Genomic DNA, 57,671 nt, shown 5'->3' with positions numbered 1-57,671 from the left:
GGTCCCACTGAGCCGAGTGCATGATCTTGCCCTGGAACCGGTCGATGCCGGGGACGTCGGGAAGCTTGGGCTCGGTGAGCGGGCCCACGGCGCTGACGAGGACCTGGGCGGTCCACGGTCCGGTGTTCGTCGTGACGTGCCAGAGCTGGTCGTCCTCGTCCCAGCGGGCCTCTTCGACCTCGACGCCCGTGCGCAGGTGCGGGCGGAGCCCGAAGCGGTCCAGGCAGCGCCGCAGGTAGTCCTGGATCTCGGGCTGCGGCGAGTAGGTTGAGGTCCAGTCGGGGTTGGGGGCGAAGGAGAAGGAGTAGAGGTGCGAGGGGACGTCGCAGCGGCATCCCGGATAGGTGTTGGACTGCCACACCCCGCCGGCGTCGGAGCCGCGTTCGAGGATGCGGAAGTCGGTGAACTTCGACTTCCGCAGCGCGCGTCCGAGCGCGATGCCGGAGAAGCCGCTGCCGACGATGAGGACTTGAGTGTGCTGCGCCACGAGGCGTTCTCTTTCTGTGTGCGGTGATGCTCGTACCGACGTCTCTTGCGCCGGCGCCGCGGGGACGGCGGCGCGGGGCCGCCTCTGAGGCGTCGGCCCAGGTCCGTCGTGAGGCCGGCGGCGCGGGCTGCCGGGCTCTGAGGCCGCGGCAGCTCATGCCCGCCGTCCCTGTGCTGGGGCAGCGGAGCCTTCAGGCGGACGGCGACAACCGACTCATCTCCAGGTCCACGGCTCGCTGGTGTGCTTCTGCATCCTCGCGCGCCCGGCGGGGACTCCACCGGCCCTTCATGGCGAAGGCGAGCGGCAGGAACACGATCTGGCCGCCCATGGCGACGAGCCACCAGTCACGCCACTGCGCGGGGCCCTCCTCGGACGCCTTCTGGACCTCGGAGCCGTGCTCCTCGAGCACCTTGAGCTGAGGCTGCGCCTTCTGTACGAGGGCCAGATCGGCCGGACCCACTTCGGCCACCGCTCTGGTCTGCAGCTCGGCCGGCACCTTGCCCGGCGGATACTTGGCGAGTTCGGCGAACAGTGCCGGGTGGGCCTGCACCACGGCGAGGGCGGGACCGGCCTGGGCCTGAGCCACCTGGACCTCGTGGCCGTGCTCGACGATCGGCGTCACCGAAGTCACCGCGACCGGCAGGAAAGCGGCGGACACGGCGACCACTACACGCAGGATCCAGCCCCACACGGCCAGCCCCGTTGCGGTGGCCGCGGGGTTGTGCCGCTCGACGGTCTCGGTGAAAGCCGCCATCCACGGCGCGTAGGTCAGCCCGCTGAACAGGCCCATGACCACGAAGAGCCAGGCGAAGGTGTAGTACCCCGTGTCCTGCCGGGTTGCCAGTGAGGCGAAGACCGCCGTACAGACCACGGAGCCGACACCACCCACGATCATGATGGGCTTGCGCACCCGCAGCCGGTCGGAGAGTATGCCCGCCCCGATCAGGGCGATGGCGCTGGACGCCCAGTACCAGTTGCCGAGGGCGTTGGCGCGCTGCTCGCTGTAGCCGTAGACGGCCGAGTAGTAGATCACGAGGTTGCCGACGGCGGCGTAGTAGAACAGCAGATACACACTGATGCCGAAGGCGGGGCCCAGGATGCCGGGACGCAGCATCTGACGCCAGTGGCCGGAGGTCTGCGCCTCGGGGGCGACACCTCGTGCGCGGGCCTCGACCAGGGCCCGGTCGTGCAGGCTCACCATGACCTGGTCGCGCAGCCTGGGGGAGAGTTCCCGCAGTCCGAACAGTGCGATGAGGAAGACGACGAGCGCCGCCACCCCCGCATAGCGCAGTTCGTCCTGCCAGCTGGAGGTGTCCAGGGTCGCGCTCGTCACCGTGGTGACGACGAGGCTGCCGATGATCGGCCCCATGGTCCAGGACCCCATGGCGGTGGCCCGGCCCAGCTGTGGTGAGAAGTCCCGGATGAGCGCGGGCGTCGCGACCAGGACGATGCCCTCAATGAAGTACAGGGCGCAGAACAGCACCAGATACGTCGTCTTGTCCGGTGCACTCGGGAGGAACAGGACGAGGACGGCGGCCAGCAGCACGCCGTAGACGACCATGTTGGCGCGGCCCCACCGGTCCGCGAGGCCCGCCACGAGGGAGGCGAAGGCGCCGACGGCGTTGCCCACGACCGACAGCATGATGAAGTAGCCGAAGGTCATGCCGTAGTGGGTCATGATCGAGGTGGCGACGGCGTACTGGATGTAGAGCAGGTAGTACAGCACCACGGTGGTGACGACGACGATCCCCAGATACGTGTACCGGGAGGCCGGCCGGGGATAGGTGGGCAGGTCACGGGTCCAGAGCCGGGAGACCACCCCTGGTGAGGTGTCGTCCAGGACGAGTGAAGGGGCGGACACGCGGCGGCTCCTGTGGTGAGAGAGGTGTGCCGGACCGGAGGGCGGCTCGGGAGATTCGACGTCGGAACGGCCCGGAGAAACGGGTTGCCTGCGCTGCTCCCCGGACGGATCCGTGCGGCGCCGCGGTGCACCGGGGACCGCTGGGGAAGCGGTGTGGCAAGCAGTATGTGAGCGGATCCGCGGGGCGCACAAGGTTCAGGAACGCACGAGTTCCAGATTTATTCGGCTGCTCGTCCCGCCAGTGATCCAGGGCTACCCGGGGCTGCCCTGTCAGGGTCTACGGGCCGGCCCTTAGGGTTTGAGGGGCGGGCGGGCCGCAGGAGCGGAGCGGGTTCGCGTTCGGAAAGGGGAACGGATTGAGCGGGCAAGCGGCGGGCGAGCGGGTGCGGGGCGAGAAGTACGGAGGACAGTCCCGCGAGGCGCGCGCCGCCGATCGGTGCGAGCGCCTCGTCCGGGCAGGCCTGGAGCTCTTTGCCGCGCGAGCCTTCGACGACGTCACCGTGGCGGAGGTCTGTGCACGCGCGAAGGTGTCGAAGCGCTACTTCTACGAACACTTCACCGACCGCGAGGAGTTGCTGCTCGCCGTGCACCGGCAGCAGAACGACTGGCTCCTCGCCGGCATGGCCGCGGCGGCACCGCAGAAGCCCGCAGACCTCGAGGCGCTGCTGCGCCCCATGATGACGACGCTCGTGCACATGCTCGCCGGTCACCCGGATTCGGCGCGGGTCATCTACATCAACGCCCCGCGCATGGAGCTCCGGCGCCGGGGTCTGCTGCGCAAGGACGCCGAACTGTTCGGCCGGCTCATCCGCCGCACCCTGCCCGAGCCACCCGACGCGCTGCGCCACAACCGGGAGCTCCTCGGCCTGGTGGCCGGAGTCACCGAGGTGCTGATCGACTGGCTGGAACGCGACATGGCGGACGACGCCGACGTCCTGGCCGACCACCTCACCGGATTCGCCCTCGCGCTCCTGACCGGTTCCGAGTGATTGCCGTGCCTCTACCGCACGGACAGTGTGACTGCCCGCAAGGCGGCCACCGATACGCTGTGCGGGAGGTGGCCTTCGCGCATGGGGAGGCCCCTTCAGAGCTCGGTGGCACCTGAAGCGCCGAGGCCGGACCGGCACAGCCCAAGCCGGCGCGGGCAGACCGTAGGCGCGGCGCCGTCGCAGGTTGCCGGCTCCGGAATATGCCGACGACGGCTATTCCGGTCAGCGCGGTGTGTGCCGGGGTTAGCGACGGTCGGGGGAGGCCATCGCTCCGACTTCCTGGAAATTCGAGAACGTGGCTACCGGGGCAGCCGCCAGGTCGTCCGCAAACACCTCGCCGTCCTCAGTGCCGGCAATGCCGAACCCGTGCGGACCGACATCCCCAGCCCTCGAGAGATCACCAGCTGGATCATGCGCCCTCGCGCGACTCTCACCGACCAGCAGCAGGAGAAGCTCCTCGAAGTCGGGATCGCCTGCCCAGACGTCACCCGGGCCTGCGATCTCGCGCGAGCGTTCACCGACCTGGTCCGCAACCGACGTGGGACCTTCGTACTCGAATGGATCCGGCAAGCCGAGCAAGACGCCAAGAAACCGATGAACGGCTTCGCCGACTTCCCTCGCCAGGACTTGGACGCCGTCACCGCCGGAATCACCCACACATGGAGTTCCGGTGTATTCGAAGGCCATGTCAACCGGGTCAAAACCTTCAAACAAGCCATGTACGGCCGCGCATCGTGCACGCTTCTGCGGACCCGGATCCTCACCCAGCCCTGGCATTCGACGTCCCTGACACCCCTCGAACTCTCTCAGCCGAGTAGGCACCTCACAGACTCCGGCAGGTTGTCCGACCCAGGTGCCATGCTCTGCCGCCATGGACATCGAACAGTTCTGGAACCTGATCGACCAAGCTCGCGGCAGCGCCGGCGACTCCACGGATGCCGATGACATCGCATCCCAGGCCACCGCGCTGCTGGCCGCCCATGAGCCCCAGCAGATCCTCGCCGCCCAGCAGATCCTTTGGGATCTCATGGCTGCCTCCCATCAAGCCCCCCTCTGGGCTGCGGCCTACCTCATCAACGGCGGATGCTCCGACGACGGCTTTGACTACTTCCGCGGATGGCTGATCGCTCAAGGCCGCACCGTATTCGAGCAGGTCACGGCCGACGTCGACTGCCTCGCCGATCTTCCAGCCGTCCAGGCGGCAGAAGCCGAGGGGATCGACCTTGATGGCGAGCAAACTCTGAGCATCGCCTGGGACGCCTACGAGATCGCGACAGGCACGGAGCTTCCCAGCGATGCCTTCACCATCAACTACCCCGATCTCGATCCCGCCTGGGACTTCGACTTTGACGACCACAGCGAGGTCGCCGCCAGGCTGCCCCGGATCGCGGCGCTCTTCCCAGAGTGATCGGTCAACCAGGAATCTGGTGCGTCACCATTCGAGCCATCTTTCCGGACGATGGTCCGAATGGTTCACGGAACTCCGGGCAGAGCCTATTCAAGGCTCTGCCCGGAGTTCCGTGAATGATCTTGAGCAGATGCCTCGGTGTCCTGATGCCGAAAGCGTGGCGGCACGTCGTCACACCCGCTCGTCCTCAGAGGCCGTGATGACAGGATCAGAGCCGGTGGGTAGGAGTTCAAGCACGAGAGCCACAGCCTCTTCGGCGGTGTCAACTTCGCCGATGACGGCGAAGGGATGGCGTCGGCGAACCTTGAACCGTCCGTTGTTGAGCAGCACAACGTCGCCCAGGGCGATGCCGTAGGCGGAGAAGGGAATGCAGGCGACCTCGTAGCTGCCATCGTTGACTGCCTTGAGCCAGAGCTGCTCGACCTGTCCGTCCAGGTCAAAAGGGGGCCAGGTCGGCGCGCGCGATGTAGTTGGTCGAGGTGCGTCCGACCGGTTGCTCAGGGACAACGAACTGCATGACGGACCCCCTCATTTGGCCAGCTCTGATGGGCTGCCATGATGCCGGAGCCTGACCACTACTGGAGCTGGGATAACGGCCACGAGGGGCCCGTTGACCTCGAGGCGGAGGCCCTGGAGACGATCAGCGCATGAGCACCAAGGCCCCCCGCGTGCTGCTGGGACCAGGCCGTCTTTTGATGCGGCCTCGCTGCCTGACGGCACTTCAGAAGTCCGCTCCGGGGCGGCCGCCATCGGCCTGGTAACCACGTTGACCGCCCCGGACCCACCCAACCCGTACGAGACGAGAGGGAGAGCCCCGTATGAACTTCGATCTTCGCGTTCACAGCCGGATCGGCCCGCGCACCCTTCTGATCGCCACCGCCGCCTGACCACTGGCCGGCTGGACCGCGCACGCCGTTGCACTGCACAAGCGCCTCGCCGCGACCAAGCGCGACCCGCTGACCGGGCAGCGGTGATCCCCTCAAGCTAATGCGGCTTTCGGGATCACCGCGCAGACGTCATGCGCTATGTCGGCGCCGCCTGCCCGGAGCGCACCGCGGAACTGCCCAGGTAGCGGGCCCGCTCCGAGCCCGACGCCACCTGAAAGCCCATGGCGGTGTAGCAGTGGGTCCGGCATCATCCCCATGTGATTGTGATGCAACCCGTTCTGGAGATCTCCGCCGCCGACGACTTCGCGCTCTGGCCGGTTGGCGAGCAGGAATCGTATGGCTACCTCCTGCTGAACGGGGGGCTGACTCCGGCGGAGGTCGGCACGGCGGTTATGCAGATCGCCGCCTGCAACGACTTCGAGCCGGAGGAGGAGCACGGGCCGTGCCCGACCGACCCGCTCGGCGCATTCCTGCACGGGCTGCTCACCATGCCTGATCTGTTCGCCGCCGGAGGGTTCCGGGTGATCGAGAATGCCACCGACACCGTCTTCGTCGAGCCGGGCTGCTGCAACGGCCTGGAGACCTGGCGGGACTGGCTGGAGGTGCTCGACGGCACCGGCTGCGCCTACTTCGGCCACGATCCGTCGTCGGTGGCCGAACGCGTTGGCGACACTGTCCGGCTGACGTTCGACGCTTACAGGACGGACGGCAGCCCGGTGATCGAGCTGTCGGTATTCCAGGCACGCAGGCTCGTCGCGGGCGCCCAGCAGGATCTGCAGGACTTCCTCGGTCTTGCCGGAATCTGGGCTGAACAACACTTGCTGGCGCACGCCGCCGCCGTCACTGCCGCCCTGGCACGGGCACTGGACCTGGCGCCCACATAATGACCAGTTTCCTGACCCACCGATCGCACGTGCACGACGCCCGTCTCCCCCTCCGCCGCGGGCACAGCGCGCTGCGGACTTGCATCACCCTCTTTGCTCCGTACGGCTTCCGGGCGACGTACCACCACCTCACACTCAGCGCCGCGATCCCCCGGCGGCTGGAGGCGGACCAGGACGCGCTGGTGCGGGCAGTGGAGGAACTGCAGAAGCGGGCGGGGCGGCGGGCTGTGGTGAACCCACTACCGTGGTGGCTGCGGAGCTGGTGGGAGGGCCCGAACCGCGCCTGGTACGAACACCCGTTTCGCCATCCGTCGCTGCGGCTGCCTGAGTACGTCCGGCGACAGAACGCGATCCTGGATGGCGCCGACCTCCCCGGCTGCCCCGACTGCGGGGACGAGAGACCGCTGGTGTCGAAATCGACCGGGCACGGCTGGGTGGAGCCGTGTCGTGGGTGCGCGTGGGTGCTGGCGCCATGTCCGTGCGGGCAGCGGCACCGGTTCGTCCCGGAGACGCCATTCAACTGGAAAGGGATCTGGCAGCGGGCGCACATGAGCGATGACGGCATGCCGAACCCACGTTGGTCTGCGGGCTAAGAAGTGATCTCATTAGGTTGCCGCTGTGAAAGGGCGATGGCCTCTCACATGCCGCGGTCTGGGCCGTCCCAAGGTTCGGGGCGTTCGTCAGCAGACATTGGAAGATGTCGCAACTGCACGGGGCCTGGGTAGAAGGCTGCGCTGTTGGGCCCGCTCATGTCTTCGCCGATGAGGTAGCGGTAGAGCCATTCCGCGAAGCACATGCGGTGCTCTGCCCAGGTTTCGTCATAGTTGATCAGGAGCCTTGGAGCGTCGGGGGCATCGAGCAGGAAGATAGTCTCTCCTCGGTCGGTGCTCGCGATCGGCCATAGCCCATTGCGGGTGCCAAAACTCAGCTCGTCGAGTCCGAAGAGCCGGCGGGGGTCCTCCTCTGCCTCAAGATCGAGGTCGTCCCACGGCACCTCGGACCACGACGTGATCTTGCTACGAATGGTGCGGCCCAGGTTCCACCGCTCGGTCGCAGGGTGGGCAAGGTAAAGGTGCGCGTTGATCTGAATGGGGGCGAACGCGTCCACGAGGGTCCTGTAGTCGGGAGGCAGTTGCATGCCGAGCTCTGTGTGGAGTCGGTCCCAGGCGCCCGGGTCCGCATAGCGGTTCTGCGCCGGGCCGAGCATCGCCATCGCGGCAGCCAGGTAGTCAGTCATGAGTTCCTCGACGTGTGTACGCGGCGCGGTCTGTCGCGTTTGGCCGCGTCATATAGAGCCGTACTTTACGGATCAAGTCGAGTTGATGACCTTCGCGAGTCTGCGGTAGCAGATCAGAGCGGCGGCGATTCCGGCGAAGGCGAGGAAGTGCCCTGCTTTGCGTTCGTACCGACGGTGCAGGCGGCGGCATCCGGCAAGCCAGGCGACCGTTCGCTCCACGGTCCAGCGATGAAGTCCCAGGCGCTGGGAGGACTCGACGCCCTTGCGCGCGATGCGCGGGGTGATGTTCCGCGAGCGCAGCCACCGGCGCAGGTGGTCGTAGTCGTACCCCTTGTCGCCATGGAGCTTGGCGGGCTTTCGTCTCCTCGGTCCGCGGCGTGAGCGAATGGGCGGTATGCCGCGCACAAGAGCTTCGAGCCCTTGGCTGTCGTGGGTGTTCGCGGCGGAGATGCCGATGGAGAGGGGCAGACCTGTCCGCTCCGTGATCAAGTGGATCTTTGATCCCTTCTTGCCGCGATCTACGGGATTCGGACCTGTCAGGTCCCCCCTTTTAGACATCGTTTCTTATGGTGGCTGTTGGAGCCTGAGCAATGCAGGGATACTGCTGCTGTGCTGTTGACGTGGATTGCTGAGGTTACGGACGAGCCCTTGGTGCTGGAGCCAGCTGACCGGCATGTGGAGTGGGAGACCAATACCTGGTCGCTGGGTGCGGCGGACGAGGACAGGAGCTCATTGTCCGCCGACGAGGTGGTGGCTGCCTTCGAGCGGACTGCTGCAGCCATCCAGGAACGCATTCTTGGTCTGAATTTCTCCGAGGCGGCGACGTTCTACGTGTGGTACGACGAACAGACCCGGCAGCTCCGGTGCTCGACCGGTTCCGTGGCCCCGGACGCGTTGCCGTTCGGGAGTGCCTACGTGGCTTCCGACGACCTCGGTCCGATCGTCGAGGGCTTTTTGGCAGACAGCGAGCTCGGCTCCGGCGCATGGTCGCACCTGGAGGACGTGCGGAGCCGCTCGGAGCAGACCGAGACCGAGCCGGAGATCGCGCCCTTCCCCGTCTGGGTCAGCAGTGTCGGGGCCTCACACTGACTTCTCCTGCCTGTCCACGCTGACGAGGCGGCGGTGACAGATGAGAGTTACGGCTATGCCGACGAAGGCGAGGAAGTGCTCGGGCTTGCGTTCGTAGCGGCGGTGCAGGCGTCGGCAGCCGGCCAGCCAGGAGACAGTTCGTTCGACAACCCAGCGGTGGCGGCCGAGCCGCTGCGATGACTCGACGCCCCTGCGGGCGATGCGGTGGCGTATGCCGCGGCCGCGGAGCCATCGCCGCAGGTGGTCGTAGTCGTAGCCCTTGTCCGCGTGCAGCTTCCCGGGCCGCCTGCGGCGGGGTCCACGGCGGGAACGGATGGGCGGGATGCCGCGGATGAGCGGTTCCAGGCCCTGGCTGTCGTGCATGTTGGCACCGGAGATGCCCAGCGACAGCGGCAGTCCGTTCCGATCGGTGACCAGATGAATTTTCGATCCCAACTTGCCACGGTCGGTCGGATTCGGTCCCGTCAGAAGCCCCCTTTTGCCGCCCTGACACTGACCGAGTCGATCGCGCACCGCGACCAGTCCAGCTCGCCCCGGGCCCCGAGTTCGTCCAGGACCACACGGTGGAGCTTGGCCCACACCCGGTCATGACTCCACTGGGAGAACCGCCGGTAGACCGTCTGCCAAGCCGGTCCGAATACCGGTGGAAGCTGGCGCCACGTGCAGCCCGAGGTGGCCACAAAGATGACCGCCGCCAGAACCTCGCGGTCACCCGCTCGATGTCGGCCCCCGCCCTGCGGACGCTTCACATCTGTGGGCGGGACCACTCGCCGAAACAGCACCCACAACTCTTCCGGCACCAACCGCTCAACCAGATCCGCCATGCACAGCTCAACGAACGATCAAGCCATAAGAAACGACGCCTAAGACGGCGATGCGTTACGCCGAGCAAGCAGGAACGGACTACCTGGGATACGCAAACCTCCCCTGGATCCAATGGATCCAAGAGGAATGACCGGAGACGCCTTCAGCGCCGGCTTTCAGGGTCAACAGCCTCCGGGAAGCCAAGCCGGTCGAGCAGCGCGTCGAACAGCTCCTCCACGAAGACCTCCCCTGAGCGGAGGACCTCTTGGATCGAAGCCGCAGTGACCGAGTGCCCAGATCCCGCGGAACGGGCCCAGTCCAATGCCGCCTGAGCATCGCCAGGCACATGTGCGTCCAGTTCTGCGCGCTTACGGTCGACGGCCGCGGCGAACGCCGGCGTGCTGACCCACTCGCTCATGTCATCAACATCATCGGGAACTTCCGCCCACAACCCGGTCGCCTTCTCCAGGTTCAGGCACGCCTCCCAAAGCTCCACGTCTGACCCCAGGCCCATCACTATCGCCACGTCGCTGTCATAGACGGAGGCCACGCAGGCCGGGGCACCCGTCCACTCGACCAGCGCCTGCAGCGTTGTTGCCGGGTTCTTGATGACGTCCCCGTGGAACTGCAGCGTCTGCCAGCCCCCCGCACGCGGCCAACCGGCGTGGGCTGTGTCCCTGCTCTGATCGATCCCGTCGAATATTGGCGCACCAAGCAAGGACTGGTCGCTGCGACCGAAAACCAGTTCTCCCGAGAACCCCATCGTTTCTCCCCTCCGAGTTCGTGGGGGACAAACTACGACCGTCCACTGACAACGGAGGCCCAGAACGCATCCGGGTGCCCCGAGGGTCACGACACGATCACCCAAGCTTCCGTACGCCAGCCTGGCGGGTCACCCCGCGGCGATACCTACGAGGGCTATTCACCCCTCGCCAACAGCCGTCCTTACCAACAGACCGTACAGACGCCGGTTTTCGTTCCGTTGTTCCAACCGAGGCCGGAAGAGGGCGCGAGCCCTGCGCTCGTCATGGCAGCCGTGTGATCGATGGGCAACCATTCCTGCGACCTGATGGTCATGTCCGTGCCACCCGCGTACCGGGTGGGCACTGTCTGCTCGCTTCGGGACGTTCTTGAGGCGCTGGAACATGGGAGAAACGCCTTCATGCTTCACCGCACCACCGTGGCAGGCTTCGCCGGGGCCCTTGCCCTGTCTGCGCTCACGATTGCTGCCCAGGCGGATGACTTTTCGGGCGACATCAGGATCACGAAGGTGGTCGTCAACGGAGGGAAGGACATCGTCCTGGGGGCCACGGACGTGAAGACGTTCACCATCGCGGTGACCGCCACGGACGACTCGGGCATCAAGGTCGGACAGACCTTCCCGGTCATGTGGCACACGCCCCTCCCGAACGGCGACTACTACGGTCTCGTGGTCCCCGACAACATCGCGGGCAAGTGCGTGCGCCAGAGCTTCACCACGACCACCTGCACCTACACGCTGAAAATGAACCCGCGCATCGACCCCCAGGACAACACCACGGCCGGGACCTGGACCGTGAGAGCCCACGTCCTGGCCAACGACGGTGACTACATCACCAAGGATTCCGCCGCGAAGGCGAAGGTCCTGCGCAACTCCAGGCTGACGGTCAACGCCTCGCCGGAACCGGTGAAGAAAAACAAGACGATCACGGTCACGGGCGCCCTAACCCGCGCCAACTGGGAGACCTACAAGTATGGGGGCTACACCAAGCAGCCGGTGAAGCTCCAGTTCAAGAAGAAGGGCACCAGCACCTACAAGACCCTCAAGACCGTCACGACGGACAGCAAGGGCAACCTGAGGACGACGACGAAGGCCATGGCGGACGGCTACTTCCGCTACTCCTTCGCAGGCACGTCCACCACCCCGGCGGTCGCCTCCGCGGCGGACTACGTCGACGTGAAGTAACCCTCGGGAGGGTCATCTGTCCTCCAACAAGCGCAGAAGGCCCAGGCCGGAGACCCTTCGGTCTGGGCCTTCTTGAGCCCTGGCTGTTTCCCGGCCGGCGGGCCAGTCAGCCGCTGCATCTCTTCGCGCTCTCCAAGCTGATCGACGATCTCGGCGTCCCCCAAGCCTGCCAGCCGCACCGCAGTAACCGAACGCAGGCCCTGGGACGTCCGCCTCCGTCGCTACTCCTGTCTGCCACCGCGCCGCGTCCTCACACCCCGCTTCACATCCGAGTCCGGTGGAGCCCGGAACCAGCATGCCTCCGGCGACCACACACGGTCATTAACAGGGTGGACTCCATGGTGAATTGGCGACTATTGAATACGCGAGCCCACCAGTACCGAGGCCGGGTCAGCCCGAGACTCCCTGTGGGTACGTCTGTACACGACCAAGGGCCGTTTCCACCGCTGCGGGCGGGGGAAACGACCCTTGGTCGTGCAGTGTCGGCTCACACAGTGCCGTCGATCATGGCCTGCCGGAAGACGTTCCACTCTCGGTCGGTGTAGCGCAGGGCGGGCAGCTGCTTGTCCTTCGAGTCGCGCAGAGCGACACCGCCGGGCAGGCCGGTGACCTCCACGCACTGGCCTTCCCCGGCGCTGTATGAGGACTTGCGCCACTCCGCGTCGCTGAGGTCGTAGGTATGCAGGTCGGCCTTGGCGGTGGTGCGGTTCACGATGGGTTTCCCTCTTTCATGCGGTTCGTAATGCGGGCCAGCGAATCGCTGACCGGCAGGGCTGCGGCGACGATCTGGCCGAAAGCATCCTCGTAGAGCTTCACGGCATCGGTGCCTTCCACGTAATTGGTGCCCGTGAGGTTCTCGAACTGGACCACGGTCGGCATCCGGGCGGGGAAGGAGACGAGGTCGAAGGCGCCGGCGCCACCGGGGTGCGGGGTGGCGTCCAGCGGCATGATCTGGATGGTGACGCCGGGTACCTCGGCGGCGTCGAGGAGGCGCTGGAGCTGGTCGCGCATGATGTGGGGGCGGTCGGAGAATCGCCGGTGCAGTACGGCTTCGTCGATCACCGCCCAGAGTTTCAAGGGTCGTTCGGGCCGGCTGAGGATGGCCTGGCGGGCCAAGCGCACTTCCGTGAGGGCAGTGACCTCTTCGGGGGTGCGGGTGATGGCGTTCGCGGCGATGGTTTCGCGGGCGTAGGCGGCGGTCTGGAGGAGCCCGGGGATGAGCAGGGGCGCGTAGATCTGGATGCCTTCCGCGTCCGACTCCAAGGAGATGTAGTCGGAGTACGCGGGGGCGATTATCCCGTAGGTCTGCCACCAGCCAGTCTTGGAGGCGTCCTTGGCCAGGCCCTCCAACGCGGTGATCAGCTCGTGGTCAGTGACCCCGTATTGCTCCAACAGCGGGGCGACGGCCGGAGGGCGGATGTGGGCCTTGGCGTTCTCGATGCGCGAGAGCTTGGGGGAGTCCCAGCCCATGGTCGCGGCGGCGGAATCCAGGCTCATCCCGGCGTTGATGCGCAGGTCCTTCAGCATGCCGCCGAGCCGGCGTCGGCGAACGGTGGGGACCAGGGGGACTGTAGGCATCGTGCGTACGCCTCTCTGCGAGTTCTAGAGCCGCAGCCGGGTACGGCACGTTCGCTTCCGGGTGGCGGCTGCTCTGGGGCGGGTGGTGCAACTCTCTCATCGGGTGCTGGTAGGGGCGGTACGGGGGCAGTTTGACGCCGTAGGGCGGTGGCGTCGATGGAACAGGCGTTCTTCTTTTGGGGATTGCTACCCCAATATTGCAACACTGGACCCCAAGGGTGCATTCTACTGGGACAGGAACGTGACGGAACGTCATTTCTTGATCACCGTTGACGCCTCGTCACGCGCGTCCGCTCCGGCCGAAGGCCTCACATGAACTTGACGACAACAGCCGTGCACACCGCGGCGACTGGCCAGCCCAGCTACACCGAGACCATGCCGTGCGAGCCGCAGAGCGCCCGCAAGGCCCGCATATTCGTCTCCCTGGTTCTCGGCGTCTGGGGCCTGGACGAACTCACCGACGATGCCCAGCTGGTGGCTTCCGAGCTGGTCGGCAACTCCGCAGTGCACACGCGATGCCACCGCATCCGCGTCACCGTCACCCGCCTCGGCCCTGACCACGTACGCGTCGCCGTGATCGACAAGTCCGTGAACAGCCCCTCCCCATGCACCGCGGGCGCGGACGAGGAGGGGGGCCGCGGCCTGGCGGTCGTTGCCGCGTTAGCCGAGACCACCGGCACCGACACCTTCCGCTGGGGCAAGCGGACCTGGGCCCAACTGCGTACGGCCGGATCAGTGCAATGAGCGGCCTTCCAACTTGAGGAGCACCGCATGTTCAGTGTGTCCACGCCCGTCGCGGCCGGGACGATCGTGCAGGAGCCTGTCTGCTCCGCTGACGTGAGCCGCCTGCAGCTCCTGGTCGTCGGCCAGGGCTACGTGGGTCTGCCGCTATCATTACGCGCCGCTGAGGCGGGCCACCGAGTGGTGGGCCTCGACACCGACATCAGGCGGACTGAGGCCGCCAGGTGCCGTTGGCAGCCCATCTGATCAGGCGTTTGTGTGCGGCCTGGCGGAGCGCTGCGGGTACCGGGAGGGGACCGTCCGGAAGTACCTCGGGGTCATCAAGAGCCGCTCTGGGGTCTGACGTTCCACTGCGGTGGAACAGGTGCGAGCTACCCGGGGGACTGCTTGAGGGCGGGGTGGAATCCATGGATTCCACACCGCCCTCTCGTCTGTTCAGGCCCGGGACGGTCAGTTGATCCCACACTGTGCGGGAGTCGTCCGCCGCCGTCGGATGCATGGTCGCCACGCCCGTTCTGGAAGCTGGCCTGGACAGAGTGGAACGGCGCGACCTGCAGTTTTCCAGTGCGGGTCACTGTTTGGGGTATACCCCGCTCGCGTTCGCGGGTGGCTCACGGCGATCTGTGGTGCGGTGAGGGAGACCTGGTTCGCAGCGCTCGGTTGGACGTTCCACGTGGGGGAGTGGCCGGGGTGGAATCGGCGGCGGAACCCTCGGATCTGGAGGGGACCTGAGTGGAATCTTCCACGCCGATGCGAGTACCGCGGTCCCGGTTGTGAGGGTGACGGAGTTCCGCTGCGGCGTCGTGGAACCGTGGAATGCGCACCGGGGCGGGTGGCGCCCTGGGGGAGTGCCACCGAGTTGCTAGGGTGACGGCGCTTCGGCTACATCAAAGACGGGGCTCGCCACCGCAGGACGTCGCGGGCTCGGGGTCCGAGCCGCAGAGCACTTGGCGGGCTTGCTCCGGCCAGGGCCCGGCCGCGGGAGCGCGGCGGCCGGGCCGGTGCGGATCTGAGGTCAGCGGCGGACCGCGTCCAGACGACGGATGGTCTCTTCGGTCTCGGGTTCCATGGTCAGGCCGGCGTCGAGCAGGTACTGCTCAAGCTGCCGGATCGCGGTCTCCAGATCGTCGTGCGCGCCGAGTCGGGCCAGCGCCTCGAAGCGGTGGCGCCACAGGACCTCACGCTCGCGGCCGCTGTCCAGGCCGCGTCCTGCCGCCCACAGCGCTTCCTGTGCGTCACCGGCTTCCAGACAGAGGGCGGCGAGGTCATCGGCGACGTCGACCACGGCCGAGATCATGTCCTGGGTGAGGGTCTGCGCCCAGGCGTAGCGGCGCGGCGGAATGCCGGTGAAGGGCCGTCCGCGTACGAGTTCGAGGGCCTGCCGCAGCAGTGTGCGTGCCTCGTTGCTGTCGGCGCCGGCGGCCTGGTGCGTCAGGTCCTGGAACTGGTGCCAGTCGCAGGTGACGCCGACCAGGCGGTGCTTGCGATCGGGCTGGTCGTTGACCTTGGGGTAGTAGTCGTCGTCACCGAGCCAGCGCCGTACCTCACGGATGCGTGCGTTGCGGGTGTTGTTCTCTACCCGTCCGCCGCCCGGGGCGATGACCTCGTTGAGCTCGTGCCGGGTGGCGCCGTCGGTTCGCAGAGCGAGCCAGGAGACGAGTTCCGTTGCGACGGTGCGCCGGTTGGAGTCGATGTGGCCGTGGGCGCCGGTGACGTCGACCGGGCCGAGGACTCGCACGACGGGGCCAGCGGCCGTTTCCTGGCCGGCTGACTCTTCCCGACCCTCGGCGCCGGCTGGTTCTTCCCGACCCTGGTCTGCGCCGGTGGCCTCCGGGGAGGGGAGCGCCTCGGATGCCGGGGGACTGGCGGGTTCGGGCAGGCGGGCGATGACCCGGGCGACCGGGGTCGTGGCGGGCAGCACGATCCGGCTGGGGGAGGAAGCGTCCTCCTGCGGGTCAGCAGCACTCGCCGGCTTCGTCAGGGGCCCGGCCTCTGTGCCCGTGTCGGGTTCGTGGTTCGCGGCCGTCGGCACGGACGTGCCTCGGGGGTGAGCAGCGGGGGAGCCGCCCTCAAGATCGGCCAGGCGGGCGAAGAGACTGCCCGCCCGACCGGCGGGTGCGGGGGCCGGATCGGTAGCAGCCGGTGCGGGGCCGTCCTTCGCTGCCGGGGCGGGCCCGGGGGACGGTTCGGTGGCCTCGACGTCGGTCTCGGAGCTGGATGTCAGGGCGCTCTCGATGACGTCGGCGTACTCCGCATCGGAGAAGGCCACCAGCCGGCAGTGCAGAGCGGTCCCGGGTACGGGGTGGATGTCGTCGTCGGTGTCCAGCACCCACACGGTCGCGGCCTCGGCCGGCTGGTGCCCGCTGGTGATGATGGCGGTCGCTGTGCGCGGCTCCTGCTGCAGGACCTGGGCGAGGTCCTCGGCGGACTGGGGATCCGGGCAACTGTCGAGGTCGGCGAGGACGACCATCGGCCACAGCTCCTCCACGGTGTCGGCGGCACGTGCGGCACCCAGGTTGATGCTGTCGCTGCCGGACAGCGCCGAGTGCTGCCGGCCGTGATGGGCGCGTACGACGTCGGTTGCTTCGGCGAGCGTCGTGTACGGCGTCACGCACGAGTCGATGAGGGACAGGCCCGGGGCGCTGTCCTCGCCGGCGACCGCGATTTCCAGGTCCTGGCTGAGCGGGGACACGGCGAGTGAGGTGCCCAGGGCGCGCAGCACGGGCAGTCGGGCGGCGCCGGTGAGATGCAGCGCACCGAAGCGTTCCAGGTCGACCAGGAGCAGCGCCTCGCGGGTGTCGTCGCCGAGGGCCACGAGCGCCGGGTAGGGGGCGTCCATCTGGCCAAGGACCGTGGTGTCGGCGAGGTCGTCGGTGTCGGCCGGGCACCACCACATCTGCGGGGCGCCCTCCACTGCGGTGAACGGTGCCAGCGGCGCAGGCGGTTCGTTCCCGCAGTCGGTGTCGGCGAGGTGGAGCTGTACGCCTTCGGCGCCCAGCTGAACGGCTGCGAGGGCGGGCAGCGGGCGCTCCTGCTCGGTGCAGTGGTGGGCCAGCGTGCGCAGGGCGGCGTCCAGGAAGTCGACTTCGGCGGTGGCGTCCAGGCAGCGCAGGCTGTGCTCGGTGGCGGCGGCACGTCCGCCGGGCATCGCGATCCGGCGCCCGGCCCGGCGGCGGCGCTGCTGCAGGGTCCGCCTGCGCCGCAGCATCAAGATCACTCCGGCGGCGACGAACGCACCCGTACCCAACGCCACCATCGCGACGGACGGCCCTGACTCCGCGTCCTGTACGGACTCCTGGGCACTGCGAGGGGGTTCGGTGGCCGAAGGCCCGTTCCCGTCCGGCGCCGAAGTTCGGGGCGCGGAGGGCGTCTGGCTCTCGGCCTCGGCGGGGGCCGTGGACGGTGAGGCCTGGGGCGGCGTCCCGGCGTCGGCATCCTGGTCCGGTACGGCGGAACTGCTCGTGGACGGGGTGGCTTCCTGCTGCGGTGTGCCCGCTTCTCCGTCACTGGCCCGGGGCGACTGGGAAGGCCCGGCGGCTGCCCCGTCGTCCTGGCCGGGCTTGTCGGGACGGGTGTCCGTACGCGGGGGTGCCGGGGACTGCTCGCCGCTCTGGGGGAGGTTCAGTTCCTGGCCGGGGAAGATCAGGTTGGGATTGGTGAATCTGCCGCCGTCCGGTGTTGCCGCACCCTTGTTGGCGGCGAAGATGGCCGGCCAGTCGGTTGGATCGCCCTGCTCGTCGGCGATCGACCAGAGGCTGTCCCCGGCACGGACGGTGATGCTCTTCGGCCCTGCCGTGTGCTCTGGCGTCGACTTGTCGTGCTCAGCGCCCGCAGGGCCGGCCTGCGCCGTGGTGGCCGGCTGGGTGTCGGTCGGCTTGTCCGACGCCGAACTCGCGGCCGCGGCTGGGGCAACCGGTCGTGCGTCGGCCGGCAGCCTGATGACCGTGCCCTTGGGCAGGTACTGGTCCCCGGAGGCGAGCTGCGGGATGTCCGGGTTCAGCGCGGCAAGGTCCTTCCACCGCTTCCCGTCACCGAGGTACTCCTGCGCCAGGTCCCAGGGAAGCTCGGAGGCGGAGGACACGGTGTGCCGGGGCCAGGTGTCCTCATCGGCCTGAACAGTGGCCCTGGCCTGGGCGCTCGCAGTGCTCGCTCCCACAGTGTGAACGGCGGCGACGGCAGGCGCCGTGGTCGCGGCCGAGGCGGCGGTGGGCGCCAGCAGAACGATGCCTCCGATGAGGAACGAGGCGAGGGACTGCATACCGCCCAGGCCCTTGATCCTGGGAGCGGAGCGGCGCCGCAGGACAGCGGCGATCTCCACCAGGACGGACAGGGCGAAGGCAGCCCAGGCGGCCCAGCCGATGCAGGTCACGGCTACGAGGAACAGTGAGCCGTCGTCCTGCTGGGTCAGCAGGTCCATGCCCCCGGAGACCTCGGTCGGCTGATGGCCCACCTCCAGCAGCAGGTAGGGCACTCCGGCGACCAGGGCCACCAGGAGGGCCAGGCCGAGCAGGGCCCGCAGCACGGCTCCGAGGGCGCGCAGCGGGGCGGGGGTTCGGGCCATGGGAGATCAGCCTCCAGCTTGGGTCTGCAGATGGGCCGTGGCAGTGCCGGTGACGTTGATCGTTGCCATGCCGATGAATTGGGCGAAGTGCGGGGTGTAGCTGTCCTGGACGGTGACGTGGAGCGTCTGGCCGTTGTCGCTGATGCTGACGTCGCCCTGGACGTTCGCGGCGGCGAGGTAGTCCTGGGCTGCGCCGATGGCGGCGTCCGGGTCGATGGTGATGGCGGTGCCCTCGATGGCCTGGGCGGGGTCGAGTTGCTGGCCGGCCGTACGAGCGGCCTCCTGGGCGAGGGAGGTGGCACGGTTGCTGGCGTTCAGCGCGCCGCCTCCGTCGACCAGCAGCCCCATCACCATCAAGATGGCGATCGTCGTCAGGGCGAAGAACACCGACATGGAGCCGCGGTCACCCCGCCACGCTTCGTGCCGTGCGACGGTCAGCTGGTGGAGTCGGCGGGTCATTGACGAGACACCAACCCCTTCGCCTGACCGATCCCGCTGAACATGGGGTCGAACCGCTCCCGTAGCCTCACGGCTATGCCCACCGGTGCCCTCTGCCACTGCGTCGTCTGCCAGAACATCGAAGAGCTGGATCCCCGCATCCAGTCGACGGTCGATCTCATTCAGCAGCACGGGTGGCAGGTCACGATGGTCCCCGTCGGCCGCGACGAGGCACCCGGCTGGGCGTACACGATCGGCCTGTGGCATAGCCACCGCATCCCCGAGCTCGCGATGTTCGGCCTTGATGTCCGCACGATGCAGACGCTCCTGAACGACCTCGGCCAGCGGGCTGTTGAAGGGCAGCGCCTGGAGGCGGACCAGGTACGGCACGACATCGCCTCTGTTCCAGTCGTGCTCAAAGCCGTCGACTACCGCTGGTACAAAGCGTTCTTCGGCATCGCGATCAACTTCTACCGCAAGCCGCCGTTCCCCGTCCTCCAGGTCGTCTGGCCCGACCACGACGGAGTCCTGCCCTGGCAGCCCGGTGGCGAAGGCCTCCTGACCCACCAGCCCAGGCTGGACCTGCACCCCAACGAACACCCTGTCGGCGTATGGACGCAGAACCTGTGACCGTACGACGCCAGCGCCAGCGCGGACAATGACGCCATGAAGCATTGGTTCCGCAGCTACTGGATCGAGGAAGACACCTGGTTCTACTTCGAGGTCGACGCCGACGGCTGGGTCACCCGCCAGGTCGAGCTCCAAGGTCCCCAGGAGAAACCGATCGCCGCGGCCTCCCTCGCCGAATGGCAGGCTGCTCAGCAGGGCGGAACGCTCTCGGACTACGAGTCGACGTTCGGCGGCACGGCCGAGATCCCCCTCCAGGAGTGGGACGGACACGAGCCGCACGACCTCACCCTCGAAGAGTTCGAGGCCAACTGGCTCACAGCACGAGCAGCCTGCCGGGAAGGATCCCGGAATCGCGGGACGCGAGGACCGTGAACCCAAGCACTCTCGCCCGCTCACTGCACAGCCTCCCTGCTTCGGCTCGCACTCCACTGCCCTTCAGAATTCGCGAACCCAAGATCTCTGCCTCGGTAGGTGTCGATCGGGCTGGTCCACGAGGCGCGGAGCGTCTTGCGGCCGGGCAGTCCGGGCAGACCGATGTCGGAGAGATCCGCGGTGCAGGCGATCGTCGCCGTGACGTTGGCGTCGGCCCCGATGTCGAGCGAGTAGCCCGCGGTGTCCACCGTCACGCTGGATGCCCGGCAGGTAATGCCCTCCCCCTCCAGACTGCGCGACGCTGCGGCCTGCGCTTTGCTCTGGGCGCTGCCGGCGTCGCGTTCCAGGGAGGCGGCGCGGGCAGCGGCGCGGGCAGCGGAGTCGACGGCGCCGTCGGCGTCGATGACTCGGCCGGACGCCACCATCAGCAGCATCAGCGCGATCATGACCGGGGCGAGGACCGCGGTCTCCACCGAATAGCTGCCCCGGTCACCGCTCAGAGCAGAATGTGTCGAGTGTGGTGTGGGGGCGGTCATGGTGTGGTCCAGCGTTCGACGGGAGCGTTGGCGTACTGGGTGACGTGAAGTTCCAGGCCGGGTACGAGCGTGGCGACGCTGCCGGACACGGTGATGCGGACTTCCTCGGCGGAACTGCCCGTCGAGGACACGCTCGCACCTCGGACGCTGCCCCCGAACCGGGCGAGGAAGGACTGCGCCTCGGCCACACCGTCACCGCTGCCGGAGCCGAAGGTCCGCCCGGCCTCGACGCCGTGGCGTGCGGCGGACTGGGCCACCTTGCGGGCATGGAAGTACAGGCCGACCTGAATGGTGGTGAACACCAGCCCCAGCACCACCAGGGCCAGTACCGCGAATTCGACGCTCGCGAAACCGCGTTCGTCGCGCCGCCGGACGCATGCCCGCTGCCTGTATCTGCGTAGCCGGGTTCTCACGCCTGCCCTCCCCTTCCCGTGTGGACTGCCTGTCGCGGTCGTGTGTCAGCCGCCGCTGATGATGCCGACCTTCTCGGCCACCTTCGTCTTGATGGCCAGGGCGACGCCGGCGGCCACGACGATGACGACGGCGGTGATCACGGCGACCTCGGTCGTGCCCTGTCCTTCGTCCCTGGCGGCCTTGAGCTGGTGCCAGTGGGCCTTGAGCAGCAGGGTGAGTGCTTCGATGTTCACGGTCTGTGTCCTTCGGTCAGCTGACGAGAATGGTGAAAGTGAGGGGGATCATGACGAAGACGAGCATCAGGACGACGCCGAACGTGACGGGCAGGACCATGGCCGCCGAGGCCTCGTTGGCCTGTGCTTTGGCGTCGGACAGCATCGCGATCCGCAGCTGCCTCGCCTGGGCCTGCAGGGTGGCGTAGACGGCGGCGCCGTCACCTGCGAGGGCCAGGGTGTCGGCGGGGCGGGTGAGTTCGGGGATGTCGAGCTCGTCGCCGAGCTGCTTGAGGGCGTCCCACACGGTGACGCCGGCGAGGTCGGCCTGGTGGAAGACCTGCCGCATCCTGACGAAGATCCACCCATCGCCGACTTCTGCGGTTTCGGTCAGGGACTGGGCGGCGCCCGAGTTCGCGATCCGCGCCAGCGCGACGCGCTCCAGGTAGGAGGCGGCAGCGTGCCGGACCACGAGGCGAGCGGCTGCCGCGTTCCGGGCGACTTCCCGCCCCGGCAGGAACCAGAACAGTGCTGCCAGGGCGAGCGAGACCACGGCGGGGATGGTGAAGGTGAACGCCGCCCCCGCCAGCGCGAGCAAGGCCTGCATCAGCTGGGGGAACAGCAGCCCGTACAGGGAGAACAACACGCGTTTGCCCAGGTGTTCGGCCGGGCTGATCCGCAGCAGGTTCAGGTCCCTGAGCGGCAGGCTGATCCGGCCGCCGAACTCACCCAGCAGCCGGCTCCCGACGCGTTCGCTCAGCGAGTTGGTGACCGCCGGAGCCGCGGACGGCAGCGCCGTCTGAGCTTTGCTGACGTCGAGCCGGTCCAGCACGGAGGATAGGTCGGGCCGGGCCGGCCACGCGGCCCGTACGGCGAGGCCGATGAGGGCGCCGGCCGCGGCCGCGGGAAGGACCGCCTGTACGGGGATCATCGCAGACCTCCACCGGTGGGGACATCAGTGGGACGGGCCGGTCGCTGCGCTGTGACGCCGTACGCGGACGGCACTTCGGTGGCGGCCAGCGGGGCCAGGAGGCGGGGGTCGGGCTTGGTGCGGGCGATGCGCCGCAGCCAGGAGAGAGTCCAGGCGAACATGCTGCCTAGGACGGCCAGCACGATCTGCCCGGGCGGTGACTGGTACCAGCCCGACCAGCCCTCATTGAGCATGCACCCGACGACGACGATCGAGATGACGACCGAGACCATGCGCGAGGATTTGCGGACCTTGGCCCGGTCGGCCTCGATGTCGCGCGCGTCGGCGGCCTGCTGATGAATCGTGACCGCGAGCTTCTCCAGGGCGTCGGAGAGGCCTGGTCCCTTGTACACGGCGTGGCTCTGGAAGAGCAGGACCACGTGGTCGGAGACGCCGTCGGCGAGCTCGTCCGCGAACAGCGCGAACGCGTGGTGCGCCTCCATGCCGGAACGGAGCCGCTCGGACAGGGCCCGTACGTTCGCGGCCACGGGTGCGGGGGCGTTCTTCGCCGAGGCCCGGATCGTCTGGGGCAGGCTGATTCCGGCGGTGTGGACACCGGCGAGATGGTTGAGCCACTGCCCCAGCGCCTCAAGTCGGTCGATGCGGTGCACCGCGGCGGTGCCCGGGTTCAGGATGAACGGGAACCCGAGCACAGCGGCTCCGGCGAGGAGCCCATGCACCGGCCACCCCGTCCACGCCCACACCACCAGAGCGACGACCGCGGCCGCCGTGACGAGGTGGCGCCATCGGTTCTGCCACTTCTCCGGCAGTTCAGACCGGGCACGCTGGACCCGGTCGCTCATCCGCGAGGCCGGCTTGACCGGGTCGGGCACCCGGCCGCGGAACTCACGGACCGCGGCCATCGCGGCCAGGAGGCAAAGGACGGCGCAGCAGGCCGCCACCAACGTCAGTTGGGATGTGGTCATCGGGTGCTCACTGTCTGCAGGGGCGGGCCCCACCAGCTGTGCGGGTTCTCGGTCAGCCACTGCCTGGCGAACTTGCCGGTGCGCTCCAGCTCGCCGATGAAGGACGGCATGGTCTTGTACACGGCCCGGACCTCGGATCCGTGCGGGGCAAAGAGCTCGCTGGTCGTGGGGCGTCCGCCTTCACCGACGACGTCGTGGATCTCGTAGATGTGCGACACGTAGCGGTGCTTCTTGCCGCCGAGCGCGGTCTCGTCCAGGTAGGTGAGGTAGACGACGACGTCGATCGAGGAGGCGATGAGATGGTGGGCGGCCTCGGTCGCCATCCCGGCCTCGGTGCACAGCTGGACCAGGCGGCTGATGATGGCGTGCGGCCGCCGGACGTGAAGGGTGCACATCGACCCCGAGCCGCCGGCGGACATCGCCTGCAGCATCGGCACGATCTCCGTGGACCGGACCTCACCGACGATGACCCGGGTCGCGTTGTAGCGCAGGGCCGTCGCGAACATGTCGCCGATGGTGACCTCGCCGGCCAGTTTGCCGCCGTGGCGCTCGCCGTTGGACTGCCGCGCCTCGAACGCGTAGGTGACGGGGCCGGGCTTGGGGCCCGGCTCGTCCAGGTAGAGCTCACGGTCGGATTCGAGGGTGACCAGGCGTTCGGCGGGCGGGATCTCCCGGCCCAGCGCCCGCAGCAGCGACGTCTTGCCCGCGCCCATGTCGCCGACGACCAGGACGTTCATCTTGGCGTGGACGCAGGAGGTGAGGAACGCCTCCAGCAGCGGGTTGATCGACCCCCACTGAACGAGCTCGGAGATGCCGTGCTGGCGGATGCGGTGCTTTCGGATGACGACGGAGGGCCTGGTGGTGAGCAGCGAGGCGGTCACGCGGGAGCCGTCGGGCATGCGGAACCCGATCATGGGGGTGGCCTGGGTCAGGGCCCGCTCCCCGTGGCCGGACAGTCGCGCCATCCGGTTGACCCACGTGATCAGCTCTTCGTGGGTGTCGGCGACCTTCTCCACGGTGCGTCGCGGCCGGTCGTGGTACTCGACATGAGCGCGCAGCCCGTCGACCATCACGTCCTCGACCCCCTCTTCGTCCAGAAGGGACTGCAGCCGCCCGCCGCGGTACATGGAATCGAAGACCGCGGTGCCGATCGCCGTCTCCTGCGCGTCGGTCAGGGGGGTGTTGCCCTGGGCGTACTTGGCTGCCCAGTCGGCGACGGCGTTACGTACGAGGGACTTGGCCAGGGCCCGGCGGTCCGCTTCCTCAAGGAGCTTGTCCGGGTCGTTGGCGCTGAGCTTCTGGGAGACCTGGGCCTGGAGGTCCTCGATGACATCCCAGGCGACCGGGATCTCACCGGGCAGCTCGGCCAGCCGCGGCACCGCGGCGGCGTGCGCTGCCATACGGGGGGCGGCTGCCGGAGTGGTGGGCGCGGGCCCGGGAGTTGGGACGGCGGGGCGGTGGTTGCCGAGGCGGCCCGCGAGGAGACCTGCGATGTCCTCACGTCCCATGGGCTGCGGCTGGCCGTTGACGCCGGGACGCTGCTGGATGTCAGCCACGCGGCGGCCCCCCTCTCTCGCTCAGCCGCTGAAGGACACCGGCGAGGTGCGGGTTGGCAGGCCGGGACGGGTACTGCTGCTGGATGCGGCGCCGTGAGGCGGCCGCTTCCATCTGCTCGGTGGCGGTGCGCGCGTGACGCAGCAGCGGGCTTCGGCCGTAGCCGCGGGGCGGCTGGCCGCCGGTGGTGAAGTAGCCGGCGGTGGCGGCGTCGAAGGGAAGGGCTGCCACGACAGGGGTTTTGAGGGCTTCGGCGACCTGATGGGCGCGGTAGGGGCCGTCCTCGATGAGGAGCAGCCCGAGCGCTTCGGAACCCGTGCCCCGTTCGGCGAGCTCGGTGGCCAAAGGGTCGATCAGGTGCCGGGCCAGGGTCAGCGACTGCTCCGTGCCCCGGACAACGAGGAGTACCAGGTCGGCCCGGTGCAGGAGCGGGGCCGGGGTGAGCGCCGGGTGCAGCTGCCCGGATGACAGGGCGAGCCGGCCGGCGTCGATGAAGACTTCGTATCCGGCCTCGTCGGCCAGGACGTGCAGGACCTCGGACAGGGCCGGCCAGGTCCGCTCCAGAGCGGCGGCCTGGGCGGGGTCGGTCAGCCCGGGGAGCAGCTTGCGGTGGCCGGCCTCGTCCATGGGCCACAGGTGGCTGGCGAAAGCGTTGGCAAGGGCGTCAGATCCGGTGCGCTCGGCTGCTGCGAGGTGATAGAGGCCGTATCCGGCACCTACCTCGCCCTGGAAGAAGCCCGCCCTGACGGTCCCGCCGGCCGGGTCGCACTCGGCGAGCAGCGAGGGACGCTTGGAGGCCAGAGTGAGTGCAAGTGCGCTGGCGGTGACACCGCAGGACTTGGCGGAGACGAGCGCGGTTACGGGCATGATCACTGTCCTCGCGGTTCACGCACGAGGGCGATGCGACCCTGGGTGGCGCGGGTCGCCAGAAGCGGCCCGTCCGTCGTCCCTACCGCGAGGTTCACCACGACGGTGCCCGACGCGTCGGGACGCGACACGGCCACGACCACGGCGCTGAGGGTCGACGGCGGGGCCTCGGCGTCCTTGCCGCTCTGCTGCTCGCCCTGCGCGGGAGTCGTGACCGCGAGAACCTTGTCGCCGGGGGACAGGCTGCCGGCCGGGGCCTGGCCACGCTTGACCTGGACGCCGACCTGCTGCATGTCATCACCCAGGCCAGAGCCCTGGGCGAGCTGCGAGGTCGTGAGCAGACCACCCTTCCTCAGATCAACAGCCGCCCGCTTCCCGACCATCGACGCCTTCTGATCAGCCGACACGGGGGTGAGCGCGGCGTCGGCACTTACCTCGGCCACGACCAGGTCCGCATCGGTCAGGGCCTGGCCGGCCGGAACGTCGCGGGCAACGGCCAGGACCTGGGCACGGTCGCTGGCGGAGGTGACCGCGGCGGCCGCTCCCAGACCCGCGACTGCGGCCAGGACGATGCACAGGGCGGCGACCGACCAGCGGCGCTCCCGCTTGACCGGGGCAGTGGTGGTGATCGGGATCTCGGGGCGGGCCGGGGAGGCCGGACGTGGCACCGACGGCGCGACGGGGGATTCCATGCGGTGAAGAGCCTCTCAGGGGGCGCTGTTAGTTGAGGACCTGGACCTCGGCGACCGTGATGTTCACGGCGCTGTCGCGGACTTCGGTGAGCTGGCCGTTCTGGCCGCCGCCCTGCCAGTCGATCGTCCAGGTGGAGGTCGCGGTGACGTGGTACTTGCCGCTCTCGGTCGTGGAGGACGGCTTCGTGTAGCGGTGGCCGCAGTCAGGAGACGCCTTCTTCCCGAACTCCGCCTTGTACGGTGTGCCCGCGGTGGTGCAGGTGACGGTGGAGCCGTCACCCATCGTCCACACGATCCTGCTGACCTTCGCCGTCGCTGTGACCGTGACAGCCCCGGCCGTCGCCGACGCGGTGTTGGGGCCGTACGTCTCGGCGCCCGTGCTCGTCCACATGTACACCGGCATGCCGACCACGCCCTTGCCGCCAGGCTTCGGAGTGATCCCGATCTGCGGGCCCTTCAGTAACATCTTGTCGACGGCCTGCTGTGCCACCACCGCAGGATCGACGGCAGGGGCAGGCGGTTCACCACCCGGGCCTCCGTACACCGCCTCCGTGATCATCGTGGATCCGCCGCCGTCCTGGTAGTACCGGCAGTCGCGGATGTACACGGCTCCGCCCTCCTTCGGATCGTGTCCCTTCCAGAGGTCACTCACCGCTGGCGGCTGGGGATCGAGCTTCTTCGGAGGGGTGCACTCGGGCGGCTTCACACCGCCGGCGGCCTTGCCGCCCGGTTTCCTGCTGGCTGGCTGCGTTCCCGCCTTCTTTCCCGGCTTGCCAGGATCCTTGGCCTTCACGCACACCCAGTCGTTCTTGCACGACTGCGCCCCGTCCGTTCCGTCGGCGGCGTGAGCTGTTCCGACGCAGACGATCAGGGCTGGCACGAGGGGGAGCGCCCGTAGCGCGCGTCTGCTCAGCATGACGAGCCAGCCTGCTTGTTCTCGATGACCTTCCAGCCGTCCGGCCACTGTTCGAGGCTGGTGACGTTGACGTACTTGGTCAGGCGGTCGGTGGGCATGACCTCCTTCTTCTGGGTCGCCACGTTGACCAGGTCCCAGCCCGAGACGTCGATGCAGCTGGAGATCGTCGCGTTGGCCGCGCCCTTCTGGGTCTTGCCGAGACGGGTCACCGTGGAGTTGCTGACTACCGGATCACCCATGAAAGCCTGTCCGTCGCTCTTCAGCCCCTTGGTGTCCTGCTGCACTCGGACCAGAGCGAGGCCGCCCGCGTACTTTTCGATGTCAGTTCCCTCGGTGCTGGACTGCGCGTACGCGCGCTTCATCTCAGACCAGTACTTCTCGTACGTGACTAGGGCCTGTTCCTTGGCTACTTGACCCGGATCTTTCGGCTTGGCGGGCTGACTGGAGGACGGCGGTGAACTCTTCGGCGTATTGCCTTCTGAGGAATCCGACGTGTCGCCGTTGCCGCAGGCGGAGCCCAGGGTCAGCACGCTGGCGACGAGAACCAGAGAAGCACTCCTGGAGTGATTCCGATTGCGAACGCGAGCAGACTTGGTCCGTGCTCGCGATGCCGTGAGCCCTCCTCCTGCATATGCCACAACGTCTCCTAGCCTGTGTGTCAGTGATGCGCGGCGACGTGTAGGTCTTCGCGCGCAGAAACCAACCCTCTGGTCTGGTCTCATACCTTACGCAAAGTGCCGCCATCAACCCACCCCGTTCCGGCAGTTGAAATAGCCGCAGGAGGGGCATACCGGAACATTCCTGGATGCCTTCACGTGTGACTTCCCAAGGCCTTCACTGAAATTGATGACTCATCCTCTTTTGAGTTGAAGCAGCCTCCCATTGTCGACTCGTCGGCAAGGCAATGGGCTCATGCTCAAGAGGCGCCGCGATCTGGTGAACTGGAGCATCCAGGCCGGTAAACGTACCGGCATGCCGGTACTACTGTCCTCAATCCACCAGAGCGGAACGACGGCGAACTCCGGATCCGCCGGAATGGAGCTGCCTAGGTGTGCGAAGCCCAGACCCTGGATCCGCTCGGCCGCCCGAACGGCGCCCGGTGTGACTACCGTCGGCAGACCTTTCGCCCTCGCAAAGAGCGGGAAGACGCTGGCTCGGTCACCTCGGTCACCTCGGTCACCTCGGTCAGCAGTCAAGTGACCGTGGGCGACTGAGTGAGCCATCCGTCACCGTGTCGTTCCGCAGATGTTCCCGCTCGGCGCGACTCACTCGTCCAGGAGCCGACGGCCCGACCTCACCGCGGACATGCGTGGACGTAGCGGTGAGATCTTCGAGGGACCCGTCACCGTCCGTCTGGGCACGCCATCCATCCAGAACGTCCCGCAGGACGGCGCGGGCCAGGCGCCGATACTGATCGGGGCATTTCTCACGGCTGCTGAGCCAGCCGAGGTGACGGGTATGCATCCGCAGGGCTATCAGCTCCGTGAGCAGGGGGGAAGGCAGCGGCACTGTGTCGACGAACGGCGCGCACACGTGCCGTGTCGGCCGGATGGCGGGCGGGGGGTTGCGGAACAGGGCGCGCAGGACTTCACGCACGGGGGCCTCCGGACGGGTTGAGGAAGACATCGGTCGGGGTGGCGTCACCGGAGAGCAGGGTGGCGATCGGGGCGAGCGGCCCCTTGTCCTGCAGGAGCTGCAGGGTGGTGACGCCGACGGCGAGCTGGCTGACGCGCGGATCCGCGGAGGCCAGGGCGCGCAGGTCCTGGACCCGATTGGCCAGGACCCGGTCTGAAGGGCCGGTCAGCACGATGAGCAGTCGGGGGAATGCCGGGTAGTGGTCGCGCCAGGCCTCGCGGGTGCTGCTCCGGCTGCGGCTGCCGCCCGCGGGAACATAGTGCTGGTAGCGGGCGTACGCGGCGAGTTTGGCGGCGAGCCGGGTGGTCTGCATGGTGGCGCGGTCGACCTCGATGAAGAAGCTGAGCATCCGCCGGCGCCCGTCCGCGGTGGTGTGGGTGTAGCGCAGCACCGCGTCCGCAATCATGAACGCCTCGGTGCCCCCGCGGCTCTCACCGTCACGGATGCGGTGCGCGACCTCGGGCTCCCAGTCCAGCGGCGAGCACTCATCACCCAGGCGACGAGCCCAGTCGACGAACGCGACACCGGTATCGACGACCGTGAGTGTGTGCTCCTGCAGTTGAGAGGCTGCGGCCTGCGGGCTGATGCGGTAACCGCGTCGCGGGAGAGTCGGATCGTAGGCAACGGCGTCAGCGCCGCGAGCGGTGAGATACCAGAGCAGCTCGGGGTTCCCCCGGCGCGCGGTCCGCCGGGCGGTGGCGTCAACGAGGCCACCGACGCGCAACTCCTGAAGCTTTTGGCGCAGATAGACGGGCCGCCGGGCGTGCGGGGTGAACAGCCGGTGCAGCTGGCTGGTCGCCATCAGACGGTGCTGATACAGAGCGGGCAGCAGGTTCTGCCCCAGCCGGGACAGGCCCGCTGGTCGTGTCGAAGCGGTCGCTTCGGGGGTTTCCAGGGACATCAGGCCACCTCACTGGAGCCGGCATCGGGCCAGCAGCCGTCGGGATCGGAATCGTTGTCGGTCTCCGCCTTGGGAGGCTGGGGACGGCGGCCGAGCTCGGCGAGGATGCGGTCGTCCCGCCCCGGCCTGCGCCCGTCGTCGCTTCCGTCCAGGTCGGCCAGGACCGTGCGCACCGGGCGGCGCCGCAGGGCGGTGTCCATGGCCTTGTGCAGCAGGGGGAGACGCTCGGGGTGGTGGTAGTGAGCGAGGACTTCGTGGACCGGGACGCCCGCGACCTGGAACGTGGTGGTCGGGCGGCCGCCCAGGGTGGCTCGTACCGCGTAGTGCCACTTCGGCTGCTCGGTCAGCGTCAGCGCATCCGCGCCCGGCAGACGCTTTGCCAGGAAGGTGGCCTCGTCGATGTCGGCCGCCGCGGCAGAGAGGAGCGACTGGTTCTGCATCAGCGCGAGCCGGGTCTCCTCCGACAGCCGCATCGCCATCTGCGTCATCGCCATCAGCCGCACCTCGTACTTGCGCAGCTGCTCAAGGATCGCCGCGATGTAGCCGCGGGCGGCACCGTCGATCGCTCGGAGCTCGTCGGCGAACGCGAACAGCGTGGCGAGCAGATCAGGGTCGATGCCCTCACGGGAGCACCCGGCACGGAACAGGTCGAACAGCAACAACGACGTGATGATCTGGTCACCGCTGCCCGTGCCGGAGCAGCGCAGCAGCACGATCTGCCGCTCGTCCATCGCCTGACGCGCGTCGTACGTGGAGCGCGGCTGGCCGAGGAACGCCCGCAGCGAGATGGACGTGGCCAGCTGCTCGATGGTCTGGGTGACCACCGGCACCGCCGATCCCTCGTACTTGGGGAATGTGGTGCGCCAGAACTGCTGCAGCTTCAGCGGCATCTGAGCCAGGACGCTCTCGCGCCACTCCTCATCCGACAGCAGGCGCGGGATCGTGAACAGGGTGGGTTGCAGGTCAGGGCGCCCGCGCTGGCACATCATGTACGCGAGGTGCGCGAGGATCTCCACCGCGTGCGAGAGGATCGCCCGCGCTCGCGGCGCCCCGTCGCCCCAGCCCTGCGCCGCCGCGAGACCGGCCACCACCGCGCCGATGACGTCCTGGATCTCCTCAGCGGCCCGGCCCTCCATCGACAGCGGATTCCACGCCGCGACCATCGCGCCCGGAGTCTTCACGCTCAGGTCGATCAGCTGCACACGGCCGATGACCCGGGGGTGCGTCAGGTACGGCAACGCCCGCTTGATTGCGGCACCGTGCGGATCGAGGAACCACGCACCTAGCCCGCCGTAGGCGAGCGTGATGGCCTGCAGCAACGCCAGCTCGCTCTTGCCGAAACCGGATTTGCCGAACGACGCCCCGAACAAGACCTCAGCCTGCGGAAGGCACCCAAGACGGGTACGGCCGTCGGCCTCGGTGACCCGCCCCAGCGGTACCACCCCGGCCTGCCCTGTCCAGGTCGGCAACGCGCGCGGCGCGGGGGCGAGCGTACCGCCCGTGCGTACGACGTTCTGCGCGGTGCAGTTCACGGTCGCCGGCCGCAACAGCGCGGCCAGTTCCTCGCTGGTGACCCACTGTCGGCGCGCCGGGGCGAATTCACCGGTGGCGTAGCGGCGATCGAAGGAACGGCGGCGCCACCACACACTGCTGTAGGGCCGCCACCCGGTCCGCCGGGGTCCGACGGGCCGCCACCAGTTCTCGCCGGACCAGGCGTCCATGACGGCCATCACCTGGTGGAGGCGAGCCTGCGCTCGCGCCGGGTGTGTCCCGGTCACCCGTACCAGGATCTGCACGGCGAAGACCTGTGCGTCTACCCCGGGCAGGAACTTTCCCACGCCATCGGCCAGGTCCTTCTGCCGCGGCAACGGCCGGGACCTGGAGGAGAGCGGCTTGCCGCCGTTGAGCCCTTCGGCCAGCGTCGACACCCACGATCCGCCGCGCCGGCCCGCACCGATGCTTTCGCCATACGCGGACGGACCGCGCTGCTCGGCCCGGCGCACCAGGCGGCGCCGCCACGCGGCCACCCGCCGGCTCGCCACCGGAACGACATCGACAACCAGCTCGGCCTGCTCCCCGCGCTCGGGATCGACCTGCGCGCACGCGTCCGCGAGAACCTGCAGCGGATCCGGATCCAGCGCGGCCGGGGTCAGCCGCTTGTGATCGGGGCGCGCCAGGACCAGCTCGGCACGCGCCACATACAAGGCCTCGGGCCCGCCCGAAGCCGCCTCCACACCGCTCTTGGCCAGCTGCACACGCTCGCTCGCCGCAGGCCGGGGCAGGGGAGGAGCCCCCTCAAAAGTGATGCGCTCGACTGGGTCGTGGCCGCGGCCCTTCCGATGGCTGCGGACCTGAACGCCCGGCATCGACGGCAGCAGCATCAGCGCGGCCGACGTCGCCGGCCCCTCCAGCTGCAGCACCAGACGCCCCTGCCGGTCGCTGCCATGTCGCAGTCGCATTCCCTGCACTCGCCGAGGTGTCCACTCGGTGGTCTGCGAGGCGCGTGCGAGCCGCGCTGCGTGCGGTCCCATGTCCTGCGGCGACGGATCAAAGCTCTGGGACGGCACCAGTTCGACCGCCGTCCGCGTTCTGAGCAGCCGGCCGGCCCGCCGCCGCCACCAGAGGACGGCCCCGCCCAGCACGACCCCGCCCACCCCGCCGACCCAGCCCAGCCACCAGGCCACCTCGTGCAGCACCCGCGCACTCGGCACGTCAGCGGATACGACGGACGAAAACACGGACGTGACGATGTCGCCCATCAGCAGCCGCCCTGCGACAGACGAAACCGGGACGCCCGGCGACGCTCCACCCACGCCGCTCGATCGGCGAACACCTGGTGCGCGGCACTCCGCCACCCCAGACGCACGACTAGGCCACCAAGCGCCACCGCCAGGACCCGCGCCCACGGCCGGCAGTGAAGGCCCGCTGCGGCATGCGCTGCCGAATTCCCCATGAACGGCAGACCCTGCAGATCACCACCCCACCACCAGCCATGAACGCAGCCCACGCAGAAGACTGCCGCGGCGACCCAGCCGCACCACTCCACCAGCAAGACCACCGCCGCATCCCGCGGCGATGGGGCATTTCGTGTGGACGTCACCGGCACTCCCGTCAGAGCCCGGGCGGCCTCGTGCCACCCATCTGAAACCCCAAGGAGCGCCAGGGCCCAGAACGTGACCGTGTGAGTGAAAATGCTGAGGAGTTGATTGCTGATCCAGCCGGGCCGGAGGTGACGTGAGGCTATTGAGTGCGCGTGACCGTGTGAGTGATGGACGGCAACGGGTCTGTGCAGTCAGTACCGCAGCAAGTTCTGGAGACGGTGCTCTTCCACCGCCGCCCGGAGGCCGACGGAGCGGTCTCGGATTGCGTCCTACCAGGGAGTGGCGAATCAGACCTGCAAGGTCTTCACCATGACCGCGTAGAGCGGGGAGTCGGCGAAGGGCCGTTGCTCACCGGCCTTCACGTAGGCCCATCCCTCGTAGAGCTGTTGGACCTTCGGGTGGGCGACGTCGACTAGGAGGACGGCTAGGTCCTCGCCGCGCTCCTTCAGGAGCGCGTCGTGCAGCTGACTGGAAACTCCCTGCTTTCGCCACTGGGGACGCACCATGACCTCGGAGACGGCGTAGGTCGAGTCCTGCCCGCCGGCGGGCTTGTACCCGGTGGAGCGCCACCACTCCCGGCCCGGCTGGAGTGGGGCACCGTAGGCGAAGCCGGTCGGCTCGCCGTTGTCGTAGGCGACGACGCACGTGAAGCCGTCCATGCCCGACCAGTGGTCGACGAACCAGGGGAACTTCTGGTTGAACTCCTCGTCCATCGCCGCGGCGTAGGAATCGGCGTGCACATCGATCAGCATCTGCCTGAAGCCTTCGGGGAGGCTGCCGTTGGCGTAGTGCCGCAAGTCGATCACCCTGTTCACGCTTGACTCCATTCATCTCGCATGCGGTCTGCCCAGTCGCGGGCGTACTTGGTGGACGGTGCCAGCCGGAACAGGTCCCGGTGGAAATCGCCGATGAGGGACCGCATCCGTCCGGGGAGCGGGGAGCCGTCCATGATGGCGAAGACGCTGGCGGCGGTGTCCGTGGCCTGTTCGGGCTCGCCCTGCCGCAGCTGGGCGAAAGCGAGCTCGCAGGTGACCATCGCGCGGTTGCGCTGGAACTCCGATGGCAGCGAGGCGAGGGCGCGGTGGGCCATCGCCTCGGCGGTGGCGGATTCCCCCTGCTTGTTCAGGATGCTGGCCGCGAGGTGGTTGAGCTCCGCCGGCTGGTAGAACGCGGTCCAGCGCGGCCGCTCCGCGTCCGGTGCCTTGCGGAGGCTGTTCTGGGCCGAGTCCAGCGCCCGCCGGGCGGCCGTGTGTTCCCCCATGGAGGAGTAGGCCAGGGCGACGCGCACGCGCCCCATGGAGGCGAACAGCGGATCGCTGCGGGCCGCGGCGGATGCCTCGGCGGCCTGGGCCGCGGCGAGTTCCTCCGGCCGGTTCTTCGTCTGGTAGGCACGCATGGCCATGAGGATCCACACATGCATCGCGACGGCTGGGTCCTGGGACAGACCGGCGAACGTCGATGATTCCTGCAGGTGCTCCCGGGCCGAGTCCAGGTCGCGCAGGTCGATGAAGGACCAGGCAGCGACGTTGGTGTACTCGGTGGCGAGTGCGTAGATGGCGCGGCGGACTCGATCGCTGGCGTTGCGCTGCTGGAGTTCCAGCAGTTTGTTGCGCTCTTTGAGTGCTCGGGCCGCCAGGGATGAGTGGCCGCCTGTACGGTCGTCGGCTTCCACCAGGGCATCCATGGCGGCCGAGGCGCGGGCCACGTCGGTCATGCCCACGGACCGGCGTTGTCTGAGGGCGGGGGCGGCGGCCGCGGCCGCTCCTCCAGCGGCGGCCAGAGTGAATGTTCGACGCAGCACGGGGTCCTCCGGGGGGCGTTGCATGGAGCTGGGCGCGCTGAACCCTAAGTCGGCCACGGGGCAGCCGAACACACGCTCAAGTGCGGCGCAAGTGCGTCCGATCGGGCGACGGCTCGACCCGTTGAGCAGGTTCCGTACGGTGCGCGACGACATGTCCCCCGGGCGGCCGGTGATTTCCTGCAGCGCCTTGTTGAGCAGGCTCGCCAACTCTTCTTGCTTGAGTCCCAGTTGATCCATCTGGCCCTTGAGGGCCAGGTTCGCTTCCATCCACTGAAAGTAGCGCCGCCGGCACGCTGCCGACCAGGCGCTGTGTAACGCAGAGGCAAAGTCTTCCGGTTGGGGGGTGGCGCGAACTCGGAACTCTTCCTGTCACCTTCCTCTCTCGGCTCGTTGACTGATAGCAGCCGCCGAGCCTGCTCCGGACCGGCGGCACAAGGAGCGGCCGGCCCTGTCACCCCCGTCGGGGCCGGTCACCTCCCGAGGCTCAGAAAAGCGACCCGGGCCGCTGTGCAGCCGATCGCGACTGGCACTCCCGGATATGCCGCATCGCTCTGAGGACCCACCGATGAAGGGCTCAGCATGCTGACCACCGAGACGGCTGTACAGACGAGCACTGGGCCTCGCGCTGTCCGCATAGGCCTCGACATGGCGGTCGGGCGGACCTCTGCCGACTCCACGAGTGGTCTCTCGGCAGCAGAAGCGGTCTGGCCACGGCGGTTCCGGCGGATCATCCGGGCGTCGCTGAAGGCGTGGGGTCACCCCTACCTGACGGAGGCGGCTGAACTCCTGATCAGCGAAATCGTCACGAACGCCTTCCAGCACGGCCGGGGCGACATCCGGGTGCGTCTGTACTTCTCCGTCAGCCACTTCGTGATCGAAGTGGCTGACGGCAACCCGGCAGCCCCCGAAGTGCGGCCCGTGAACCCGGACGCCGAGGACGGCCGCGGCCTGCATCTCGTAGACGCCCTGGCCGCCGCCTGGGGCGTGAGCAATGACGGCACGTGCACCTGGTGCACCCTTCCTCTTCGCCGCGGTCTCCCCGACGCTCCACGACCCGCCACCATCACCAGCGGGGCCCAGAGCAGGACCGCGGCCGCCCGCCTGCGGCCGGTGCCGCATGAGCGCCTCCCGGCACGTCAGGAGAGCGGCCGGTCCGCCACATGACTGGGCCCAAACGGCCGCCGTCGCGAGCGGGGGGCCTGACACCCCGGTGGCTGAGGTCCCACCGCGTCTGGCAGGCCATCACCTTCGGCGCCTTCATCGTGACGTTCGTCTGCGCGGCCGAGTGCGCGCGCGGGCGGGCCCACTGACGTCATGACCCCACGACTCCTGTCCGGTGACCCGGAAGAACACCCGGCCCTGGTCACCGGACAGGTCACACGTCCAGTGCGGAGGCGGGCAGAGTCAGCCCCTGTTCCCAGGGGTTGGCTTCGCCCCCTCCGCCGGACCGCAAAAACGTCCGACATTCGGCGGACCAACCCACGGAGGAATCCATGCCTGAGCACGTTCTGGTCACCGGCGGGGCCGGGTTCATCGGCACGCACCTGTGTACGGCGCTGCTGGAACGCGGAGCGCACGTCACGGCAGTCGACAGCCTGAGCGCGGGCCGCTTACCGGCGCTCGCCGGACTGCGTCAGCACAACCGGTTCACCCTGATCGAGCACGACATCACCGTCCCGCTCGACTGGGAACTCCCGGTGAGTGCGGTCATGCACCTGGCCAGCCCGATCGGCCCGTCCCATGTACGCAACCATCCGGTACGAACCCTGCTCGCGGGCTCGGCCGGAACCGTGAATGCTCTCGAAATCGCCCGGCGGAACAAGGCCCGGATCGTGGTCATGTCCTCAGCCGAGGTCTACGGCGAACCGCTGGTCCATCCGCAGACCGAGACGTACACCGGGAACGTGGACCCCGTCGGACCCATGTCCGGCTACCAGGAGGCCAAGCGGTTCCTTGAGGCGATGACCGTGGCCTACCGCCGCGAATTCGACGTGAACACCGGGATCATCCGGCCCTTCAACGTCTACGGCCCGGGGATGCTGCCCTCCGACAAACGCGTTGTCGCAGCGTTCGCTGCAGCTGCCCTGACCGGCCAGGACCTCGTCGTGAACGGTCCGGACACGATCCGCAGCCTCTGCTACGTCTCCGACTTCGTGCAGGGCCTGATCGCCATGATGGAGTCGGACGCCCCGGGCCCGATCAACCTTGGAGCCTGCGAGGGCACGGAGATCGGCACCCTGGCCGAACTCGTGGTCTCCGCGGTCGGAACCGGCACGGTTGTGCTGGGCCAGCCCGGCCAAACGGGCGGCGCCGCCCGCTGCCCCGACATCACCCTCGCCCGGGACACATTGGGCTGGGAGCCCCGCACACCGCTGGAAGAAGGCATCCGCGCCACGGTCGCCGACATGCGCTCGGTCATCGAGAACCAGGCCACGGTGCGCTTCGAGGTCCCGGCCGCCTGGACGTCTCTGATCCCTGGCGCCTCCACCCTGCAGTGCCGGGCCGACTCGGTCAGAACCGCCCTCCAGTGGCTGACGCAGACCCACCCGGTCCTCGCGCCCCGCATCCTGTCACCTGACGGCCACCTCGTGTCCTGGACGAACATCTACCTCGCCCAGGACAACGTCCGCCACCTCGACGGCCTGGACACCGTCCTCACCGGCGACGTCACCCTCACCGCCCTGCCTGCCATGGCCGGAGGCTGACATGCCCATCCCTACTGCCCCGATCACCAGCGACATGATCGCCGTCCCCGCCGCAACCGTCCTGGTCGGAGCACCGGAGAGCCACCTGGATGACCTGGCGGCCCAGCAGAGCTACGGCCGGTCATGGTTCGAGGACGAATCCCCCCAGCACCCGGTTTCCATCCCGGCCTTCCACATCGACCGGCACCCGGTCACGAACGAGGCCTTCGCCCGCTTCGCCGAGGCCACCGGCTACCGCACAGCCGCCGAGGTCCGCGGAACCGGCGCCGTCTACGGCAGCAGCTACTGGCAGATGCTCGCCGGTGCCAACTGGCGCCACCCCGCAGGCCCCGGCGACGACGCCGGCAGTCGGCCCGATCATCCCGTCGTCCACGTCGACCACGCCGACGCCACCGCCTACGCCCAGTGGGCAGGCAAACGGCTGCCGACCGAAGCGGAATGGGAGTACGCCGCCCACGGCCCCGACTGGCGCTTCTGGCCCTGGGGAACCGCTTGGGACGCCTCACGCGCGATGTGCGCGGAATCCCACGCCGCCGGCCGGCTCAACGACCTCGCCCACTGGCGCAACTGGTGGAAGGACCACTACGCCCGACACGGCACCCGGCCGGGCACCGCGGCAGTGGGCACACACTCCCCGGCCGGTGACTCCCCCCTCGGAGCATGCGACATGGCGGGCAACGTCGCGCAGTGGACGTCCAGCACCTACACGCTCTACGACCCCACCCGCACGTACGACGAGATGTACCACGCCGCCGCCGGCCGGTACCTGGCCGTTCGCGGCGGCGGCTGGATGCACCTGCGCTACCAGATACGCACCACCGAACGCATCGCAGCCGCCCCCGACTACTCAAACCACGCCCTCGGATTCCGCTGTGCACGCGACAACACCCAAGACCGCTCCGCAGCCTGAATCAGACCCGAACTGCTCTCTGCAGCAACCCACTAGGCTCGGCGCATGAAGGTACTCATTACCGGCGGAGCCGGGTACATCGGCAGCACCATTGCCTCGGCCTGCCTGGACTCCGGAATCGAACCGGTGATCCTGGACAACCTCTCCACCGGCCGCCGCGAATTCACCACCGGCCGGATCTTCTACGAGGGCAACATCGCAGACGGACCCCTCATCGACCGCGTGTTTGCCGAGCACCCCGACATTCACGCGGTCGTCCACTGCGCCGCGCTGATCGTCGTACCGGACTCCCTGGCCGACCCCATCGGCTACTACCGCAACAACGTGACGGCCAGCCTCGACCTCGTCGGTCACCTCCTGCGCAACCGCTGCACCCGCATGATCTTCAGCTCGTCGGCGTCGATCTACGAGACCGGCCCGGACTTCACCGTCAACGAGGACTCCGCCCACGCCCCTCAAAGCCCCTACGCCCGCACCAAGACGGTCTGCGAGGGCATGTTCGCCGACATCGCCGCAACCCAGCCGATCCGGATCCTGTCGCTGCGCTACTTCAACCCCATCGGCGCGGACCCCAAGATGCGCACCGGCCTGCAGCTTCGCCGCCCCAGCCACGCACTGGGCAAACTGATCTCGGCACACGAAGCAGGCGAGCCCTTCGAGATCACCGGAACCGACTGGCCCACCCGCGACGGATCCGGCATCCGCGACTACGTCCACGTCTGGGACCTCGCCGCCGCACACGTCGCCTCGATCGAGCGTTTCGACACGATCCTGACCGGCGGCGAGCGCTCAACAGCCGTCAACTTGGGCACCGGCACCGGCACGACCGTGGGCGAACTCGTCGAAGCGTTCAACAAGATCGTCGACGTCCCCGTCGCGACCAAGAACACCGCCTCGCGCCCCGGCGACGTCGCCGGCGCCTACACCCACAGCGACCGCGCCGCTCAGCTCCTGGACTGGCACCCGCAATACACGGTGAAGGACGGAATTCGCGACTCGCTGCGCTGGGCCGCCGTCCGCGAGGAACGCCTCACCCGTTCCTGAACGACCGGGTACGCCGGACACCGAGCCTGGGAAGCAGCCCGCGGCACCATCTGCGGCACGTTCCCGTTCTGGTCGCGCTCCCGGTACACCGGCAGCGAGCGCTTCCTGGCCCTCCACGAGATCGGTCTCAGGCAGCCCACCCCCGGTGCTCGATCCTGCCCCGTATCCAGGCCGAGCTCGCCCTGCCCCGACGCGGGGGGCGATAACGGAGCGTCAACAACGACGCGGAGGTGCAACGCCTCTGCCGCGACATCCTGGCTCGCCTGAGCTGCCGCCCGTAGTCGGTGATCTCGTCATGCTTCGTGGAACTCCATGAGGGGCTCATGGAGTTGCCTCCTGCTCGGGGCGGTGTAGATCGGCTTGCGCCTCTCGGCGATCTTGTCCCTGTTCTGGCGGGCCGCAGGGCGGAAGCTGTTTCTCAGCGGCTTGAAAGATGAGGAACACGCTCAGTCCCTGTAGGTGACATGGACGTGGTCGTAGTGCCCTCCGGTGACCGAGCGGGGGTCGTTGAGGCCGTGTTCGTAGGGCCGTCCCCATCCGTTTTGATCTTCGGGGTGGTTGATGCTCCAGATCCGGCCTTGCCAGATCACGTACTGCACGTGCAGGGCATTCGCGTTCTGGCGTAGCCACGCGGCCAGGGTCCAGCCCTGAGTGAGAGCGGCACCGGACGCGCGGGTGCCGAGGGTGCCGGGGGTGTAGTCGCAAGCGCGGCCGAGGGGGTGCTCGCCGCCCTCGACCCGCGGGGTTTGGCAGCCGATCCCGCCGTGCCAGCGCGGCCACTTCTTGAGGATCTCGGTGTGCCCGTGGGCCGCTGACCCGGTCAGGCAGTTCCCGCCGGTCGGATCGGGGTACGAGCACGCGGTCGCCCCGCCCTGGTACGGGGCCGGCGGGCCGGGCAGTACGACGCCGGCCGGCACGGGGCCGCCGGTGCCGGACTGTCCGGGTCCGGCACCGGCCTGGTCGTACTCGTGGACGTAGCGCAGGACCTTGTCGGCGTACCAGCCGGCGTGGTTGTAGCGGAGTGCCGCTTTGCGCAGCTGCGCGTCGTCGTTCAGATTCTTGCTTGCGGTGCCGCACAGGTACACGGCGGCGCCGAGCGTCGCGTCGAACGCGTTGTGCGGGTCTTTCACCCCGTCGTTGTTGCCGTCCTGTCCGGTGGAACCGATCCAGGTGGAGGGCAGGAACTGCATCGGCCCGACCGCCCGGTCGTAGGCGGTGTCGCCGTCCCACTGGCCGCCGTCGGTGTCTGTGAAGGCGTCCGTGTTGCCGCCGGCACCGGAGCCGTCGAGGCGAGCACCGATGATGCGCGGGGTGATGGCACCGGCCCCGGAGATGCGATGGCTGGCTGCGTGATTGGACTCCACCTTGCCGAACCCGGCGAGCACCGACCAGCGCATCCCCTGGCACTTCGGCCGCAGCCCGGTGATCCGGGAGGCTGCGTTCGTGTACGCGGACAGCATGACGGGCGGAATCCCCTTCACCGAGGCAGGTGCCTGCGCACCGGCTCCGGTGGCGTACGCGGCCTGGCGGTTCTGGCTGTCCTGGTCCGCGGCGATTGACCCGGTGATCGCGATGAAGGCGGTGAGGCAGAGGAACACGGGCATGACGGCGACGGCAGCGCCGAGCACCAGCCATGGCTTCCGCGTCAAGGGTTGCTCCGGCGGGGGGAGCGTGCCGGGCGTGGGCGAGGAGTTGCTGGAGCCGGGGACGGCTGGGGGCTGGGCGAGGGGCGGTGGGTGCGGGCCGCCGCGCTGCTCATGCGGTGCAGCCGCTGGCGCAGGGCCTGCTGCTGCGACGATGCGGCCGGCTGCCCGGGCACCGGTCGCGGGGCACGCCGAACCGGCCGACGCACCGCAGCCGGCCTCGGCCTCGTCCCCGGGGTGGGCCTGGCGGGGGCGGTCCGGCCGGGGGCGATGCGGGATGAACGGACAGTGGCCGGGGCGGGGGCGTTCGGGTGGGGTCGGGGCGGCAGGCCGCGGTGCATCCGGATCCGGTTCGACATCCAGCGCCCACCGGTGTTGGTCCACCACGTCTGTCCGAAGTCGCGCGCCGCGGGCACCTGGCGGATCACCGGCTCCGTGATCCGGGAGCGGAGCTGGGCCGCGGAGCGCGCCACATTGCCGGGCACCGCCCGGAGCCCGGTGCTCGCGGTACGGGCGGCCTGCGGCAGGTGGACCGGTGCGCCCACGGTGTACTTGAGACCGAACTTCCCGGTCCCGAACGCCGCTTTCGCGGTCCCGACCACGGCTCTTTCGGCACTGCCTGCGAGGGCGGCGGTGCCGCGCACGGCCGCGCGGGCGCCGAGCCGTCCGGCCAGTGTCGTGGCGCCCCGCCCGCCCAACGACATCAGGGCGCGGGAGCCGGTGACCCCGGCTCCCGCACCACCGGTGGCTGCGACCGCACCGACCATTAGCGCGGTGGTGGCGAGCGTCGAGGCCAGCGACCTCTTGCGCCCTGCTTCCTGGTCCATCGTGGCGGGGGCGCGGCCCCCGAGCGGACTGTTGCCCAGACGCGTACGGGCCGAGGAGGCCCAGGCCATGGAACGCTTCTTGATCCGCTTACGGAAGCAGAACGCGGCGATGACGGTGACGTCGACGACGACGAACTGGGCGGGCAGGCCGCCCTGTTTCGTGAAGTCGGTGCCCAGCACCGCGGTGACGGTCTGGACGACGATGGCGAGAGCCACTACGAGAGTGATCAGCATCCCCAGCAGCCGCAGGATGCTGGTGGCACGCTCCCACATCCATGCCCGCCCGGCTCCCGGCATGATTCCGGCGGCGAGCGCGACCTTGGCCAGGATGGCCTCCAGGCCGAGGCGGACCTCGGTGGAGAGGTAGGCGCAGGCCGTGACGGTGAGCAGCAGTGTCATCAGGAGCGCGGCGATGAAGATGAAGAACGCCCCGCCGACTTTGTCCCACCCGGCCTTCTTCGCCTGGCCGGCGTCCTTGACGCAGGCCTTCTCGAAGTCCTCGCCCGGATTCAGCCCCAGCACGTCGTTGACGACGTAGTCGACGGCCTTGTCGTTGATGGCCTTGTTGATGTCGCCGACCACGCCCTGATCGAGCAGCGAGGGCCATTTGCCGTGGGCCTTGTCCTTGGCGGCGTCGACCTGATCGTTGAAGAAGGCCTGCTCGACCCGTGAGTCGCCGTACAGGGCGCTGCACTTCTTGCTGAGCTGCTGGTTGTAGGAGAGCAGGAAGGCGGGCTTGACGACGAACGCGTCGACGATGCCGTCGGTGACCGAGCGGGTCAGCTTCCTGGTCTTCGCCTCGGTGAGAGTGGCGGTCCCGGACAGGGCCTTCTCGTTCCCAGTCGTGATCGCGTACACCGAGATGCCCAGCGCGCGAGCCTTGCCGACCGCACCGTCCTGGTCACCGAGCAGCAACTGGGGCGGGGCGGCCAGGGTCGAGACGGCCAGCGCGGAGATCACCGTGGAGGCGAACAGTTCGCCCCAGCCCCGGGAGGTCCGTCCGAAGGTGATGTTGTAGAACGCGACCGCGCCGGAGAATGCCATCATCAGACCGGGTAGGCCGAGCTGCACGATCGTCTGGCTGTACAGGGAGTCGGAGATGGCCAGGGCGGGTTTGAGGAAGATCCGGGCCAGGGACCATTGCAGAGCCCAGGCGATGAGCCAGCAGCCGAACGCGATCATCCACTTGGTGGCCTCGAACAGCCCCTGAGTCAGGGCGGACTGGATCTGCCCGATCGGATTGGTGATCCCGCCCGCGTCGGTCTCGATGCGATAGGCAGAGACCGGCAGGTTGTTGCTGTCGGTGACCTCGAAGGAGTTGAGGACGCCCCCGTCACCATGCGTGGCCTTGTACGCCTTGACCTTGCTGGCCATTTCGCGGCGCATCTTGGCCTGCTGCGCTTCCTTCTTCTCCTTCGCGGACGGCTCCTTCGCACCCGTCGACCCGTTGCTCTTGTCCGCCCCCTTGGCCGTGTCGGCGCCCTGGCTCGCACCGCCGTCTGCGGGGATCAGGGGTTTGCGGGACTCGGGCGGGAGGATCCCGGGTGCTTCAGGGACCAGACCGGGTTTCGGCTCCAGACCGGCCTCGTACTGCGGGAACGAGGACGACGGCGAAGGGGCCGGGGCGGGTGTGGGTCCCGCCGGTGCAGCGCCGGCCCGGGGCGCCACCAGGAGCAGCACGGTCATCGCAGTGGCGGCCAGGAGCAGCGCGCCGGCCATATGCCGCCGCCACGGGGCGGCCCCGTCGAACTGTCCCCGGAGCATCGTCACACCACCTCTGCCGTCTGCATCCCGCTGGCCACCAGGTCCTCACGGTTCGGGCCCGTACCTGACGGGGCCTGGTCGGGATCGGAGTGGATGACGTCCTCCAGTGCCGGGTCGAGCGGCATCTGCACCCGCATTGCACCGATCCGCCCGAACAGGTCGCGTACCAGGCACTCGCCGGCCCGCTGCGCCTGGACCGTCTCGGACTCGTCGAGAGGGGAGAGCTGCGTGGTGACCATTTCGAGGAGTTCCGGGTCGTTCGGGTCGAGGTCGAGGAAGTCCAGGCCCCGCCGGGCGAGTTCCTTGTTCGTCTGGCGGAACAGGTGCCGGCGCGGGATGAGACCGCGCACGATTCGGCCGGTCTCGGTGTTGGGTCCGATGTCCTCGGGGTCGTGGCTGCCCACGAGTACGCCCGCCCCGTGCTTACGGCCGTCCCGCAGCAGTTCCAGGAGCAGGTCCAGGCCCTCGGGGGAGGAGGTGAGCCACCAGCACTCGTCCCACACGACCTGGCAGAACTCGGCGTCGTGACGCGGGTCGAAGGCGATGTGCCGGCAGATCGTCGCGATCAGATACAGGGCGGCACGCCCGAACACCTTCTCCGGGCTGAGCCGCTCGAAGTGGCCGGGCTCCAGTTCCCACTTCTTGGGCAGCGCCAGCTGTGCGACGGAGAAGACGACGGAGTCGGCGTCGGTGTCGATGACCGGGAGGCTCTCGTCGAAGACGGCTTTGGCGATGTCGCGGCGGGCGTGCATGTTCAGCTTGCGGGCCAGCGACCGGCAGGCCGGATCGCCCTCGCGCACCCCCCGCTCGGTCAGGTGCGTCATCAGCACCTGCATGCTCGGCGCCTTGCCGGCCAGGACGTGTGCGACGGCCTCCGACAGGACATCGCCACTCTCGTCCATCGGCTGGATCCCGAGCAGCATGTGCAGGAAGCTCTCGCAGCGCCGCTGCGCCTCGGACAGGTCGGCCTTCACCTCGCCGCGGTCCTGGGTGAAGACGCGCAGCGGATCGAGGGAGACGGCGGCGCTGCTGTCGGTGGTGATCAGCTCGGTGTGCCCGGGGCAGGAGTGTGCGAAGCGCAGCCATTCCTGCTTCGGGGTGCGGTCCACGATCACCGCGCGGCCGCGGCTGCCGACCTTGCCCGCCTTGCGGCCGGCCGCGAGCGTCCAGTACACGGCGCACTTCATCGCGTAGGACTTGCCGCCGCCGAGCTCCCCGAGGAACGCCGCCGAGGCGGATGTCTTCTTCTTCGGGCCGCGGGTGAAGTCCATCAGCACCGGACGGGCGCCGCCCCCGGTCAGCTGCCACCCGTACAACGGGCCCCGCTCGTCGCCGAGCTCCGTGGCCGCCCAGGGGCCGGCCATGGCGAAGTCGCGGGCCAGGAGGTACTGGGCGTAGGAGGCCATCACCTGGGGGGTCCGCGCACCGGGCAGCATCCCGTAGAACAGGTGCTCCTGGTCGCCGAGCGGACGATCCAGCGTGTAGTCGTCCCCTCCGAAGGCGGACTTGAGGACACCTGCCCGCTGCTCGACCTCCTGCGGACTCTCGCCCCAGACGCAGAAGGCGACCATGGCCCGCACGTCGACCTCGCCCTTGGACGCGGTCAGCCGCTCCCGGTTCTCGGCCAGCGACTCCGCGGCCTTCCCGACCGGGGCCGGCACTCCGGCCGGGTCGTGTGACCACTCCTCGGGCTGCCCGGCCAGATCGCGCGCCTTGCGGCGCGTCTTGACCTCGGCATCCGAGCCCGGCGTCACCTGCAGCCGGACCACCCAGTCGACGGGGAAGTCAAAGGTGTCCAGAGCGGCCAGATACTCCGAGCCGGGGAAGCGGAAGGCCTCCGGCATCTCCGAGAGCGTCAAGAAGCTCTGGTAGGACGCCCCGTGCTCGGTCGCCACCTCCAGCCACCGGCGTTTGAACACACCCGCCCCACGCTGCTCCTCCTCGTCCGCCAGGGTGCCGCCGATCGTGCCCTCGGTGAGCACGGCCTGGCCGAGCGCGGCCACCGTCCGGCCGCGGTTGACGATGCCGCGCTCCGTGTCGGGGGTCGGCAGCAGGGGCTCCAGCACTCCACGGCGCGCCGAATGCCCGTAGACCCACAGGATCTCGGCCTCGCTCGCCGGGCGGATCGACACCGTGCCCGGCCACGTCGCCGCCATCCGCGCCGCCTGCCCGAGGCGCCGGGCCTCTTCCTTCCGGCTGATCGGCGCAGGCAGAAGACCCAGCTGCAGGGCCACATCCGCCTTCGCCGCACTCACCATGTCGCCGAGCCGCTGACGGGAAGAGGCCGCGGGCAGCGGGACGGCGAGCCAGTCGGTACGCCCGGTCAGCTCCAGCCCCTCCAGCCTGTCCAGGAGCCGGTGGGCGACCTGGGTGTAGTCGTCACTGGCCTGCATGTCGATGCCTTCGGTCATCGCCCGTACCACCGCACGCGGATCGACCTGCGGGCACAGCGACAGCCACATCGACTCCCCGACCAGCTTCTTCACCAGCGCCTCAAGAGCCTTGAGACGCCGAAGCTTGGCGGTCTTCCCGGCGTGCACCTGGTCCACGCCCTGCACCCGGTACAGCGCCCACACCGTGCCGTGCACCGTCCACACCACGTTCCCGGCCACATGCCGGACCGGCATCTTCACGACTGCTGCCCCCGCTCCGGGCCCCCCGGGTGCTCCGGTGCCGTCGCGCTCTGCAGGCCAGCCCACCGAAGGTCCGCCGGCAGCGTCTTTCCGTACGCGGCCGCCCCGAAGGCGACCGCGGTGATCTGCGTGAAGGGCGGGAGCGTGAGCGCGTAGCACTCATCCCGTACGAAGCGCACGGGCAGCGCGCAGGCGGGGGCGAGTTCGGGCTGGTTCATCGCGGTGTCCTCGAAGCCGTGGAGTGGCGGGTGGCGAGCTGGGCGAGTGCGGCGGAGCCGGTTCCCGACGGCGCTGCAACCGCACGCCGCGCACGTTCCCGGACGGGGGCGGCCGGCGACCAAGGGGCCGGACGCCGCTGCGGCGGGTGCCCGGTGACGGTGGCGGTGCCGTGCAGGGACTGCGTGGTGATCCGGGGCAGCGGCCGGCCGCCGAGCCGACGGCGCTGCCCGCCGACGAGCAGGCCCGCCGTGCTCGCCAGCGCCGTGAACGGATTCCGGCCGTCGACGTGCAGACGGCGCACCAGCAGCGAAGCGGCATAGGGGAAGAGGACCAGGGCGCCGAGGTTGAACAGCCCGAACGCCGCCCACAACGCGGGCACCGCGATCAGAAGCAGGATCATGACCGCGAAAATCACGCCCATGGTGACGAACTGCGGCACCGTGTAGGGGCCGCCCCACAGACGGCGCCCCTCCCACTGCCCGATCATGCTCGGGTGACGGCGGGCCTTGGTGTAGCAGCGGCCGACCAGGACCTCCTCGTCCACCTCACTCACGCGCGCCGCCCCGACCAGTCAGTCACAGGTGCCGGGGACGGCAGCGCCACCGGTACAGGAAGGTCGACCACGCGGACCACGCGCACGTCCTGGCCGACGGTGTGGTCCTTCTTCAGCTCCTCGGCGGTCTTGGTGCTGAGCACCGTCTGGGAGGCGATCACACCCATCACGACCGCACCGCCCACGGCCGCGACGAAGGCCTTGAGCATGGAACGGGACGCCGCCCACGTCGCGCCGACGCTGCCCACGTAGATGATGCCGAGGACGACCACGGTGATCAGGGTCTTGACGTCCTTGCCCATAGCGGTCCAGTCATCAAGGATCCCGACCGCGGCCAATGGAGTGGAGTACATGCGAGCTCCTTATCGAGCAGGGGAGAGCGACGGCGAAGCCACCGCAGCCGGCAGATCGGGCAGAACAATCTGGGGAGTCGGGTCCAGAGCAGCGACCTCCCACCGGCCGTCACGGCCGGACAGGGTGAGCGCGTACGACAGCGGCCGCGCGATACCGTCGGGCCGGGCCGCCTTGACGCCGACCACCAGGCGCAGCTGCTCCCGCCCCGCCGGCGCGCCGATCCGCCCGTCGCCATCCGCGTCTTGGAACGCGGTCTCGGCCGACACCTGGGTAACCGTCACCGACTGGTACGGGGCCGGTCGGACCGGTGTGAGGCGGGTTCCGGGGGAGATGTAGCGGACGAGCTCCCCGCTGCCGGACAAGTACGCGGAGAGGAACTCTGACACGGTGCCCACGGCAGGGTCCGAGGACTGCGCCGGCATCGGCGCCCCGTACGCGAGCTCCGCCTTCGGCGTGCCGCCTCCCGGCGCGGCGACCTCGGAGGGAAGTGCGAGCGCGGCCAGCGGCCCGCCGTCCCGGTCCGCCTCGATGGGCACCCGGAAGAACCGCATACGGATCACCGGCTGCTCGCCGGAATCCGCAGCCCCTTTCCGCGCCGGCTCCAGGACCCGGGCCGCGACCGTCACCGACCAGTACCGGCCCGGCTCGATCTCCTCCACCCGCACCGCGGCGATCTGCCCGACCTGGACAGCGTCCGGCCGGCCCTCCAGCTCCAGATCCGCGGCGCGCGCGTAGAACGCGGCGAGTTCCTCCTGGGACCCGTCGCCGGAGCGCAGGAACGCGGCGACGTACATCTCCGCGAACCCGCCCGGCCCCGTCGTCCCACTGCTGGAGGACTGCACCACCGGAGCGGGGCGGGTGTCCGCGGCGGGCTGAGACACGAGCGCCCACCCGCCCAGCACCGGGCCGCAGATAAGAAGCGCCCAGGCCAGGCGCCGTACGACGTTCGTGCCCATCGCGACTGACCCAGTCGACGGCGACGTCCACCAACCACCCTGATCGTCCAGACCCTGGCCTACGCCCACGCCGTCGCCGGACTCACCGGCGCGTGCCTTCCGGCCGCGGCGCATCACGACGCCCCGCCCCGCCACACGCGCAGCCGCTGCTGCTGCTCGACCGCGTCCAGCAAGGCGAAGCGGTCGAACGCCTCGCGCACCGGGCCCGACTCATCCACGTACTCGCGCGCGACCCGCAGCGTGTACTCCGTGAACGGCAGCGTCGCCAGCAACCCCACCAACTGCTCCGCCCGCCGCCGCGCCCCGGCCAGCAGCTCCAGATCCGCCAGCCCACACGACGTCGTGACCGCATCCTCCGTGCGCGCCATCGTCATGGTCTCCTCCCTCAAGCCCGATGCATCCGGCAGCTGTTCGCCGCCGTTCACACCCCAAGGAGCCGGACCCCGGACAACGTGACCGGCCGGAGCACTCCAATTTCCAGCCGCCATTACGCGGCCCGCACCCACTGCGCCGCCACCGGGCGCAGCGCCCTGATCGCCCGCGAGCGGCGCTTGCGCGCGGCCGGCGTCGCAGCACCGGTGCGCTCCGCCTCCTCACGGACCACGTTCACCACCGCCCGGGCCTGCTCCAGCGGCAGCGCCCCGTGATCTACACCCCACGCCAGCAACGCCGCCAGCTCGCCCTCGGCGCTGTCCATCTCCGTCATGTTCGTCACGGCGGCGACCTGCTGGGCCTGGCCGCGCTCGATGAGCAGACGCTGTGAGACCTGGTCGGCGACGTCGTCCTCGGCGCCGCCCGGCAGGTCCCACAGGTCATCGAGGCGGACCGCACGCGCCTCGTCCAGACCGAGTTCACGGCTGGCGTGGTGCAGCGTCTCCAGGACCAGATTCGCGGCGACCCTCCGACGGCGACGCAGCGGGAACGTACGGGCCACGACGTACAGACAGCCCACCACGACCTGGGCCACGTCGTCGAAGTTCCGCTGCGGGGTGAGCAGAGACTGCGTGAGCCGCACCATCCCGGGCACCATCGCCTGCACGATGACGCGCGCGGCCAGCTGAGCTTCCCGTCCCTCGCCCGCCGCATGCTCCAGCACGGTGATCAGCCACCGGTCGTTGAACGCGCGGTCGCGTCGGGCAGCCAGGTACGCGACGAGCTCGCCCAGGTCCTGCGGCAGGTCCCCGGTCCCGGCGACACCGGCTTCCGAGATCCAGCCACGCACCAGGGCGCCGCCTGCCGAGTCGGCGCACACCAGCGCCCATTCCGCGTCCAGTCCCGCGAACATCCGCTTCTCAGCTCCCACGACACGACTCCTTTCAAGTACGTGTCGTGGACTCTCCTCAGCCGCACTGCCCCGCCGGATACCCCGATCACCCAAATGCGCAGGTCAGGGGCTTGCCCAAAGAGTGACCCACCCTCAAGCACAGTGACCCGCCCCGAAGTGCCCATCGATACCTCGTACGGTCGGAACCACTGCGTCTCGCGCACGGGGCGCGTGGAGCTCAGAACATCGACGGCCGCCCAGGCCGGAGAACGGACGGCCTGCTCCGAGGTCAGTGCGGCGCCGTTCCACTCTCCGGTCGCACGACGCCGCACAAGACGCCCGGAGCGCCGCATCCACGCGCGGGGTATGCCCCGTGATAGGGATCCGCGCTGGAAAAACCCAGCTCGCATCGTTCCAACTTGTGGAACGAGATGGTGAGGGAGCGCGCGGCACGCCATTCCACTCGGTGCGTGCACGGTCTGGCTTCGTTCGCTTTTAGGGGCAGCGTCTGTCCACCGGTTTGGGCAGCAGTCGCGGATTTAGAGGCTCGTGAATGTTCAGGAGAAGTAGCAGGGCGGACGATGCGCAGTGCGTCGCTCGCCGTGCCCGCGGGGGTAGGAGCTGACGACCACGTGCTCGGGATAGCGGGAGGTCGCCCCGCCCCGGCACGTCGAGTAGATCTGGCGGGCATCGATGCGGTGCACGAACCCCGTCGTCGACGGCTGCGCTGCTGACGGTAGTACCACCCGTCGGGGCGCTGGATCAGAAACTGACGGATTGCCCAATAGGTTGCTTCTGAGGTTGCTCTTGGGATTGCCTTTGTAGTTGCTCTTCAGGTTGCCCAATGGCAGCCCACCCCTTATCCATCGGATGACCAACTCCCCAGGTCAGGTGGTGCAGGGTCACTCCGCGCCGATGCCGACACCTCTCTCCTGAAGGGGGAGAGCTTTCCTTCCATCCGGCGTTGGGCCCGGAGTTGAGGCTCGCTGTGGTCTGCGATCCACCAGTTGCGACGGACGCCGCGCTTCAGCGCGGCCTTGAACGCGCCGCTGCTGCCGGTGAGCTTGCCCTCGCCGTGCGGACCGCGCACGACATCGGCTGGCACGTAACCGTCCTCGCGGGTAGCGGCCTCACGCAGGATGCGCTGGGAGGTGGCCGGCAGGGAGAGGTAGTAGCGGGAGGCGGTCTCCGGGGCGGTCCAGTCGGTGGCCGGCCCGGCGATCTTCAAACTGCTGCATGGTCGGCGAGACGAGCTAGGAGGGCCTTCTGGAAGGCGGGACCGGCGTCCTTCGCGACCAGAAGGATGACAGCACCACCCTGCGGCCGGTCCTGCTCACCGCAGGCCCCCGCCCCACCGGCAGCGACTACCGGCACCTCCTGATGCCCGTACGCGTCTCCTGACCGGCCTCACACGGCTCTAGAAGCCGCCCGGGGCGGCGCAGCCCCACCATCACGGCCTGTGGACGATCGCGAAATTCCCCAGGCAGAAGTTCACGTAATTCCCCATTCCCCAGCGGCTGACGTGAGCGGACGATGAGGCAGTCCGTGTCAGTCCCACCAGAGCACGACGGGAAGCTGCCGTTGGGATGCACCCCGGCCCTCGGAGGACGCATCCCGCACCAGCTCCGCGCCACGAAGTGCTCCGTCGCGACGCCCTCAGCGTGGCGGCGTCCTTGGGACCTGCCGGACTGCTGGTCATCCAATGGTGGATCCACGGTCACTGACCTGGACGGCGCATCGGCTGGCGCTCAGTGTCTGCTGAGAGCGCATCACGTCACGTACTGCCCTCTCACTGAGGGGCGTGAGACAGGCAGGGGTAGCTTTTTGACGTCACGAGACAGTAGTTGTCGGCGACGTCGGGAGGTGCTCACCGTGCCCGATCTCGATGTCGATGAGAACGGGTGGCGCCTGCCGACACTCGGCAATGGCGGGACAAGGGCCGCCGACGGCGCTCGTAACCAGCCCTTTTGTTTCGAGCCTTGGGCCGGGCTGCGATTTGGTGTCGACGTGGACGGCCAGAGTGGTGTGGTGTGCCTGCGGGTGCAACTGGTCGGTGGGTGAAGGCGACGGGTGCAAGCTCGAGTCGCACCCCTCCCCACCACTTCTACGCCCTCATCCTGTTGTGCGAATTGCGTCCGGTCGTGCGAAGGGTCGTGCCGAACAGCCGTTACAGAGATCGTGCCGTCCGTACGGGTGGTGCGCCGGTTGGCGCCCCGTGGCGTGTGCCGGCGGGTGGAAGGGCTTGCTGTCGATCGTTGAACGGGTGGGTGTACCCGTCAGTGACTGTCAGGGTCACGCCCGCCGCATATGCGTGCGGGTTGCAGGTGAGAGCTGCGGAAATATCTGTGATTGGTAACTGGGCCGGGTATCGGTTCCGCGGGGCGGGTGTGGGGCGCAATGTTCTGGTTCTCGGCCCGGGACGGGTCGAGAGAGATCCGCCCCGCCGGGCTTGTGTCAGCCGGCAGGGCACTGTTCTTGAGGAGACGTCACTTTGTCTGCTTCTTCGGCCTCCCGCCGTATCGCCGCGACCGTGCTGACGGCCGGTGCTCTCGTCTCGGCCGTCGCGTTGCCGGCTTCCGCCCAGGACCACGACCACGGCCGCGACCGGCACCAGGCGCGCGTCGTGATCAGTGACGTCCAGGCCGACAGCCCCGGACGTGACACCGGTTCCAACCGGTCCCTGAACCGTGAGTGGATCGAGATCACCAACCAGAGTCGCCGCGCGGTGAACCTGGATGGCTGGACCCTGCGCGACGGTGACGGCAACCGCTACCGCTTCGACGACGTCCGACTCGCGGGCCGCGCCACCGTCCGCGTCCACACCGGTGTAGGCCGGGACACCCGCACCGACCTCTACCAGGACCGGCACCACTACGTCTGGGACAACTACTCCGACACTGCCACCCTGCGCGATGACCGGGGCCGCACCGTCGACACCGAGTCCTGGGGCCGCGGACACCACCACCGCTGACCAGGCGAAGCCGGGGCGAGTGAAGGGCTGACCGCCGCCCACGGCAGAGGTCCCTTCACTCCTCCTTCTAGGGGCCGGGCAGCCACCCTGCCCGGCCCCCGCCCCGCCCGGTCGCCCACCGCACAGCCCACCAGACACCAGCCGGTTCTCCGCCGCCACAACCCTGCCCACACCGGACCGGATCACCAGACCAACCGCTGACGGGGTCCAGGCCCTGCGCTCTGGTCTCCGAGGCCTACCGGCTTCCGGAAGGCAGCCACACGGGCGCGTCAACTCAGTACGCTTCCGCTGCTCATCAGCACCAATTGAGGGGGGACCTCACCTTGCGCACCCATGCCCGCATTGCCGCAGTCCTTACGGCCGGCACACTCGCCGCTCTGATCACAGGACCGGCCCAGGCCACCGAGTACTCCTCGGCCCTCAAGATCCGCGGGATCCAGTACGACGCACCTGGCAAAGACTCCAACAAGTGCTCCACGGGCAACACCCGCGCCGAGTACCTGACCATCAAGAACTACTCGTCCAAGACGACCGTCAACCTCAAGGGCTACATCGTCAAGGACGCCGCCGGGAACCGCTTCACGTTCCGCACCAACCACTACCTGCAGCCCGGCGACTACGTGAACCTCCGCGGCGGACACGGCACCGAATCCGACGCCAAGAACGTCGCCTACCGCAACAACTGCAACTTCATGTGGAACAACGACAAGGACACCATCTACCTCTACAAGCCCACCGGCTCCCACGCTGACACCCACGCCTACACCAAAGCCAAGAACGACCGCGACGGCAACGGCTACATCACCTACCACTAACCCCCACTCACTCCCAGCGTCTTGGCCGCGCCACCGGCGCGGCCAAGACGCCGGGAGCGGGGGCCGACGGCGCGAGGACGGAGGTTGCGCCGGGTAGCCGTGGTGAGGAGGCACGCTGCACCACACTCCTCAGAATTTTTTTCCCCTCTTCGACCTCGTCGCCAGCAACTGGACCACCGCTGTCCGCATCGGCCCATAGACCCGTTGCTCCGTCACGAGAAGAACCACCGCCTCCCGCTCGCCGGTGCGGCGAACGGGAGCGAGATCTGCATCAAGGACGCCTCGGGGAACCTCGCGCTGTTCGCGATCACGACGAAGCCGACCACGGTGCCGGAAGTCGGCTTCCTCCTGGGCGACATGACGGTCTGACGCGACGCGGCCCGGACGCCGGGCCGCCCCTCCCTCTGAACCGCGCATGTTTCGAACAGCCGTACAACCCTGCACGGCTGTCGCGAGTCCTCTCGTCGTGGCACCTGGAGGCACCAGGACCACATCGCCCGGGAGGACTTCCTTGAACCACCTCAGCCCCGCCGGCCGGCGCCTTGCCGTTGCCACCGTCGTCGCCCTCGCTGTGACGGCCGGCGCCCTGACCACGCCGGTCCTGGCGGCCACCCCGGTGGTGACGGCATCCGTCGCGACCCAGCAGCAGCCGATCTCCGTGCCGCCCGGCACGGTCGCCCTCTCCGCCGGGCCCACGGGTTTCCTGTCGCGGCACAAGGAGGGCGAGAGCGACGTCTACGCCTGGACGCGGTACGACGGCACCCGGACCCCGCTGCCAGGCGGCCCGTACCAGGCGAATGCGGGCACGGACATCGTCGTCCGGGTCGCCGGCACCACACGCTCCTTCCTCGACATGTCCACGGGCGAGGAACTGGTCACGTACGACCTCGGCGGGGTCTACGGAGCGGTCCAGTGCCAAGGGACCACGCTCGTCGCCTCGAAGCGCGCGGAGGGAGGTGCCGGGCAGGAGGTGCACCTGCTCGACAAGGACGACCAGGGCCGGGTCGTGGACCGGACGGTGACCGGCCTGCCGGAGGCCTCGGCGTGGAAGGGCGAGGCGAATTCCGCCCCGGGCACGTTGCTGCTCCACGGCTTCAAGGTCACGGACGGGACGTGGGAGCAGCGGTTGGCCGTCGTAGACCTTGCCTCGGCCTCGGTGACGGCGACGTACGTCATTCTGAACAACAAGAATTACATCCATCCCGTCAGCGGGTCGCGTACGCACGTGGTCTGGCATGAGCGGGATGCCGAGGGAAAGTCCGTCCTGGCCGTGGCCCGGCGGGAGTCCCCGGAGGTGATCAGCCGCAGCACGTGGGTGGAGAGGGCGAACGAGTCGACGCTGACGTTCGGCCTCGCGGGCGACTGGGCCGTGTACAGCGACCCCGGTGCCTTCACCGCCCTGGGCCCGCCCCGTCTGGCCGGGTTGAACGCCCGATCGCTGACCACGGACGAGACCATCCCGCTCCTCGCGCACGCCACCGCCGTCGTGCCGGCAACCGACGGCGGTGTGATCGCGACCGGCGGCACGATCGAGCACGGCGAGGGGCTGTACCGGATCACACCGGGCGCTGACGGCGGTCGGCCGACCGTGTCCGTCCTGGCGACCACGGGAGTTCCCACCGTCCTCGCCGGACTGTCCGAGCCCGTGGCGCCGTCCGGCGAGATCGACCTCGACCAGGCGGACGGGAAGGTGCCGGCCAGCTGGACTCTCAGCCGGTCCAACGCGCGTGTCACTCTCCAGCTGACCCACACCCGTACGGGCGCGTCGGGCACCGTCGTGGCGTTCAACCCCGTGGCGGACACGACGGAGTTCCGCCTGGACTGGGACGGTTTCCTCGACACGTTCCCGGCGTACCGGGGCGCGTACACGTGGACGTTGAGGGCCGAGCCCCTCAACGGCCTCGGCCCGGCCATCGAGCGCACCGGCTCGTTCACCGTCACCCGAGCGCCCCGCCCGCACGACTTCGACGACAACGGTTCACCGGACATCTTCACCCGCTCCTCGACCGGCGTGCTGTCCCTGCACGACGTCGGCCAGCTCGGACGACTGACGTACGACGAGACGCCCCGTCGCACCAAAATCGGTGGCGGGTGGAACACCTACGACCGGATCGTCCCCGCCGCCACCGGCCTCGTCGCCCGCGACACGGCCGGCGTCCTGTGGTCGTACGAAGGCAAGGGGGACGGCTCCCTCACCCCCCGCAAGCGCGTCGGCGGCGGGTGGAACATCTACGACAAGCTCACCAGCGGCTCCGATCTGACCGGCGACGGCCTGAACGACCTCCTCGCCACGGACAGGACCGGCGTGCTGTGGCTCTACCCCGGCAAGGGAGACGGCACCCTCGCCGCTCGTACGAGGATCGGCGGCGGCTGGGGCGTCTACAACCAGGTGACCGCGACGGGCAACCTCGCCGGCGCCCCGGCCGGTGACCTCGTCGCCCGGGACACATCCGGTGTGCTCTGGCTCTACCTCGGCAAGGGCGACGGCACGTTCGCGTCGCGGACGCAGATCAGCGGCGGTTGGAGCGGGTACCGGATCATCGGCCCGGGGGACATCGACGGGGACGGTTGGAGCGACCTGGTCACCGTCCCCGCGGGCGACCACTCCTCCACGTACATGAGGTTTTACTACGGCACGGGTCAGTGGAAGGCTCCGCTCCCCGCCGCCGAGCCCCCCGGTGCCCACGTGACCGGTTTGGACCCCCTCCTCTGAGCGGACGCAGGACACGCCGGACGGGAGTGGTACAGAAAACGGACAAGCCCCAGGTCACCGACCTGGGGCTTCGTTCAGGAGCGGACGGGGACCGGACCCGCGCTCCGAGGGGTGCGTGCGGCGGTGCCGGAGATGGGCGGTACCGCACGTGATGCGGCGAAAGTCGGCGCCCCGCGCGCCCTGGCGGTGACGGACACGATCGACGCGTTCCGCCAGTCCCCGCCCCTGCCCACCAAGCCCGTCGCCCGCCGCACCCCGGCCGGCACGCCGCTGCCCGTCCAGGCCCGGGTGCTGCCGACCCGCCCCCGGGTCTCGGGCATCTGCACGGGTGGGAGACCGAGGTGGCCTTGCCGGTCTCGGGGACGTCACGACGCCGGCGCGGGGGAGTCTGGGTGCGGATGCGGTGCTCCAGGCGCCGGAGGACGGGGTGCCGGTGCTGTTTGTGGGGGTCGACAACCACACCGAGCCCGCCGCGGTGGTGGCCAGGAAGTGGCACAGCGCCCCGACACCCGGGGACCCCAAGGACGGGCTCCGCGACTACACCGGCACCGTCCCCGTCATCGCCACGACCCTGACCCGCCTGCACCAGCACGGGCCCCTACGGGCCTGTCTGGTGGCGCTACGGACACTCCGCCTGGGAAACCATCGAGGACGCCCTGGACAACCCTGACGACTCCCAGGTCCTCCGTGTATCCGAGCAGGAGCACCGTGCGGAGCGAGACGCCCAGGAGGACCGCGGGCGCCAAGAGCGGGAGGAGGGTGAGCGGCGGCGGAAAGCGACCGCGTGGCCGTGCCCGACCTGCGGCCACGAGGTCCCCTCCAACGACGGCTGGGCTACCGCTTCCCCGGGCAGCGACTGCAGCGACTGCACCAGGATCAAGAACCATGAACGGGAAGCGGCCGGCGATCCCGTCGCCGAGGAAGCCGAAGCCGAAAGCCGGGAGGAACCCAGGAGCGGCCGCCTCTTCAGCTTCCTGCGCTGACCCGATTCCTGACCCGCCCCGCGTGCAGCGGGGGCAGCACTCGAACCCGGGTGCTGCCCCCGCTGTCAGGTCTCAGGCTCTGGCGCAACTTCCGTGAAGCCCCGTCTGCCGGGGCTCGCGCTGGCCTCTGGACGAGCTGCTGGCCTACCGGTTCGCCAGGGTTGCCGGCCTCGGACGCCGAGATCGGTACGGTTCACGGAAGTTGTGCCAGAACCAGGTCTCATGACCACAGACGGCCGCGATGACCACGGCCGCTGTCGCCGGGGTAGGTGGTCCACCTCAGCCGTGGCGAGCCGACGTATGGCTTTGTAGGTGGCAGTTCTCGTGGACAGAGCCACTCTTCATGGACCTTCGCCAGCATCGGCGCAATCCCTCCGTCAGTTGCTTCCGGGACAGTCCTCACTGCTGCGGCCAGGACATGGCTCTCGCTGAGGGGCATGGCGCGTGGGACGGGCGGGGGCGGCTCTATCGACGGCCCGGCTACGAGCGGCCCCGAACTCGTTCAGTTGGTCTACGAGTCATCGGTTGGGATGGCGGACGATCCCGCTGGTGGCCGTGCGGCTGGAGGCGAGGCGATCGACTTCGCGCTCCAGCCAGCCGGTCGGAGTGTGTTGGAGCCGTAGCCGCTGGCGCGGGATGTACCTGGCGGTCGCCGCTGTCGCCCTCACCGCACTGAGCTGAAGCACCACCCACCCGCACACCCTGAGAGTGGGGAAGATCCATGGACGCCCGCGAGATTCAGGAAGAGCTGCGCCGCGAGGTCGAGGAGCAGGAGCGCGCTACCAAGGCGCTGGCTGAGGAGATCGCGAAGGCGGCCGGCCGGGACCGCGGAGCCTAAAAGAGGCAGAGGGCCGGGCGGTACGGATCATCCGTACCGCCCG

53 protein-coding genes and 2 pseudogenes (1 of these 55 only partly in view) are annotated in these 57,671 nt (G+C 69.0%); 19 read left to right on the top strand and 36 right to left on the bottom strand.

Going from position 1 to position 57,671, the window contains the following annotated elements:
- Nucleotides 1–487: the 5' end (the start) of an NAD(P)/FAD-dependent oxidoreductase gene (locus OG521_00510; protein WUW19344.1), read on the bottom strand. It extends 1,022 nt beyond the left edge of the window; 487 of the gene's 1,509 nt are visible here — the first part of the coding sequence; the start codon lies at nt 485–487; the stop codon falls past the left edge of the window.
- A gap of 190 nt (nt 488–677) precedes the next feature.
- Nucleotides 678–2,348 carry an MFS transporter gene (locus OG521_00505; GenBank protein ID WUW19343.1) on the bottom strand — a complete coding sequence of 557 codons (1,671 nt, stop codon included), beginning with the start codon at nt 2,346–2,348 and terminating at the stop codon, nt 678–680.
- A 356-nt stretch (nt 2,349–2,704) separates the two neighbouring features.
- On the opposite strand from OG521_00505, the gene OG521_00500 reads away from it, so the two are divergent.
- A complete protein-coding gene (locus OG521_00500) occupies nt 2,705–3,337 on the top strand; it encodes a TetR/AcrR family transcriptional regulator (protein ID WUW19342.1) in 633 nt (210 codons plus the stop codon).
- A 243-nt stretch (nt 3,338–3,580) separates the two neighbouring features.
- On the opposite strand, the gene OG521_00495 is transcribed toward OG521_00500, so the two are convergent.
- The gene (locus tag OG521_00495) at nt 3,581–4,024 is read right to left on the bottom strand and encodes a hypothetical protein (GenBank protein WUW19341.1); all 444 of its coding nucleotides are present in this window, start codon (nt 4,022–4,024) and stop codon (nt 3,581–3,583) included.
- A gap of 184 nt (nt 4,025–4,208) precedes the next feature.
- Here OG521_00495 and OG521_00490 point away from each other — a divergent pair, with 184 nt between their 5' ends.
- Entirely contained in the window at nt 4,209–4,745 is a 537-nt protein-coding gene (locus tag OG521_00490) for a DUF4240 domain-containing protein (GenBank protein ID WUW19340.1), read from the top strand.
- 171 nt (nt 4,746–4,916) lie between these two features.
- On the opposite strand, the gene OG521_00485 is transcribed toward OG521_00490, so the two are convergent.
- Entirely contained in the window at nt 4,917–5,252 is a 336-nt protein-coding gene (locus OG521_00485; protein ID WUW19339.1) for a DUF4265 domain-containing protein, read from the bottom strand.
- A 646-nt stretch (nt 5,253–5,898) separates the two neighbouring features.
- Here OG521_00485 and OG521_00480 point away from each other — a divergent pair.
- Complete coding sequence (locus OG521_00480; GenBank protein ID WUW26532.1) at nt 5,899–6,516, top strand: hypothetical protein; 618 nt, start codon at nt 5,899–5,901, stop codon at nt 6,514–6,516.
- A gap of 637 nt (nt 6,517–7,153) precedes the next feature.
- Here OG521_00480 and OG521_00475 read toward each other — a convergent pair.
- Together OG521_00475 and OG521_00470 are read right to left on the bottom strand one after the other, a co-directional pair.
- Entirely contained in the window at nt 7,154–7,753 is a 600-nt protein-coding gene (locus tag OG521_00475; GenBank protein ID WUW19338.1) for an SMI1/KNR4 family protein, read from the bottom strand.
- Nucleotides 7,754–7,825: 72 nt separating this feature from the next.
- A pseudogene (locus OG521_00470) lies at nt 7,826–8,305 on the bottom strand (IS5 family transposase).
- A gap of 57 nt (nt 8,306–8,362) precedes the next feature.
- Between OG521_00470 and OG521_00465 the strand changes: the two are divergent.
- The gene (locus OG521_00465; protein ID WUW19337.1) at nt 8,363–8,842 is read left to right on the top strand and encodes a hypothetical protein; all 480 of its coding nucleotides are present in this window, start codon (nt 8,363–8,365) and stop codon (nt 8,840–8,842) included.
- Here the strand turns inward: OG521_00465 and OG521_00460 are convergent.
- Together OG521_00460 and OG521_00455 are read right to left on the bottom strand one after the other, a co-directional pair.
- Nucleotides 8,834–9,666 (bottom strand): IS5 family transposase gene (locus OG521_00460; GenBank protein ID WUW19336.1). Its coding sequence is split into 2 segments (ribosomal slippage): nt 8,834–9,316 and nt 9,319–9,666, totalling 831 coding nucleotides; the frame shifts between segments, so codons are not numbered across the junction. The genes OG521_00465 and OG521_00460 overlap by 9 nt on opposite strands.
- A 143-nt stretch (nt 9,667–9,809) precedes the next feature.
- Nucleotides 9,810–10,409 (bottom strand): hypothetical protein, encoded by a 600-nt coding sequence (locus OG521_00455; protein WUW19335.1) that lies wholly within the window; start codon nt 10,407–10,409, stop codon nt 9,810–9,812.
- A gap of 399 nt (nt 10,410–10,808) precedes the next feature.
- On the opposite strand from OG521_00455, the gene OG521_00450 reads away from it, so the two are divergent.
- A complete protein-coding gene (locus tag OG521_00450; GenBank protein WUW19334.1) occupies nt 10,809–11,591 on the top strand; it encodes a calcium-binding protein in 783 nt (260 codons plus the stop codon).
- Between the two features lie 487 nt (nt 11,592–12,078).
- On the opposite strand, the gene OG521_00445 is transcribed toward OG521_00450, so the two are convergent.
- Nucleotides 12,079–12,303: a DUF397 domain-containing protein gene (locus OG521_00445; GenBank protein WUW19333.1), complete on the bottom strand. Its 225-nt coding sequence runs from the start codon at nt 12,301–12,303 to the stop codon at nt 12,079–12,081.
- A complete protein-coding gene (locus tag OG521_00440) occupies nt 12,300–13,118 on the bottom strand; it encodes a helix-turn-helix domain-containing protein (GenBank protein WUW19332.1) in 819 nt (272 codons plus the stop codon). The genes OG521_00445 and OG521_00440 overlap by 4 nt, the downstream gene beginning before the upstream one ends.
- A gap of 363 nt (nt 13,119–13,481) precedes the next feature.
- On the opposite strand from OG521_00440, the gene OG521_00435 reads away from it, so the two are divergent.
- Nucleotides 13,482–13,913 (top strand): ATP-binding protein, encoded by a 432-nt coding sequence (locus OG521_00435; GenBank protein WUW19331.1) that lies wholly within the window; start codon nt 13,482–13,484, stop codon nt 13,911–13,913.
- A 102-nt stretch (nt 13,914–14,015) separates the two neighbouring features.
- Nucleotides 14,016–14,126: pseudogene (locus OG521_00430) on the top strand (hypothetical protein).
- Between the two features lie 799 nt (nt 14,127–14,925).
- On the opposite strand, the gene OG521_00425 reads toward OG521_00430, so the two are convergent.
- Together OG521_00425 and OG521_00420 are read right to left on the bottom strand one after the other, a co-directional pair.
- Nucleotides 14,926–18,471, bottom strand: coding sequence for a LysM peptidoglycan-binding domain-containing protein (locus OG521_00425; GenBank protein WUW19330.1), 3,546 nt, complete (start codon nt 18,469–18,471; stop codon nt 14,926–14,928).
- A gap of 6 nt (nt 18,472–18,477) precedes the next feature.
- Nucleotides 18,478–18,930, bottom strand: a complete 453-nt coding sequence (locus OG521_00420) for a pilus assembly protein TadG-related protein (GenBank protein ID WUW19329.1) — start codon at nt 18,928–18,930, stop codon at nt 18,478–18,480.
- Nucleotides 18,931–19,005: 75 nt separating this feature from the next.
- Here OG521_00420 and OG521_00415 point away from each other — a divergent pair, with 75 nt between their 5' ends.
- Both OG521_00415 and OG521_00410 read left to right on the top strand, forming a co-directional pair.
- The gene (locus OG521_00415; GenBank protein WUW19328.1) at nt 19,006–19,539 is read left to right on the top strand and encodes a DUF4262 domain-containing protein; all 534 of its coding nucleotides are present in this window, start codon (nt 19,006–19,008) and stop codon (nt 19,537–19,539) included.
- A 36-nt stretch (nt 19,540–19,575) separates the two neighbouring features.
- Nucleotides 19,576–19,911: a hypothetical protein gene (locus OG521_00410; GenBank protein WUW19327.1), complete on the top strand. Its 336-nt coding sequence runs from the start codon at nt 19,576–19,578 to the stop codon at nt 19,909–19,911.
- Between the two features lie 20 nt (nt 19,912–19,931).
- Here OG521_00410 and OG521_00405 read toward each other — a convergent pair whose 3' ends face one another.
- The 14 genes from OG521_00405 to OG521_00340 form a co-directional block, all read right to left on the bottom strand.
- Entirely contained in the window at nt 19,932–20,447 is a 516-nt protein-coding gene (locus OG521_00405; protein WUW19326.1) for a pilus assembly protein, read from the bottom strand.
- Complete coding sequence (locus OG521_00400) at nt 20,444–20,860, bottom strand: pilus assembly protein (GenBank protein WUW19325.1); 417 nt, start codon at nt 20,858–20,860, stop codon at nt 20,444–20,446. The genes OG521_00405 and OG521_00400 overlap by 4 nt, the downstream gene beginning before the upstream one ends.
- A gap of 45 nt (nt 20,861–20,905) precedes the next feature.
- Entirely contained in the window at nt 20,906–21,094 is a 189-nt protein-coding gene (locus OG521_00395; GenBank protein ID WUW19324.1) for a hypothetical protein, read from the bottom strand.
- Nucleotides 21,095–21,110: 16 nt separating this feature from the next.
- Nucleotides 21,111–22,004, bottom strand: a complete 894-nt coding sequence (locus OG521_00390) for a hypothetical protein (protein ID WUW19323.1) — start codon at nt 22,002–22,004, stop codon at nt 21,111–21,113.
- Nucleotides 22,001–22,969 (bottom strand): type II secretion system F family protein, encoded by a 969-nt coding sequence (locus tag OG521_00385; GenBank protein ID WUW19322.1) that lies wholly within the window; start codon nt 22,967–22,969, stop codon nt 22,001–22,003. Before OG521_00385 ends, OG521_00390 begins: the two co-directional genes overlap by 4 nt.
- Nucleotides 22,966–24,525, bottom strand: coding sequence for a CpaF/VirB11 family protein (locus tag OG521_00380; GenBank protein ID WUW19321.1), 1,560 nt, complete (start codon nt 24,523–24,525; stop codon nt 22,966–22,968). Before OG521_00380 ends, OG521_00385 begins: the two co-directional genes overlap by 4 nt.
- A complete protein-coding gene (locus OG521_00375; protein WUW19320.1) occupies nt 24,518–25,390 on the bottom strand; it encodes a hypothetical protein in 873 nt (290 codons plus the stop codon). The genes OG521_00380 and OG521_00375 overlap by 8 nt, the downstream gene beginning before the upstream one ends.
- Nucleotides 25,391–25,392: 2 nt before the next feature.
- Nucleotides 25,393–26,082, bottom strand: coding sequence for an SAF domain-containing protein (locus OG521_00370; GenBank protein ID WUW19319.1), 690 nt, complete (start codon nt 26,080–26,082; stop codon nt 25,393–25,395).
- Between the two features lie 28 nt (nt 26,083–26,110).
- Nucleotides 26,111–26,998 (bottom strand): ATP/GTP-binding protein, encoded by an 888-nt coding sequence (locus tag OG521_00365; protein ID WUW19318.1) that lies wholly within the window; start codon nt 26,996–26,998, stop codon nt 26,111–26,113.
- The gene (locus OG521_00360) at nt 26,992–27,528 is read right to left on the bottom strand and encodes a hypothetical protein (GenBank protein ID WUW19317.1); all 537 of its coding nucleotides are present in this window, start codon (nt 27,526–27,528) and stop codon (nt 26,992–26,994) included. The genes OG521_00365 and OG521_00360 overlap by 7 nt, the downstream gene beginning before the upstream one ends.
- Before the next feature lie 1,058 nt (nt 27,529–28,586).
- Nucleotides 28,587–29,534: a replication-relaxation family protein gene (locus OG521_00355; GenBank protein WUW19316.1), complete on the bottom strand. Its 948-nt coding sequence runs from the start codon at nt 29,532–29,534 to the stop codon at nt 28,587–28,589.
- Entirely contained in the window at nt 29,534–32,293 is a 2,760-nt protein-coding gene (locus OG521_00350; protein WUW19315.1) for a hypothetical protein, read from the bottom strand. Before OG521_00350 ends, OG521_00355 begins: the two co-directional genes overlap by 1 nt.
- A 629-nt stretch (nt 32,294–32,922) precedes the next feature.
- On the bottom strand, nt 32,923–33,450 hold the full coding sequence (locus OG521_00345; GenBank protein WUW19314.1) for a GNAT family N-acetyltransferase: 528 nt from the start codon (nt 33,448–33,450) through the stop codon (nt 32,923–32,925).
- A complete protein-coding gene (locus OG521_00340; GenBank protein ID WUW19313.1) occupies nt 33,447–34,703 on the bottom strand; it encodes a helix-turn-helix transcriptional regulator in 1,257 nt (418 codons plus the stop codon). Before OG521_00340 ends, OG521_00345 begins: the two co-directional genes overlap by 4 nt.
- 312 nt (nt 34,704–35,015) lie before the next feature.
- On the opposite strand from OG521_00340, the gene OG521_00335 reads away from it, so the two are divergent.
- The 4 genes from OG521_00335 to galE all read left to right on the top strand — a co-directional run bounded on the left by OG521_00335 (nt 35,016) and on the right by galE (nt 39,095).
- Nucleotides 35,016–35,600 carry an ATP-binding protein gene (locus OG521_00335; GenBank protein WUW19312.1) on the top strand — a complete coding sequence of 195 codons (585 nt, stop codon included), beginning with the start codon at nt 35,016–35,018 and terminating at the stop codon, nt 35,598–35,600.
- A gap of 329 nt (nt 35,601–35,929) precedes the next feature.
- Nucleotides 35,930–37,141, top strand: coding sequence for a GDP-mannose 4,6-dehydratase (locus OG521_00330; GenBank protein ID WUW19311.1), 1,212 nt, complete (start codon nt 35,930–35,932; stop codon nt 37,139–37,141).
- 1 nt (nt 37,142) lies between these two features.
- Nucleotides 37,143–38,051 (top strand): formylglycine-generating enzyme family protein, encoded by a 909-nt coding sequence (locus tag OG521_00325; protein WUW19310.1) that lies wholly within the window; start codon nt 37,143–37,145, stop codon nt 38,049–38,051.
- A gap of 45 nt (nt 38,052–38,096) precedes the next feature.
- Nucleotides 38,097–39,095 carry a UDP-glucose 4-epimerase GalE gene (gene galE, locus OG521_00320; protein ID WUW19309.1) on the top strand — a complete coding sequence of 333 codons (999 nt, stop codon included), beginning with the start codon at nt 38,097–38,099 and terminating at the stop codon, nt 39,093–39,095.
- Between the two features lie 446 nt (nt 39,096–39,541).
- Here the strand turns inward: galE and OG521_00315 are convergent, their stop codons facing one another.
- The 10 genes from OG521_00315 to OG521_00270 all read right to left on the bottom strand — a co-directional run bounded on the left by OG521_00315 (nt 39,542) and on the right by OG521_00270 (nt 50,536).
- Nucleotides 39,542–40,744 carry a lytic transglycosylase domain-containing protein gene (locus OG521_00315; GenBank protein ID WUW19308.1) on the bottom strand — a complete coding sequence of 401 codons (1,203 nt, stop codon included), beginning with the start codon at nt 40,742–40,744 and terminating at the stop codon, nt 39,542–39,544.
- Nucleotides 40,741–43,329 (bottom strand): hypothetical protein, encoded by a 2,589-nt coding sequence (locus OG521_00310; protein WUW19307.1) that lies wholly within the window; start codon nt 43,327–43,329, stop codon nt 40,741–40,743. Before OG521_00310 ends, OG521_00315 begins: the two co-directional genes overlap by 4 nt.
- A gap of 2 nt (nt 43,330–43,331) precedes the next feature.
- Nucleotides 43,332–45,962 carry an ATP-binding protein gene (locus tag OG521_00305; protein WUW19306.1) on the bottom strand — a complete coding sequence of 877 codons (2,631 nt, stop codon included), beginning with the start codon at nt 45,960–45,962 and terminating at the stop codon, nt 43,332–43,334.
- The gene (locus tag OG521_00300; protein WUW19305.1) at nt 45,959–46,180 is read right to left on the bottom strand and encodes a hypothetical protein; all 222 of its coding nucleotides are present in this window, start codon (nt 46,178–46,180) and stop codon (nt 45,959–45,961) included. Before OG521_00300 ends, OG521_00305 begins: the two co-directional genes overlap by 4 nt.
- Nucleotides 46,177–46,734: a hypothetical protein gene (locus tag OG521_00295; protein ID WUW19304.1), complete on the bottom strand. Its 558-nt coding sequence runs from the start codon at nt 46,732–46,734 to the stop codon at nt 46,177–46,179. Before OG521_00295 ends, OG521_00300 begins: the two co-directional genes overlap by 4 nt.
- Nucleotides 46,731–47,087, bottom strand: coding sequence for a hypothetical protein (locus tag OG521_00290; GenBank protein WUW19303.1), 357 nt, complete (start codon nt 47,085–47,087; stop codon nt 46,731–46,733). Before OG521_00290 ends, OG521_00295 begins: the two co-directional genes overlap by 4 nt.
- Nucleotides 47,088–47,096: 9 nt before the next feature.
- Nucleotides 47,097–48,044, bottom strand: a complete 948-nt coding sequence (locus tag OG521_00285; protein WUW19302.1) for a conjugal transfer protein — start codon at nt 48,042–48,044, stop codon at nt 47,097–47,099.
- A gap of 113 nt (nt 48,045–48,157) precedes the next feature.
- Entirely contained in the window at nt 48,158–48,418 is a 261-nt protein-coding gene (locus OG521_00280) for a hypothetical protein (protein ID WUW19301.1), read from the bottom strand.
- Between the two features lie 113 nt (nt 48,419–48,531).
- Nucleotides 48,532–49,347 carry a hypothetical protein gene (locus tag OG521_00275; protein ID WUW19300.1) on the bottom strand — a complete coding sequence of 272 codons (816 nt, stop codon included), beginning with the start codon at nt 49,345–49,347 and terminating at the stop codon, nt 48,532–48,534.
- Between the two features lie 820 nt (nt 49,348–50,167).
- Entirely contained in the window at nt 50,168–50,536 is a 369-nt protein-coding gene (locus tag OG521_00270) for a hypothetical protein (protein ID WUW19299.1), read from the bottom strand.
- A 644-nt stretch (nt 50,537–51,180) separates the two neighbouring features.
- Here OG521_00270 and OG521_00265 point away from each other — a divergent pair.
- The 6 genes from OG521_00265 to OG521_00240 all read left to right on the top strand — a co-directional run bounded on the left by OG521_00265 (nt 51,181) and on the right by OG521_00240 (nt 56,477).
- Nucleotides 51,181–51,369, top strand: coding sequence for a hypothetical protein (locus OG521_00265; protein ID WUW19298.1), 189 nt, complete (start codon nt 51,181–51,183; stop codon nt 51,367–51,369).
- 430 nt (nt 51,370–51,799) lie between these two features.
- Nucleotides 51,800–52,279 carry a lamin tail domain-containing protein gene (locus OG521_00260; GenBank protein ID WUW19297.1) on the top strand — a complete coding sequence of 160 codons (480 nt, stop codon included), beginning with the start codon at nt 51,800–51,802 and terminating at the stop codon, nt 52,277–52,279.
- Nucleotides 52,280–52,602: 323 nt separating this feature from the next.
- Nucleotides 52,603–53,094 (top strand): lamin tail domain-containing protein, encoded by a 492-nt coding sequence (locus tag OG521_00255; protein WUW19296.1) that lies wholly within the window; start codon nt 52,603–52,605, stop codon nt 53,092–53,094.
- A gap of 204 nt (nt 53,095–53,298) precedes the next feature.
- Nucleotides 53,299–53,463: a hypothetical protein gene (locus tag OG521_00250; GenBank protein WUW19295.1), complete on the top strand. Its 165-nt coding sequence runs from the start codon at nt 53,299–53,301 to the stop codon at nt 53,461–53,463.
- Between the two features lie 142 nt (nt 53,464–53,605).
- On the top strand, nt 53,606–55,807 hold the full coding sequence (locus tag OG521_00245) for a VCBS repeat-containing protein (GenBank protein ID WUW19294.1): 2,202 nt from the start codon (nt 53,606–53,608) through the stop codon (nt 55,805–55,807).
- Nucleotides 55,808–56,210: 403 nt separating this feature from the next.
- Nucleotides 56,211–56,477, top strand: a complete 267-nt coding sequence (locus OG521_00240) for a hypothetical protein (protein ID WUW19293.1) — start codon at nt 56,211–56,213, stop codon at nt 56,475–56,477.
- Nucleotides 56,478–57,671: the final 1,194 nt, after the last annotated feature.

The organism is Streptomyces sp. NBC_01463, assembly GCA_036227345.1.
Taxonomy (GTDB): domain Bacteria; phylum Actinomycetota; class Actinomycetes; order Streptomycetales; family Streptomycetaceae; genus Streptomyces.
This window is presented reverse-complemented; position numbering and strand designations above follow the sequence as displayed.

Coding starts and splice junctions, on each gene's coding strand:
- OG521_00420 (WUW19329.1), bottom strand. CDS start 18,930: ATGACCCGCCGACTCCACCAGCTGACCGTCGCACGGCACGAAGCGTGG.
- OG521_00435 (WUW19331.1), top strand. CDS start 13,482: ATGAACTTGACGACAACAGCCGTGCACACCGCGGCGACTGGCCAGCCC.
- OG521_00310 (WUW19307.1), bottom strand. CDS start 43,329: ATGCTCCGGGGACAGTTCGACGGGGCCGCCCCGTGGCGGCGGCATATG.
- OG521_00375 (WUW19320.1), bottom strand. CDS start 25,390: ATGCCCGTAACCGCGCTCGTCTCCGCCAAGTCCTGCGGTGTCACCGCC.
- OG521_00365 (WUW19318.1), bottom strand. CDS start 26,998: ATGCTGAGCAGACGCGCGCTACGGGCGCTCCCCCTCGTGCCAGCCCTG.
- OG521_00385 (WUW19322.1), bottom strand. CDS start 22,969: ATGACCACATCCCAACTGACGTTGGTGGCGGCCTGCTGCGCCGTCCTT.
- OG521_00330 (WUW19311.1), top strand. CDS start 35,930: ATGCCTGAGCACGTTCTGGTCACCGGCGGGGCCGGGTTCATCGGCACG.
- OG521_00340 (WUW19313.1), bottom strand. CDS start 34,703: ATGGAAGCGAACCTGGCCCTCAAGGGCCAGATGGATCAACTGGGACTC.
- OG521_00290 (WUW19303.1), bottom strand. CDS start 47,087: ATGTACTCCACTCCATTGGCCGCGGTCGGGATCCTTGATGACTGGACC.
- OG521_00335 (WUW19312.1), top strand. CDS start 35,016: ATGCTGACCACCGAGACGGCTGTACAGACGAGCACTGGGCCTCGCGCT.
- OG521_00325 (WUW19310.1), top strand. CDS start 37,143: ATGCCCATCCCTACTGCCCCGATCACCAGCGACATGATCGCCGTCCCC.
- OG521_00390 (WUW19323.1), bottom strand. CDS start 22,004: ATGATCCCCGTACAGGCGGTCCTTCCCGCGGCCGCGGCCGGCGCCCTC.
- OG521_00405 (WUW19326.1), bottom strand. CDS start 20,447: ATGACCGCCCCCACACCACACTCGACACATTCTGCTCTGAGCGGTGAC.
- OG521_00370 (WUW19319.1), bottom strand. CDS start 26,082: ATGGAATCCCCCGTCGCGCCGTCGGTGCCACGTCCGGCCTCCCCGGCC.
- OG521_00450 (WUW19334.1), top strand. CDS start 10,809: ATGCTTCACCGCACCACCGTGGCAGGCTTCGCCGGGGCCCTTGCCCTG.
- OG521_00410 (WUW19327.1), top strand. CDS start 19,576: ATGAAGCATTGGTTCCGCAGCTACTGGATCGAGGAAGACACCTGGTTC.
- OG521_00455 (WUW19335.1), bottom strand. CDS start 10,409: ATGGGGTTCTCGGGAGAACTGGTTTTCGGTCGCAGCGACCAGTCCTTG.
- OG521_00300 (WUW19305.1), bottom strand. CDS start 46,180: ATGAACCAGCCCGAACTCGCCCCCGCCTGCGCGCTGCCCGTGCGCTTC.
- OG521_00415 (WUW19328.1), top strand. CDS start 19,006: ATGCCCACCGGTGCCCTCTGCCACTGCGTCGTCTGCCAGAACATCGAA.
- OG521_00355 (WUW19316.1), bottom strand. CDS start 29,534: ATGTCCCTGGAAACCCCCGAAGCGACCGCTTCGACACGACCAGCGGGC.
- OG521_00440 (WUW19332.1), bottom strand. CDS start 13,118: ATGCTGAAGGACCTGCGCATCAACGCCGGGATGAGCCTGGATTCCGCC.
- OG521_00280 (WUW19301.1), bottom strand. CDS start 48,418: ATGACGATGGCGCGCACGGAGGATGCGGTCACGACGTCGTGTGGGCTG.
- OG521_00490 (WUW19340.1), top strand. CDS start 4,209: ATGGACATCGAACAGTTCTGGAACCTGATCGACCAAGCTCGCGGCAGC.
- OG521_00495 (WUW19341.1), bottom strand. CDS start 4,024: ATGGCCTTCGAATACACCGGAACTCCATGTGTGGGTGATTCCGGCGGT.
- OG521_00425 (WUW19330.1), bottom strand. CDS start 18,471: ATGGCCCGAACCCCCGCCCCGCTGCGCGCCCTCGGAGCCGTGCTGCGG.
- galE (WUW19309.1), top strand. CDS start 38,097: ATGAAGGTACTCATTACCGGCGGAGCCGGGTACATCGGCAGCACCATT.
- OG521_00350 (WUW19315.1), bottom strand. CDS start 32,293: ATGGGCGACATCGTCACGTCCGTGTTTTCGTCCGTCGTATCCGCTGAC.
- OG521_00480 (WUW26532.1), top strand. CDS start 5,899: ATGCAACCCGTTCTGGAGATCTCCGCCGCCGACGACTTCGCGCTCTGG.
- OG521_00285 (WUW19302.1), bottom strand. CDS start 48,044: ATGGGCACGAACGTCGTACGGCGCCTGGCCTGGGCGCTTCTTATCTGC.
- OG521_00475 (WUW19338.1), bottom strand. CDS start 7,753: ATGACTGACTACCTGGCTGCCGCGATGGCGATGCTCGGCCCGGCGCAG.